The sequence below is a fragment of the Chryseobacterium cucumeris genome, from assembly GCF_016775705.1.
GTDB lineage: Bacteria > Bacteroidota > Bacteroidia > Flavobacteriales > Weeksellaceae > Chryseobacterium > Chryseobacterium cupriresistens.
Map to the genome: position 1 here is coordinate 2825904 of NZ_CP068760.1, position 57671 is coordinate 2883574.

Consider the following 57671-nt stretch of genomic DNA (forward strand, 5'->3'; position numbering starts at 1 on the left):
GGCAGCCTTTAATCAGGATAACGGAACGGGGCGAGTGGTTAACATCAGTGGACAAGGATTTGTAAAAGCTTATGATTATGTAGGAAGATGGCTTGATGGCGTTCCAAAAGCCGTAAGAAGCCACATTAAGACAGATTTCCCAGGAATGCCTGGTGGTGGAGGTTCCGATCATGCTTCTTTCGTGGCAGCAGGAGTTCCCGGAATTTCTTTAGGTTCTCTGAACTGGGGATATTTTGGATATACATGGCATACTACGAAAGATACCTATGACAAGATCGTTTTTGATGAGGTGAAGAATAATGTGATTTTAACAGCGGCATTAGCTTATATGGCGTCTGAGGATCCTGAATTCAGTAACAGAGAAAAAAGAGTAATGCCTCAGGATGAAAAGGGAGAGGTGGTAAAATGGCCGGAAGTAAAAGAGCCCCGAAGAAGTTCTAAAGATTATAAGTAGTTCTTTATTTGAAAAACAATAAAGAAGACTAATTTTAAATCTCTGAATATTATACCATATTCTGGTATATTCTTTTTGCCGTTATTGCTTAAAACATGTATTGATAGTTATATATGTTTTAGTCAATAACGGCATTTGTTATTAAGAATTTTTCTAAAAACAGGAATATCTCTTACTATATAACCGGGACGTGGTAAGATTCTGTTATTTTTATCCGGATTACATCCTTTAAACAAGGCAGTAAAAGCACAGTAGGAGGGTATATAAATTTATTGAGGTTGTGAATTGATTAAATATTGAATAAATTTTTCCATTTTGCAACGGTATTACGACTCAATTTAAAATGCAGGGCCAGCTGCGTATTATTAAGATAATTCTTTTTCTGATATTCAAGGATTTTGTGTATCGTTTCTTCATTGTAGGAACGATGAGACTGATTTGCCTTGATGTCCTGGTTATAATTAAATATTATTCTGTTAATTTCTATTACATCAAACGCTGACAGATTTTTCTTCGATAAAATTTTTGCACACTCGTCCTTTTTCTCAGGATATTTCAGGTCGACAAGATCAAGGTAAATCTTTTTATAATCAGGCGTCATTGAGTGAGATTGTTTGTGATGATCCATTGGTAACATAATAATATAAATTTTCAATTTTATAGCTCTTTTTTGAGCGAACTGTATTTAATAAAAAAGAATACTAGAGTTCATAAATTAATTAAAGAGAGTGTCTCAACCAATTAAAAGAATGCTTTTAATATTTAAAATAATAAAGTAAAATTGTTTTTGAACTTTACAATAGTTTATTTCTTTAATGTCAGTTACAACTCTAGTACCTGGTCTTTATATCAACTAAAGGATTTGTGAGTTAATAGAAAGTATATAGTTTGTGTTTTTGTGCAAAAATATAGGTCTTGTTCTATACGCTGCAATATTTTGTATACATCATCTATACAGCTTTTTCTGAATGTCAAAAAATCCGAAAATTGCTTACAGATAACGGTTGGTTGTCTCTTACTATAAATCGGGAGTATTTGCTTGAAATAACGCACGTTTCGTCGTGCTGTATCTGTGATGTATGTGCCATTTAATGCATCCTAACGCTTATTTTATACTTTTACGGTGAAACAAAAAACCTTATGAAGAAAAAAAATGTATTAACCTTGCTCGTATTATTGTTGCTGGATATGTATTCCCAGAGCGGAATTGATACTCCGAATTCTAAAATTACTCTGGATGTACCAGGAAATTCAACGAAGCCAGCTATACGGGATGGTATCATTGCATCAAGAATTACCGCAGATCAGCTAAAAAATTATCCTTCCTTACAAGTTATAAAATAATACAATTGTAGAAACAGGACGTGTTCTTACCAGATCATCTTAATATCCTTTAAAGTTAATTAAGGTAATTCCCGAGCCCGGCTCTGTTTACTATATATGTTAAGTAATTACAATAGCTTTTAACACACAATAAATTGAAAAAAATGAAAAATTTCATCATGACTTTAGTAAGTACTCTCATAGTTTTTTCGTGTACTGTAAATGTTTCTCAAAAAGATATTCCCTATACATCAGCAAAGAAATACTTTGTTAAAAATACCTCCCATCAAAAAGATTTAACTGAAAAAATAATTACTTCACAGGAAGAATTTGATCAGATTTTTGGGGCTGCAACAACAATGGGCATGAGCGGGAAGCCAACACCTATTGATTTTTCAAAAGAAAATGTACTCGCTCTTATTTACCCTAAAACCAATCTGGAAGTGGAAATTATCCCTGTCAGCCTTCAGGAAAAAGATCAGGATATAGTATATTCTTATAAAGTGATCAAAGGAGGTCAGCGGAGTTTCATGACTATCCCCAATACCATTGTTATCATTCAAAAACTTGATTCAAAAAAAATAATTTTTCAGAAAGTACAAGAATAAGCAGAATTATCTGCTGATATCAAAGAAACAGCAATTGAATATACAATATGATCAGCGTGAGCATAAAAAGAATATTTCAATTTTTAATGATGGCGTTTGCCCATTTGTCTATTTTTACTGTCTTATATTCTCAAAATTATACTCCGGACCAAATAGACAGCGCATTAATAATTAAATCCGAGAAATTAAGAATAAGAGGTGAAAAAAAAGAATTAATTTCTTTCAATGAAAAATATATTATTATTTCCCAAAACCAGAATTATCTGAAAGGAGAGATTTTAGGTTATATCAATATTGCTAATATCTATGCAACCATAGGTGACTATAAAGAGTCTTTTTATTATCTTCAGAAAGCTGAAAGAAAAATCAAAAAAATTAATGATGTTTATTTATCTGCCAGGCTATATCACGAATATGGACAGATTAATTATGTTATTGGGTTATATACAAAAGCTTTGAAATATAATTCGCAATCTATTTACTATGGTAAGCTGATTTCCAATCCCAATGAAAAGGAAATATTATCAGGTATTTTTGCCAACAGGGCAGATTTATTACATGATATCCATCGGCATGATTCTTCACTGATTTATTTGCATAAAGCATTAAATATAAAATCGACTCCGGTAATTAATTCATCGATAGCAAATCATTATATGGTTTATAAGGAGAATACAGATTCGTCTTCATATTATTTGAATAATGCATTGAAACTGCTGCAGAAAATGGATTACTGGAATGCCCAAAGAGGGCAGACTTACTACTTGTATGGTAATTTTCTTAATAAAAAAAAGGAGTACAAAAAAGCGCTGTTGTACTATACAAAGTCTGTAGCCATTTTAGAAAGAACCAAAAGAGTTTGTAATATTCCTCTCCTGTACAAAAAGATAGCCGATACTTACCGGGTTTTAAATGACCTGGAGAGAGAAAGAGAATACCTTGAAAAATATACAAGGCTAAATGACAGTTTAAGCAGGGTTTGTAATGAAAGTGTCAATATTTCTATTGATGACATGATGAAGGAAAAAGAATCAGCAAATATTTCAAAGGAGAATATATTTTTTGTTTATAATAGTGTAGTTTTTAGTCTTATTGTTATTCTCATTTTAGCCTTCATCCATTGTCAACAGAATAAAGACATCATAAAACAAAAAGAATTTGAAACAGATGTTTTAAAGGAGAAACTTAATAATTCCTACGATTGTATTATTGAGCTTGCTAAAAAAAATGACCCTGTTTTTCTCAACAAATTTCAGGAAGCACAGCCGGACTTTATAAAAGAATTACTTGCAATCAATTCTAATTTGTCAAAATCTGATTTAGCTTTTTGTGCAATGATATGGTTGGGGTTTACGTCAAAAGAAATCGCACAATATACCTTTGTGGAACATCGGTCTGTCCAGAATAAAAAGCACAGACTCAGGAAAAAATTGAATATTTCTTCAGATGTTGATCTGTATTTTTTCTTTAAAAATCTTTCTGATGACAGCTGAGAATAGTAAATCGGGATAGATATATTGTTTTTTTTTAAGATATAGAAGTGTTGATTTTTAGAGTTTTATATATGTTGTTGTTGGATGTTGTATCTATGATGTATGTGGTCGTATGCTGTAAAAGTGGTATTGTGTTATAGTTTTGCATACAATTTAAAATACAATATTCATTATGAAAAAGAAAGCCATACTTATTACCAGTATCTTTGTTTCCTTATTTTATTATTCCCAAGTTGGAATTAATACCTCTACTCCTATGAAGTCCCTGCATGTTAACGGATCTTTACAGGTTGTCAATGAACTGAATGTGGGAGGGACTGCTTCTACCGCAGGTTCGGCAGGAACTGCAGGGCAGGTTCTTAAGTCTAATGGACCGGGTAATGCTCCTACCTGGGAGTCTATTGCAGGTGTTCCAAGTTCTACAGGAACTGTGATCGTGGTAAATGGACAATTTCTGGTGGCCCAGGAAATTATTGTACAAATGACTAATGATTTCACGGTTACAGCTGGTTCCAACGGTGGTGTTCCGGTTGCTATAGGAAGTTTAAATAATGAAATTGTAGATAATGAAAATCTGTATACGGGTTCACCATCCACTAATTCATTTAAAGTATCAGCTGATGGTGTATATCAGGTAACAATGAACGGACAGTTATCTACAACTAATGATAGTAATAATCAACCTACGGTTCCAGTATTAGGCATATGGGATGATACAATTAGTGGCTGGGTGGCGCGTGTTAATGATGTTTATTGGGCAGGATCATCAACTTCACCCGGAGGTGAGCCAAAGCAAACCTATACTCTCATTACTTCAATTCCTATGTTAGCTTCTCATACCTATTCTTTCAGACTGTATAATACAGAGGATGTAACTATCAGGTATTTAAGCTCAGGTGCTACAGGATCTGGCCCTGTTACTCAAATGTCCGTAAAACGATTAAAGTAGAGTACACTTTTATCTTAATTTCTACATTTTACTAAAAAACAGACTAAAATTAGCCTGTTTTTTTATTTTTCATTCGTTGCTTTTTTTGACAATTCATTACACGAGCATAAAATGATAGATTTAATTTATCTTTGATAAATTGACATTAAAGTGATATTATAACTATGCAAAAATAAAGTGGAAGTGTCTACTTATTTTTATCCGTATACTTTGCTATCCACTTATATAGTGTAGTTTTTGGGATTTTATAATCATTTATTATTTCCAGCTTTGTTTTTTTTCCTGTTTCAATCTGCTCAAGAATAAATTCTATTATTTCCTTGGTGTAGATGTTTTTCCTGAACGCAGGCAGAGAAGATGTTTTTTTATCGGAAGTTTTATGGGAAGCTACCTTTTTGGGAGGAGAAAAGAGTATAAGATGCTGTGAGTATGCCCGGAAAAAATCATACTCCAGCAGCTTGCTCCATCTCAATAATTTATCAGTTGTCAGGTCTTGTTCAAGGAACATTTGTTCAATTTCAGATTCAGTACATTTCATGAAACTGCATGCTCTCTGCATGTCCAGTGCTTCTTCCTGAAACTTAGCTTTAATAGTACTGCCAATATGTATTTTTTTAAAATTCAAAATAAACGGTATTATATAATTAAAATTTTTTTTCGCAAAAAATAATTAAGTCTTAGGACTTATTTTCGTTGGGCTGATGACAAAAATGGGTCTGAATTAAAATGAATATCTTCATTAATATTCTATACAGGTGATATTAATTCCTACCTGAGAAGAAAAAATAATAGGTAAACCTATTTTTATCATTTGTTCAAATTTAGCATTCATTATTTTTTTTTAATCAAATAGCTGTACATCAGAGATACATCAATTTTTATGGTGTAGGATCAAAAAACTCCCGTAAAACGGGAGTAGCAACTTTGATCAGTATTATAGAATTCTATAAAAATGAAAACTGATTTTGTTATTAAATATTGAGAACTGAAAGTTTTACAACAGATGTTTTTGTTTGTGTAAAAACTTTAGTTAAATCCTCAATTCAATATTTCTTTTGTGCTTTATATCAGATTATATTAATAAATTTTACTGTTACAAAGTTAAATCTGGCATATGATTAAAGCAAAATTTTATATACATCAAAAGTACATCAATTTACAGTTTGCTGCTATAATAGCATCCGGGGCATGAAAATCTAATGCAAAAATGGAATTTTATCAATTGATTATACTACCTCAATAAATTATTGATATAAATTAATTTCCTGATGATTTCAAATTTATTAAAATTGATTGTTTATGCGTTTCAATTAATCAATATATAGTGAATATAATAATGATATGTTTTTAAATTTAACTAAAATTAGCAAAAAATTTGTAACTATATATTTTTTTTATTTAATTTTATGGAAACTAAATTATGCGTTATAATTTGGTTGAAAAAGTTATTATTAATATCTTGTTAAGTAGTTTTTGTGGTAGAGTCTGATCTTGCTCTTTCACTTTAGAAACTAATTATTATTAAATTTACTATGCAAACATTAAAGCTGAGCCAATTTTCGAAAGTATTGCTAAGCGCGCTGATATATTTTTTGTTTTCTAACTTATTCTATTCTCAGACATACACCCCTCAATATATAGATAGTATGTTGATAAAAGTAAATGAGAATTTAAGAGTAAGTGGCAGAAAGAAAGAATTAATTGATCTTAATACGAAATTTTACAATATCAGTAAAAAACAGGATTATAAAAAAGGAGTGGTCATTTCATACATTAATTTGGGGAATATGTATGCTACCGTCGGGATGTATGAAAAAGCCTTCAAATACCTTCAGTTGGCTGAAGAAGACCTTGAAGGGATGGAAGATTACTACCTGTATACAAGACTATATCAGGAGTATGGCCAGGCTAATTTTGTAATAGGTCTTTATAAAAAAGCCATTAAGTATAATTCCAGGTCAGTTTATTATGGTAAACAAATAAAGGATAAGCATGATCGGGAGATTTTATCTGTTGTTTATGCAAACAGAGCCGACTTTTTAAGGGAAACAAATTCGGTTGATTCTTCGTTAATCTATCTACACAAAGCTTTAGATGTAAAACCAACACCGGTTATCAATTCCACGATTGCTAATCACTATCTGCTTTTTGGTAAAAATGAGGATTCTGCACAGGTATATTTTAACAGGGCTTTTTCTCTTTTAGAAAAAAAAGATTACTGGGATTCCCAGAGAGCGCTTACTTATTTTTATTACGGGAATTTTTTATTTGAAAAACAGGATTATAGTCAGGCATTAGATTATTATATTAAATCGGTAGAAATACTCAAAAAAACCCAAAGAATCTATCAGGTTCCCGTATTGTATCAAGCTATTGCCAAGACCTATAAAAAACTAAACAATAACTCAAAAGAGAAAGATTATCTGGAAAAATATGCTAAATTAAACGATAGTCTGGAAAAGGTATGGGATGAATCAATCAATACTTCTGTTGATAAAATGATTCAGGAAAAGGAGAAAAATGATATTGAAAAAAAGTATTCAACCATAGTATATAATGTAATCGTTTTTGTATTATTGGGTGTTATTGTATTTGTATATTGGGTTTATCAGAAAAGAATTACTAAAAAGCGTAAAATAATAGAGGAGAAAGAATTAGAGACGGAATCTCTGATGAAAAAAATGTCTGCTAATGATGAAAGGCTGGTGTTTTTAGCAAAGAAAAATGATCCTTTGTTTTTTAATGAATATCAAAGTGCTTATCCTGAGCTGGTTGAAAAGCTTTTTGAGATTAATCCAAAGCTGTCAGCAAATGAGCTTTCTTTCTGTGCAATGATACAGCTGGGCTTTTCCTCTAAGGAAATTGCACAATATGGCTTTATGCAGCACAGATCGGTACAAACAAAGAAAAATAGATTAAGGAAAAAATTAAATATTCCATCCGATGTGGATCTTTATTTTTTCTTGCAAAATTTAAATTCCAAATAATATTCAATCGCATTGTGCGCGCACTTGTAAGTGTATTTTTTGTAAAAAATAAAGACTGTCTTGAGAGACCGCCTTTATTTGGTTATATCGGTAACGCGGAGTCCTACTTGTGAAAAGGAAAGAATCGCCGGCTCGTACAAAGGGTTGGTTAACTTTCCAAATCCATATTTACAAAAGATAAATGGTAATCCATTGGATGTTGCAGAATCATAATCAGTTTGGGTATCTCCAATATATAAGGTGTCTTCAGCAGATAAATAATTTCTTTCCATAAGAAGCTGTATGTTTTCAGATTTATTTTTTTTGGTCCGCCCGTGAGACTCAAAATCTACAAACAGATCACTGAATTGATAATAATCTAAAAAAGATTCAATATAGCCATCCTGACAGTTGCTTACAATGAAAAGGGAATAGGTATTAGCCAGATTCTTTAAAGTCTCTTCCACACCATCATATAAAATTCCACCTTCTAAGTGAAGTATTTTATTCTCTTCGCCTACAATTTCAGAAAGAAGTTTCTGAGCCTGCAGGTCTGAAATGCCGGGAATAATATCTTTTACAATATCATGAGCTAATAATCCCATATACTGATCCATGTCTTCAGGCTTCAGTTCTTTTTGGATCAACTGATGTTTACCCAATACTTTATTCCATATTTTGATAATCGTAGCTCTGGAATCCCATAATGTTCCATCCAGATCGAAGATTAGATTCTTTGTTTTCAAAATGATAATTGTTGGTTTAATTTAAATACATAACGGTTAAAAATTACAAAATCATGCTCAGCTGCACTCTTTTTCTTGCTTCATCTACTTCCGTTACCTTTACACGAACATGCTGATGAAGTTTTACCACTTCATTGACATCTGATACAAAGCCATCTTTAAGCTGGGAAATATGAACCAGCCCGCTTTCTTTGATTCCTAGATCTACGAAACATCCAAAAGCGGTAATGTTATTGACAATTCCCGGAAGAATCATTCCTGCTTTTAAATCTTTGATGCTTTTAACATTCGGATCGAATTCAAATACTTTTGCTGCTTTTCTTGGATCCAGTCCCGGCTTCTCAAGTTCTTTTAAAATATCTTTAATTCCTAAAATTCCGATTTCTCCTGTTGTATAGTTTTCCGGTTTTACCAGAGCTATTTTTTCTTTATTGGCAATCAGCTCAGTGGTTTTAATACCCAAATCTTTTGCCATTTTCTCTACAATTCCATACGCTTCCGGATGTACTGCAGAGTTATCCAATGGATTTTTGGCATTGGTGATTCTCACGAAAGCGGCGGCTTGCTGGAACGCTTTTTCTCCAAGTCTTGGAACTTTTTTAAGCTGTTTCCTGTCTTCAAATGCTCCGTTCTCAGTACGGTAATTCACAATGTTTTCTGCCATTTTTTCTCCGATTCCGGAAACATAGCTTAATAGAGACTTACTGGCGGTATTTAAATTAATTCCCACAGAATTTACACATTTCATGACAGTAGAATCCAGCTCATTTTTAAGTTGAGTCTGATCCACATCGTGCTGATATTGCCCAACGCCTATAGATTTGGCATCAATTTTCACCAATTCAGCCAGTGGATCAGAAAGTCTTCTTCCGATAGAAACAGCTCCACGTACTGTTACATCATACGAAGGAAACTCATCTCTTGCAATTTTACTTGCAGAATACACGGATGCTCCGGCTTCAGAAACCACAAAAACCTGCAAAGGCTTATCAAAAGCGATCTTTTTAATGAAAAATTCTGTTTCGCGGCTTGCTGTTCCGTTACCAATAGAAATAGCTTCAATATTATAGGCATTTACCATAGAACGGATTTTTTTCATAGCCATTCCGCTTTCATTCTGCGGAGCGTGAGGGTAGAGGGTTTCGTTATGCAGTAAATCTCCCTTCTCATCCAGGCACACAACTTTGCATCCGCTTCGGTATCCGGGATCTATTGCCAGAATTCTCTTTTCTCCCAAAGGTGGAGCAAGAAGCAGCTGGCTTAAATTCTCAGAGAAAATTTCAATTGCTTTTTTGTCTGCTTTTTCTTTGGCTTCCTGTAATGTTTCGTTTGAAATAGCGGGTTCCAGAAGTCTTTTATAACTGTCTTTTATGGCCAGTGCAATCTGGTCCGAACTTTCATTGTTGGATTTAATGACCGCTTTTTCAATAAAACCGATTGCTTCTTCTTTATCTACAGCTACATTTGTTTTTACAAAACCTTCCGCTTCTGCTCTCAACATTGCCAGAAGTCTGTGGGAAGGAGTTCTGCCAAGACTTTCTTCCCATTCAAAATATTGGGAGAATTTCTGTGCATCTTCTTCATCTTTTTTGGCTTTTACAACTTTAGAAGTGATAACAGCCTTACGCTGAAATAATCTGCGGAGATTTTTACGGACATACATATTTTCATTGATCCATTCTGCTATGATGTCTCTTGCTCCCTGCAATGCTTCTTCTTCAGAATTTACTTCATCATTAAGATATTTTGAAGCCAGAAAATGAATATCATTACTTTTCTGACTCATAATAATTCTGGCTAAAGGTTCGAGCCCTTTTTCCTTGGCAGTATCTGCTTTGGTTTTCTTACGCTTTTTGAAAGGCAGGTAAAGGTCTTCCAGCTCCTGGATATCAAAGCTTTCTTCAATTCTATGCTGAAGTTCAGGCGTTAATGAATTCTGTTCTTCTATTGATTTTACAATAGTTTCTTTTCTTTTAACAATGTCCTCAAACTGCCTGCTGATTTTTGAAATCTGTTCAATCTGTGTTTCATCAAGGTTTCCGGTCTTATCTTTTCGGTAACGCGAAATAAAAGGAATGGTGCAGTCTTCTGCTAATAATTGTAAAGTATTGTTGATGTTCTTTTCAGAAATGCTGAGCTGTCTCTGGATAAATTCTACGGTCGTCATTGTTCTGTTTTCGGATAGCTAAAATAGGGTTTTGGAATGAGAAAATATAGATACTGAATGTATTAATCTCTTTATTTTATATTATACCAATTATTTCGGTAGGCATTTAATTCAATAGAAATATTCCGCAAATGGTTTTATCATTACAAATACTATAAAAATACCACATTTCTTGATGTATGTTAAGGCTTCTCCAAATAGGTTTTTCTATTTTTGTACCCGAAAACAACAAAATTCAAACTTTTTTAAACAGTTCAATATGAAAAAAATTAGCGTAATTGCATTAGTTGGAGTAGGATTGCTTTTGGCATCATGTGATAAAGGAAAAACAGCAGAGTCTGCAGCAACAGCTCAGGAACAAACAGTAGCAGAGAGCAAAGGAGAAACACTGGCAGTAGACACAGCAGCTTCAGTAGTAAACTGGAAAGCATTCCACAAGGGAGGTATGGCACCTCGTTGGGGAACACTTACTGTAAAATCAGGAGATATCAGTGTTGATGCAGGCCAGGTTGCTGCAGGAAACTTTGTGATTGACATGAATTCTATCAAAGTAGATCCGGCTTCAGTAACAGAGAAAGATAAAAAACCGGCAGACCTTGAAGCTCACCTTAAAAACCCTGATTTCTTTGATGTAGCTAAAAACCCTACTTCAGATTTCAAAATTACCAGTGTTACAGATTTGAAAGAAGCACCAAAAGATGCAGTAGCAGGAGCTAATAAAACAGTAAGCGGAAACCTTACATTATCAAGAAAAACAATGAATGTTACTTTCCCTGCTAAAGTAGATGTGACTGAAAGCTCAGCGGCTATTCAGGCGAAGTTTACTGTAAACAGAGCAGATTGGGGAATCAAATTCGGTACTTCAGAAGCAGACCCTGCAGAATGGATGATCAGCAAAGATATCGAGATTGCTATCGATGTAAAAGCTAAAAAATAAGTTATTTAAATTGTAATAACAACCGGGCTGTCTTTTTAAAAGACAGCTCTTTTTATTTACTGTAAAAATCAGTTCAAAATCGTTGAATTCTGAATTCTCACACAATATTCACTTCCAAGATATAAAGGATTACCGTGCTTTTCAGACCAGAATCCATCAAGTATATCCTTATTCAGACAGCGATATACAGCAACACCTTTATATATTTTAAGATCTTCACCTTCATAATTGAAGTTGATTACCAGGATATGATTTTTATAAAATCCGGTACCATTTTGTATATGATCACCGATAATCCATTGCGCAATGATACGGTTGTTCTCGTCAATGGATAAGGTTAATATACCATGATATGTGGGTAGGGAAGACTCTTCCTGATTACTCCCTTCAATAGAGTAGCTTCCTGCAAGATCCTGTACTGTCATTGATTTTATTTTTAGGAAGTGCAAATTTATAAAATCTTATTCTGATAAAATTATAAATATATTCATGGTTGTAAAGTTGTTTCCATATACAAATTAAGCTTTACTTTTGCCACAAATTAATTTTTGAATGATTCCTTTTCTTTTTATAACAAACCTGATTACATTTGGGATCTTTGGATTTGATAAATGGCAGGCCCAAAAACATCAATGGAGAATCTCTGAAAATGCTCTTTTAGGAATCTCCCTTCTAGGTGGAGTTTTAGGAGCCGCTTCAGGAATGGTGATTTTTAATCATAAAACATCAAAAAAATCTTTTTTAGTAAAATTTGTTCTTGTGGTTTTGATTGACCTGGTTGTGTTTTACAGATTGATAAGGCGTTGATATTAAAAATGTTAAATATTTTTAATAAATAGTTGTCATGATTTATTTTTTTTATCTTTATCAGGCTAATAACAAATAAAGAAACAACATGAAAAATCTCAAAAAAATTTCCAGAACAGAAATGAAATCAGTTCAGGGAGGAATCGTCAAAGGAATGGTAAGATGCAAAGATGCTGATACATGTGTTGTAAGATGGGGATGGGGAACCGGATTCTCCAGCAATTGTGCAGAGTTTGACATTATATGTGGAGAACCGCCTGCCGTAGATCCATGCGAAGTACAGGCTTGTGTATAATAATCTAAAGAGTGTTTTTTGAGCACTCTTTTTTATTATCTTGTAAATAAGTATTTTAAACAAAATATTAAATATTTGTATAACTAAATATTTTTTCATTAAAAATCACTACTTTTGCACCCGTAAAAATCTTTTATGCAAAACATTAGAAATATTGCGATTATCGCACACGTTGACCACGGAAAGACGACTTTGGTTGACAAGATCATTCACGCTACCAACATTTTCAGAGAAAATCAGGAGAGTGGGGAGTTAATTATGGATAACAACGATCTTGAAAGAGAAAGAGGGATCACGATCTTATCCAAGAATATTTCTGTTACTTATAAAGACACAAAAATTAACGTAATCGATACTCCTGGTCACGCCGATTTTGGTGGAGAAGTAGAAAGAGTATTGAAAATGGCTGATGGGGTTATTTTGTTGGTGGATGCGTTCGAAGGACCAATGCCGCAAACAAGATTCGTACTTCAGAAAGCTTTGGAATTAGGATTGAGACCATTAGTGGTTATCAATAAAGTAGATAAACCAAACTGCCGTCCTGACGAAGTTCATGATAAAGTATTTGACCTTTTCTTCAACCTTGATGCTACAGAAGAGCAATTGGATTTCCCTACATTCTATGGATCTTCAAAACAAGGCTGGTTCAACACTTCATTAGAGCAAACTGAAGATATCTTACCATTATTGGATGGTATTTTACAATATGTTCCTGAACCGAAAGTAACAGAAGGTAATCTTCAGATGCAGATCACTTCTCTTGACTTCTCTTCATTCTTAGGAAGAATTGCAATCGGGAAAGTGACAAGAGGTGAGATCAAAGAATCTCAATGGATTGGTCTTGCTCAGGCAGATGGTAAAATTGTAAAAGGAAAAGTAAAAGAACTTTACGTTTTTGAAGGATTAGGAAAGAAAAAAGTAACTGAAGTACAGGCAGGTGATATCTGTGCTGTAGTAGGTTTTGATGCTTTCCAGATTGGAGATTCTTTCGTAGATCTTGAAAATCCTGAGCCATTGGAAAGAACGGCAATTGATGAGCCTACGCTGAATATGACGTTCTCTATCAACAACTCACCTTTCTTTGGTAAAGACGGTAAATATGTTACTTCTAATCACCTGAAAGAAAGATTAACAAAAGAATTAGAGAAAAACCTTGCATTAAGAGTTCAGCAGACTGATGATGCCAATACATTCCTTGTATTCGGTAGAGGTATTCTTCACTTATCAGTTTTGATCGAAACAATGAGAAGAGAAGGTTACGAAATGACAATTGGTCAGCCGCAGGTTATCTTCAGAGAAATTGATGGTGAGAAATGTGAGCCTTATGAATCTTTGGTTGTTGACGTTCCTGAAGAATTTGCTTCAAGAGTTATTGACCTGGCAACTCAGAGAAAAGGTGACCTTCACATTATGGAAACTAAAGGTGAAATGCAGCACATGGAATTCGAAATTCCTTCAAGAGGTCTGATCGGATTACGTTCTCAGATGTTGACAGCTACAGCTGGTGAAGCTATTATGGCACACCGTTTCACAGAATATAAGCCTTTCAAAGGTGCTATTCCTGGAAGAAACAATGGTGTTTTAATCAGCAAAACAACTGGTCCTGCTACAGAATATTCTATTGCTAAATTGCAGGATAGAGGTAAGTTCTTCGTTGATCCGGGTGAGGAAATCTACACAGGAATGATTATCGGTGAGCAAAACAAACCTGGTGACTTAGTAGTAAATATCGTAGAAGCAAAACAGTTGAACAACATGAGAGCTTCCGGAAAAGATAAAGATACTGGTGTTGCTCCGAAAATTTTATTCTCACTTGAAGAATGTATGGAATACATCCAGGGTGATGAAGCAATTGAGGTAACTCCGAACTTCATCAGAATGAGAAAGAAAATCCTTTCTGAAGAAGAAAGAAAAAGAGTGGAAAGATCTGCAAAAGCATAATAAAATCTTATACATAAAATCAAAGCCTCGATTTTCGAGGCTTTTTTTCTATACCTACCCATTAAATGCTTATTTTGGCATAATAATCTCTGAAATAAAAAAATAAATTTTAAAGTAGTTTTGTGACTATGAGAATGAATAAATTAAAACTTATCGTTTTATTGGGCGTTTTTGCATCTTACGCTACCTCGTGTTCCGTTCAGAACAATGTTGTAAAAACACCTTCCGCGAAGAATCCGACAAAACCAATCAACAATACAAATCCTCCGAAAGTAAATCCAACAGCTGTAAAACCTGCTACAGGTACAGGAACTTCCGGTGAAGAAAATTTCAGAACCAATCTTCCCGAAATCAAAAGAGAATTCCGTGGAGCATGGATCGCAAGTGTTGCCAATATCAACTGGCCATCAAGAAATGATCTTACGGTAGAGCAGCAGAAAGCAGAAGCAATCAGTATGCTTGATATGCTGAGAGACAACAATTTCAACGCTGCTATTTTCCAGATCAGACCTTCCGCAGATGCACTTTATACAAGTAATATCGAGCCATGGTCTTACTTTTTGACCGGAGAAACAGGAACTGCACCATATCCCAATTATGATCCGCTTCAGTTCTGGATTGAAGAAGCTCATAAAAGAGGGCTGGAACTGCATGTCTGGTTGAATCCTTACCGTGCACATCATACCAACGGAGGCGCAGTAAATAAGCTTTCAATGGCCAATAAACTGTCTGATATTGTGGTTAGACTAAAGAACGGAATGTATTGGTTTGATCCTGCTAATCCGAAAACACAAGGCCACGTATCCAATGTGGTGAAAGATATTGTAAAAAGATACGATATTGATGCTGTACATCTTGACGATTATTTCTATCCTTATGCCACTTACAACAAAGGTGCGGATTTTCCTGATAATGCAAGCTGGAATGCCTATGTAAGCAGTGGCGGAACCTTATCCAGAGCAGATTGGAGAAGAGATAACGTGAATAAATTTGTAGAACGGATCTATAAAGAGATTCACGCAGAAAAAAATAATGTAAGATTCGGGATCAGTCCGTTCGGGATATGGAAACCAGGATATCCGGCAGGAGTTGTAGGATCATCACAATATGATGAACTGTATGCAGACGCTAAATTATGGTTAAATAAAGGCTGGGTAGATTATTTCTCACCACAGCTTTACTGGCCTATAGATTCCAAAGGACAAAGCTTCGAAGGCCTGTTAAGCTGGTGGCAGTCTGAAAATACAATGAAACGTCACCTGTGGCCGGGATTGAATACTGTTGAAATAAAAGTATCAGACCGTCCGGCTGAAATCAAAAACCAGATTGCAATTTCCAGAAATATCCTTAAAAATGATGCCGGAGAAATTCATTGGAGTATTGCCGGGCTTACCAAAAATCCAAATATGCTTCCTGCTTTGAAAAGCGGACCATACAATGAAAAAGCATTAGTTCCGAAATCTCCATGGATAAAAGCGGTTCCATTGCAGACTCCAACCTTGTTTATTGCTGATAACGGAAGTTTTGCTCAGACAAGCTGGAGTACAAAAAATGCCGCTGATGTTTTCCTGTGGGTACTTTTTACACAGTACAACGGAGTATGGCAAACAGAAATTCTGACATTGGATACGCTTTCAAAAGATATTCCCAAATCTAAAGACGGGAAAAAATTGAATGCCGTTGCCATCAAAGCTATCGACAGATTAGGAAATGAGAGTGATTATACAGCAAGAAGGATTAAATAGTAGGAATACAATCCATTATAAATTGGTCATTGCGAACCTTTAGGTGAAGCAATCTCAATCATAAATTAATAAAACCGGTTCTCAGGCAGAACCGGTTTTATTTTAGAATAACTATAAATTATTAGCTTAAATGAGTGTAAACCAGTACTATTTTTAAGCGTGGTATGGGATTTTATAGCAAATAATGAACTTATCGGAACTGTTTTTGCATGATTCATTCTATAATCACCAAAATATAACATTATGAATACTAAAAGACTTTCCACCAACATGGAAAAAGCCCTTAGTGATCAGATGAACAAAGAAATTCATGCATCACACGTTTTTTTATCTTATGGAATCTGGGCTGATGACAAAGGCTATCAGGGAATTGCCAATTTTCTTTACCGCCATGCTCAGGAAGAGAGAAACCACTCCATCAAATTCATGGAATATATCTTAAACAGAGGAGGAAAACCAAAAGTGGACGCTATTCCTGCTCCTCCCGCAGATCCCGAAAGCCTTACTGCCTGCTTTGATGGTGTCTTTAAGCATGAAGTTGACAATACCACTGCTATTTACAGAATTGTAGATCTTTCTATGGAAGAAAAAGACTGGGCTACGTGGAATTTTATGCAATGGTTTGTACAGGAACAGATTGAAGAAGAAACATTAGCGCAGAACTTAATTGATAAATTAAAAATTGCAGGCGGCGACAGAGCAACAGATGAATCTTTATTTACTTTAGATAAAACTTTGCAGGAAGCACCGAATGATGTGCCGCTGGCTCAGAATGCTACAGGGGACAATCCTTAAAACAATTGGTGAAACCAGACCTTTTAAAAATCTGTCAGAATATTGGCAGATTTTTTTATTATGAAACTCCCTCAAAAATCACTATCTTTGCACACTCGTAATTCAAGGTTCTGAGTTCAATGTTTAAAGTTGGAGAAACCTTGAGTTACCCTAAACCTTAAACTTTGAATTTTACAATATGAAATGTGGAATCGTAGGCTTACCGAATGTAGGTAAATCAACTCTTTTTAACTGTCTGAGCAACGCAAAAGCTCAATCAGCAAACTATCCTTTCTGTACGATTGAACCGAACCTTGGAACGGTTTCTGTACCGGATCAGAGATTGTTTGAACTGGAGAAAATCGTAAAACCTGAAAGAGTTTTACCAGCTGTAGTTGAAATTGTTGATATTGCAGGTCTTGTAAAAGGAGCCAGCAAAGGAGAAGGATTGGGAAACCAGTTCTTAGCTAATATCCGCGAGTGTGAAGCGATTATTCATGTTTTAAGATGTTTTGACAACGGAAATATTGTTCACGTAGAAGGTTCAGTAGATCCGTTAAGAGATAAAGAAATTATTGATATAGAACTTCAGCTGAAAGACCTTGAAACAGTGGGAAAAGCAGTTGAAAAAGCTAAAAAATTCATCAAGTCAGGGAAGAAAGAGGATATTCTTACTTACGAAACACTTCAGAATTTACAGAAATTCCTTGAAGATGGTAAAAATGCAAGAGAATTTGCTGCTGATGATTTTACAAAATCAATTATCGGAGAAGTTCAGTTGTTGACGAATAAGCCGGTTCTTTACGTTTGTAATGTAGACGAAAATTCTATCAAAAACGGAAATGAATGGATTGCCAAGATTGAAGAAATGGCTGCAGGCGAAGGTGCTGAAGTCGTAGTATTGGCGGCACAGATTGAAGCTGATATCAACGAACTTGAAACTTTCGAAGAAAGAGAGATTTTCCTTGATGAGCTGGGACTTACAGAACCAGGGGTTAACCGTTTGATCAGAAAGGCTTATGATCTTTTAAAACTTCAGACGTACTTTACAGCCGGAGTAAAAGAAGTAAGAGCCTGGACTATCGGACAGGGATGGACTGCTCCACAAGCTGCAGGAGTAATCCACACAGACTTTGAAAAAGGATTTATCCGTGCAGAAGTAATCAAGTATAATGATTATGTAAATTACGGTTCTGAAGTAAAGGTAAAAGAAGCAGGAAAGCTTTCTGTAGAAGGTAAAGAATATATTGTACAGGATGGTGACATCATGCACTTTAGATTCAACGTATAAGAAAAGTATTAAAGTTAGTTATATTAAAAAAGCGCTTCCATGTATTTGGGAGCGTTTTTTGCATGTATGTGCGCCTGCGCCGGGTTGGATTTGTATTTCGTAATTGGAATTGGGAAAAAATACACTGCATAAAAAACGATTTCTTGAAATCAGAGAGCAGTTTTTGTTGTTCTATCCAAAAGAATGCCCTTCTTCTGTAAGAAAAAGGGCTTTATAATGCTATTCAATTTCAATGATTGGCTGGCATTGTAATTCTGCACAGGCAAGAGAATACTTCTTACAGGTAAGGTCTGGTAAAAGACACATTTCTTTCCCTCCGGTAATAATTCTTAATTGTTTTTTGTTTAATTTTTTTCCTTTAACTAAATTTTTATTTTTCATTGATTTGATTTTTAATGGGTTAGTTTTAACGAAAGTAATAAAAATAAATGAAGTATATCACTGTTTTTAGAAAAAAATGGAGAATTTTTTAAATATTTTATTATAGTATTGATGATAAATATTAATAATAATCGGCAAATACACTGAATTTTTCAATAAGTTAATAAGGCTTTATTTTTGAGATGTAAAAAGACTTTTTTCTCTGCCAAACGATCTGGACTCACTTCAAAAAATATTGGTTGATAAGTTCGTATATTTGAATTTTACAAATTATTTGTGATGGAAAAATTAGCATTTACTTCACTGGAAGATTTTTATAATGAGATGGCTGCCAAGCTGGGCAAAGATCTTGAAAGTATTTTTCCAAAAGGACTTCACAAAGACATTGGTCACTTTAATGTCTTCGATATTGCCCAGACCATCGAAAGAGCAAAGACCACTTCTGAAATGCCCTATAACAGAAGGAAGTATTATAAGATCAGCTTTATAAAAGGACGGAACAGGGCAGAATATGCGGACAAGGTCATTTCAATTAAACAGAACGCACTGTTATTTGCAACGCCTAAGGTCCCTTATCACTGGGTTCCTGAAGATCCCGATCAGTCAGGAAGTTTCTGTGTTTTTACCGAAGACTTTTTCATCAAGGATAAATCGTACTACAACCTTGAAGACCTTCCTATATTTCAGCCAGGTGGAATGCCGATCTTTGAAATTGATGGTGAACTGGCAGAAGAGATTGAAAACCTTTTTAAAAAGATAAAAAAAGAAATTGATTCAGATTATGTATTTAAATATGATCTGATCAGAAACTATGTTCTGGAGCTGATCCATTACGGACAGAAATTACAGCCTGCTTCCAAAATATCATCGTCAAATGATGCATCTATGAGAGTGGTTTCTTTGTTTATAGAGCTGCTGGAAAGACAGTTTCCCATAGAATCCTGGGAACAGAGACTTCAATTGAAAACTGCAAAAGATTATGCAGACAGGCTTGCCGTTCACGTTAATTACCTGAATAAAAGATTAAAAGAAAGTACCGGAAAGACAACTACAGAATTAATTTCAGACCGTATTATCCAGGAAGCAAAAATTCTTTTGAAACAGACCAGATGGAATGTGTCAGAAATATCGTATGCGCTGGGATTTGAGGAAATTGCCCACTTTTCTAATTTCTTTAAAAGGAAAACTTCTTTTACTCCATTAGAATTTCGTTCCTGATTTGAATTTTGCAAATTTCAGATTGATTCAAGCAAACCCTTCAGTCTGAAAATTTCCCAACTTTGTACCATCAAAATAATCAAAATACAATGAACACAAAAACAAATATTGCACTGGTAACCGGAGGAAGCCGTGGATTAGGGAAAAACTCAGCAATTAAAATTGCTCAAAAAGGACTGGATGTAATTATCACCTACAGAAGCAACAGGGAAGAAGCAGAAACTGTTGTCAATGAGATCAAATCAATGGGAAGGAATGCTGTTGCATTTCAGCTTGACACAAAAGATATTAAGAGCTTTGATACTTTTGTGAAAAACGTAACAGATCACTTGCAGCAAAATACAGGAAGCACTCATATTGACTACCTGATCAATAATGCAGGAACAGCCCTATATTCACCGATTACAGAAGTGACGGAAGAACAGTTGGACGATGTGGTAGACATTCATTTTAAAGGTGTATTTTTTCTGACTCAGAAATTATTGCCATTTATCAATGACGGAGGAGGAATTATCAACGTGTCTTCAGGCTTGGCAAGATTCGCAACACCGGGATCTTCTGTTTACGGATCCATCAAAGCAGGCGTTGAAATGCTCACAAAATATATGGCAAAAGAATTAGGTTCAAGAAAAATCAAAGCCAATGTTGTAGCGCCGGGAGCTATTGAAACAGATTTTGGCGGCGGAAGGGTGAGAGATAATGGAGAAATCAATGCCATGGTAGCTGGTGCTACAGCTTTGGGAAGAGTAGGTCTTCCGGATGATATTGGTGGAGTAGTAGCGTTCCTGTGTACGGAAGATGCAAGATGGATCAACGGGCAAAGAATTGAAGTTTCAGGAGGGATGTTTTTATAAAGTATAATAACCTTAAGTGAATTATTATCTTTAAATAAATCGGCCGGCTCAGAATGAGCCGGCCGATTCCGGATATGGAGTAATGTATTTTATTCAACAGCTTCAAGAGGTTCCGGCAACTGACATTTCTGTTCTGAACAGCCGGGTCCGATGTAGATACAGTAGCCTGAAGAATTGGTACATCTTATGTTGCCCAATCCTCCGTGGAATTTATGCAGCTCTTTTCTGGTTAATTTTTTTCCTTTGTTTAAATTCTTGTTTTTCATGGTAGTTTTATTTTGGTAATTATTGATTTATTATTTTTTTGATTTAGATAAAATAGGAAAAATAAACTAAATAAGTCACTAAATAATGATTATATATGATAACATTACTATCGATAGAACTGTAAAAACATTTAAATATCAATATTTACGTATCATTAACAGTCCACTCCTCCGGAGCTTTATTTTTTGCAGGGACTTCATTTTTTTTCTACTAACAGCAGATACCGATGGGATCCTACTGACTGCTAATAGAACGTATTTGTTTTAAATTATAGGTCCAGGGGAGCGACCTGATACTCATGCTTTAATTTAATCGGACAGGAATAATATTATAAATAAATACTCCGCAGATTAAACAGACAAGGCTGACAGTTTTGATCTGCCAATCTGAAAAGTCAAGTGGGTGAAAAATAGATGACTGTTAAACCTTTGATAAATTTTCAAGGGCTTTTTCCAGTGTTTCCTGCTTCTTCGCAAAGCATAATCTGATCACATTCTCGTTCAGCCTGTTTTTATAAAATGAAGAGAAAGGAACGCTGGCAACCTTATGATTGATGGTAAGTTCTGAAGCAAAATCAAAATCATTTTTATCTGAAATTTTATCATATTTTACTGCCTGGAAATAAGTTCCTTCACAATCCAGAAGTTCAAATGGTGTGCTTGCAAGTCCTTTTCTCAGGAAATCTCTTTTTTCCTGGAAAAACTGATTAAGATGGGTGTAATGTTCATCCTTTTTCATGTATTCTGCCAGTGCGAGCTGAATGGGAGTGTTTACGCAAAAAACATTAAATTGATGAACCTTTCGGAATTCATCTGTTAGGTTTTTTGGTGCAGCACAATAGCCCACTTTCCATCCGGTAACATGGAAAAGTTTCCCAAAAGAGGCTACAAGAAGGCTTCTTTCTTTCAGCTCAGGGTATTTACAGATGCTTATATGTTGTTTTCCGTCAAAAACAATATTTTCATATACTTCATCACTCAGAATAAGAATAGAAGTTCCTTTTACAATCTCAATAAGTTCCTGTATATCATTTTCTTTCAGTATTTTTCCTGAAGGGTTGTTGGGGTTGTTAAGAATGATCATCCTGGTCTTTTCACTGACAAGACTTTTTACGGCAGCCCAGTCGATTTCGTAATCCGGAGCTTTCATTTCAAAGCGCTTTATAATTCCCCCGAAAAGTTCCACAGTAGGTTCATAGCAGTCATATGCCGGTTCAAAAATAATCACTTCGTCATCCCTTTTAATAAAGGAGGCGATAGCGGTAAAAATGGCCTGGGTACCGCCTGCGGTAATTGTTATTTCAGAATCCGGATGGTATATTGCCTGATGGCTGTTTTCAATTTTTCGTGCAATTTCTTCCTTTAAGCCAATCATTCCACCAAGAGGAGCGTACTGATTGAACCCTTTTTTGATAAAGTGATCCACATTATTGAGTAATTCCGGATCTGGCATAAAATCAGGAAAACCCTGAGAAAGGTTGATCGCCTCATTTTCATTGGCAAGTTGAGTCATCTGGCTGAAAATAGTAGTTCCTACATTGGAAAGTTTTGATAAAGGAAGTTGTATCATAAAAGCAGTTTTGTTGACCGAATTTAATGAAATATTTAGAACAGTTTGAACTTATGGTAATAAAAATCAGAAAATAGCAGGTTTAAGGAGAATGATGGCAAATTGTAAGACTCAATAGTCAGTTTCAGAGTATTAAATAAATCTAAACATTTGTTTAAATTTTCCTTTTAAATGAATGGAAAGATACTTACATTTGTTAGACAACAACCATAAAAACAATGACAATGAAGATTACGAAGACAAAGTTTCCTGAAAAATCTGTTTTATCTCCGAGAAAAAAAGATTTCGATTATATTGATAGTTTTCAGGGAGAACTTACAGACTGTGGCGGAAATATCGATATCTCAGAAATAGGAAAAGCATTCTTTACAAGCGGGCCAAAATGGGGAAAGAAAATGTTTGCTTTCAGGAATAAAGCAGTGGGAATATTCGGGCTGAAGACCGGATCTGAAGCTGAAACACGGCAAAAGGAAAAGAATTTTAAATGTGAAGTAGGAGAACGTATGGGGCTTTTTAAGGTGTTTGATAAAACCAGCAACGAAATTGTTCTGGGAGAAGATGATAAGCACCTGGATTTCAGAGTATCTCTTTTAGTTGAAAAGAGTAAGGTGGATCCTGATGAAAATTCACTTACCATTTCCACTACCGTAAAGTATCATAACTGGCTGGGTGTGCTTTATTTTCTGCCTGTACGACCTTTCCATAAGCTGATTGTTCCGGCTATGCTGAAAAATATGATCGGGCAGCTGGAAAAGAATAAATTGTATACAGTGTAAATATTGAAATAAAAAGACCATCTACATAACAGGATGGTCTTTTTTTAAGGAATAAACTTAATAAAGTTTAATAATAAATCAATATCTCGGTTGGTTATTCACCACCCTTAGAGTCTGTAATAAAAACATGTTGAAAAGAATAAAATTATAAAGAATATGAGGAAAGTAAAGAAATTTTTCACTTGATAATGATAATTTCGTAAATATATAATTTGATTAAAAATACTACAATGTTTGCAGTGAAATATTGAAAAAAACAAGTTGAAAAAATTCGGATAATTTTGGACAATTTTGTACTTTTGTATGTTTGCTGAAATCATATATGTCACAAGAAATAAATCCAACCTACTCCGAAGATAATATCAGAACCCTTGATTGGCAGGAACACATCCGTCTGCGCCCCGGTATGTACATCGGGAAGCTCGGTGACGGTTCTTCCGCTGATGATGGTATTTATATCCTGCTAAAAGAAATTCTTGATAACTCTATTGATGAGTTCAGAATGAGAGCAGGAAAAAGAATTGAAATAAAGCTGGATGACGGTAAAGTTACCATCCGTGACTTTGGCCGTGGAATTCCGCTTGGGAAAGTGGTAGACGCGGTTTCAAAAATGAATACCGGAGGTAAATACGACAGTAAAGCGTTTAAAAAATCTGTAGGATTGAACGGGGTCGGTACCAAGGCGGTAAATGCCCTTTCAGATTATTTCAGAGTCCGTTCTTTCCGTGACGGAAAAATGAAAGCTGCCGAATTCTCCCGTGGGATGATCAAAGAGAACTTTGACGAGAAAGAAACTTCGGACAGAAACGGTACCGAAATTTCCTTTATTCCTGATGGAGAGATCTTCCTGCATTTCAAATACAGAAAAGAGTATATCGAAAGAATGCTCCGTAACTATGCTTACCTGAATCCTGGGCTTAAAATTCTCTTCAACGGAGAAACCTACTATTCTGAAAATGGTCTAAAAGATTTGCTGGAAGAAGAACTGGAAAGCGATATCCTTTATCCGATCGTTCATTTGAAGGATGATGATATTGAGGTTGCCATTACCCATTCCGACAAATCACAGACAGAAACCTATTTTTCATTCGTTAACGGACAGAATACAACGCAGGGAGGAACACACCTTAATGCTTTCCGTGAAGCATATGTGAAAACAGTTCGTGAATTTTTCAATAAAAGTTTTGATGCTTCTGATATCAGAAAGTCGATCATTGCTGCGATTTCCATTAACGTAGAAGAACCTGTTTTTGAATCCCAGACCAAAACAAAATTAGGATCCAATGACATGGGACCCAACGGACCTACCGTAAGAACATTCATCATTGATTTCCTGAAGAGTAAACTGGACAATTTCTTACACAAAAACCCGGAAATAGCAGAAGCAATTCAAAGAAAAATCTTAATTTCCGAGAGAGAAAGAAAAGAATTATCCGGAATTCAGAAACTAGCCAGAGAAAGAGCAAAAAAAGTATCTCTTCACAATAAAAAACTTCGTGACTGCAGGCAGCATTATAACGACCAGAAAGCCGAAAGAAAAGGAGATACCCAGATCTTTATTACCGAGGGAGATTCTGCATCGGGATCGATCACAAAATCCAGAGATGTAGAAACTCAGGCTGTATTTTCACTGAAGGGTAAACCGCTGAATTGTTATGGTCTTACCAAAAAAGTGGTGTATGAAAATGAAGAATTTAACCTTCTTCAGGCAGCTTTAAATATTGAAGAAAGTCTGGAAGACCTGAGATACAATCAGGTAATTATTGCTACCGATGCCGATGTTGACGGGATGCACATCCGTTTGCTGATGATTACTTTCTTCCTGCAGTTCTTCCCGGATCTGATTAAAAATGGACACCTTTATATCCTTCAGACTCCGTTATTCAGAGTTAGAAATAAAAAAGAAACAAGATATTGCTATACAGAAATAGAAAGGGTAAAAGCATTAAATGAACTGGGGAAAAATCCTGAAATCACGCGATTTAAAGGATTAGGAGAAATTTCTCCTGATGAATTTAAGCACTTTATTGGCAAAGATATCCGCCTGGAGCCAGTAGTAGTAGGAAAAGACCAGACGATTGATCAGCTTCTGGAATTTTATATGGGGAAAAATACTCCGGACAGACAGACTTTTATTCTTGAAAACCTTGTGGTAGAGGATGATACAGATATCGATAAAAAAGAAATACTGGATGAAGTAGAAAATTAAAAAAACTATAACTTTAAAAAACTGGTTGTAAAGCCATTGCAGACTGAAAAAAGCACAACTTTGGATGAAGTAGGAATTATAGTACTTACACAGCCAAAAAAAATAAAATGAGACTAAGTAACCGTAATAAAGCATCAATTTATAATTTTTTATGCACGTTGCTTTTGATGATAACCATGGTTGGCATCATCGCATTTGCTGCTAATGAATATAGGTTTAATGCAGTGGGTAAAGAAAGTTATTTATTGATTATTGTTCCTGCTCTGCTGCTGATTATCTTTTACATCAGCGGAAGACAGATTTTTGAATATGACAGCGATGGAGAAGCTTTGAATTTTAAAAACAGGAATATCATTCCATTTCTGGATAAGCCTCTTCACGACGAATTTCCAAAATACAAGCTGATCAAATATGATGTAGTCAGTATTCTCTTTTTCAAAAGATTATACATCACCGTTTCAAGTAAGAATAATGGTTCTACTATCCTGAAGTACCAGATCTCTTATTTGAACAGAAAACAAGTAAACGATTTAAAACTCTCTCTGAACAAAGTAGTGAAAACTAATAAAGAGAAAAAAGATAAACTAGATGACGACAGAAGAATATTCGCATGAGGGTGAAAGCTTAAAAAAAGTCTCCGGTCTCTACAAAGACTGGTTTCTTGATTATGCTTCCTATGTAATTCTGGATAGAGCTATCCCTTCAATATATGATGGTTTAAAACCCGTTCAACGAAGAATTATGCACTCCATGCGGGAGCTGGAAGACGGCCGTTACAACAAAGTGGCCAATATCGTGGGAAATACCATGAAATATCACCCGCATGGTGATGCTTCCATTACAGATGCCATGGTGCAGATTGGGCAGAAAGAGTTGTTAATAGATACACAGGGAAACTGGGGTAATATCTATACAGGAGATTCTGCAGCCGCTGCGAGATATATTGAAGCAAGACTCACCCCTTTTGCTCTGGAAGTAGTATTTAATCCTAAAACTACAGAATGGACAAAGTCTTATGACGGAAGAAACAATGAACCTATCGATTTACCGGTTAAATTCCCTCTGCTTCTTGCACAGGGAGTAGAAGGTATTGGAGTAGGGCTTTCCACCAAAATTCTTCCTCATAACTTTAATGAACTTATCAATGCCTCTGTAGCCTACCTGAAAGGTAAGAAATTTGAACTGTATCCGGATTTTTTAACAGCCGGTTATCTTGACGTTTCTGAATATAATGACGGTCAAAGAGGAGGAAAAGTAAGAGCAAGAGCCAAAATTACCCAGACGGATAAGCATACATTGGTGATTTCTGAACTTCCATATTCTAAAACAACCACTGATCTTATTGACTCTATTTTAAAAGCCAATGAGAAAGGAAAGATCAAAATCAAAAAAATTGAGGACAATACTTCAGACAAAGTAGAAATCCTTATTCATATCCATAATGATGTTTCACCGGATAAAACTATTGATGCTCTTTATGCATTTACGGACTGCCAGGTGACCATCTCTCCCAATGCCTGTGTGATTGTAGGGGATAAACCTATGTTCCTTACGGTATCCGATATTCTGAAAACGAATACGGATCATACAGTTTCATTGCTGAAGAAAGAATTGGAAATTGAGCTTCATGAGCTTCAGGAAAGTTGGCATTTCTCCTCACTGGAAAGAATTTTCATCGAAAACAGAATCTACCACGATATTGAAGAGGTAAAAACCTGGGAAGATGTACTGAAAACCATTGATGCAGGATTAAAACCCCATACCAAACATCTTTTAAGAGCCGTTACGGAAGAAGATATTTTAAAACTGACAGAGATCAGAATCAAGAGAATTTCAAGATTTGATTTAGATAAGTTTAAGGAAAATATTGCTTCGCTTGAAGGCAAAATAGAACAGGTGAAATACAACCTGGCCAACCTGATCGCTTATGCCATTGAGTATTACTTAAATATTCAGAAGAAATACGGTAAAGACAAACAAAGGAAGACTGAACTCAGAATCTTTGATACCATTGATGCTACAAAAGTAGCCGTAGCCAATGAAAAGTTTTATGCAAATTTCGAAGAAGGCTTTATCGGGACATCTTTGAAGAAAGATCAGTATTTGTTCGACTGTTCTGATATTGATGATATCATCACATTCAGAAAAGACGGAAGTATGAAGGTTGTAAAAGTGGAAGCGAAAACTTTCATCGGAAAAGATATCCTTCATGTTGCCGTATGGAAGAAAAACGATAAAAGGACAGTGTATAATATGATCTACCGTGAAGGCAGGGAAGGACCTTATTATATGAAACGATTCTCTGTAACCGGAGTAACCCGAAATACAGATTATCCGCTAGCTTCAGATAAAAAGGGTTCTGAAACACTCTATTTCTCAGCCAACCCTAATGGAGAAGCAGAAACTGTAACCGTGCTTTTAAAACCAAACCCTAGAATCAGAAAGAACAAAATGGAGATTAACTTCTCCGATCTGGCCATCAAAGGCCGGGATTCCAAAGGAAATCTGGTAACTAAATACGCTGTCAAGAAAGTAGATATGAAGGAAGAAGGGGTTTCTACTCTGGCCCCTAGAAAAATCTGGTTTGATGATACGGTAAGAAGACTGAATGCCGATGCAAGAGGAACACTGCTGGGAAGCTTCAAAGGAGATGATAAAATTCTGACCATCAATACAAACGGGGAAGTAAAACTGGTATCTTTTGATCTTGGTAACCGTTTTGATGATGAATACCTGGTATTGGAAAAGTGGAGACCTGCACAGCCGATTACCTGTATTTATTACGATGGAGAAAAAGATATTTATTTCATTAAGAGATTCTTACTGGAAAATACAGTTAATGTACAGACTTTTATGCCATCTGAACATCCGAAATCATTCATTGAAAATGTAATTGTTGCCAATGATGCCACTGCAGAAATCATTTTTGCAAAAGATAAAGGAAAAGAACGCGATCCGGAAACGATAAATATTGATGAATTTATAGCGGTAAAAGGAATAAAAGCCATCGGAAACCAGTTTACAAAGTTCAAAGTAAAAGCCATCAATATTGCCATTCCTGAACCGGCAGAAGAAGAGCCTGAAGTATACGAAGATCCCGAACCTGCCGGCGAAACCGATGAAGACGGAGGAATGATCGGAGATCTTTTCCAGGATAACGGGAATAATGAAAATGAATAGATCGCATGTTTATTCAGTTATAACATAAAAGAACATAATGGATATAGTTGTTATCATTATCATTGCAGCCACATGTATTTTTAGCTATATGGGTTTCAATAACACAGCATTATTTGAAAAATATAAATTCAACGTCGGAGCGATTGCGAATCGTAAAGAATATGTAAGGCTGATCAGCTCTGCATTTTTGCATGCAGACTTTATGCACTTGTTTTTTAATATGCTGTCCCTGTATTTTTTCCAGGGCGTGGTTATTAGTTTCTTTGGAGAAATAGGATTTTTAATTCTTTATTTCGGATCCATGATCCTTGGAAATTTATTCAGCCTGCAGATTTATAAAAAGCAGCCGTGGTATTCTGCAATTGGAGCATCAGGAGCGGTTTCCGGAATTATTTTTGCTTCCATCGCTATGGCTCCGAATGAGATCAGTGTCAACTTTTTGCCGGGATGGTTATTCGGAACACTGTATTTCGGATACTCTGTATACATGATGCTGAATCCCAAGCAGTGGGACAACCTGGGCCATGCTGCTCACCTTGGTGGAGCATTTTTCGGATTGGTTTACTCTATTGTAATGCATCCGCAGCTGGCCATGAGCAATATTCTTTTCTTGGGAATCATGTCACTTCCGCTCATCTATCTAGGATATGAAATTTTTGTAAGAAAGCGAATAGGATAAAAGACTATTTATAATCAAATATCAAAACCAATGAACACATCAGAGTTAAACAGTTTCATCGTGATACTTATCTATGGTTCATTGGTTTTGCTTTCTCTGCTGAAGCTGGCCAACCCCTTAAAAGTAAACCATAAGGCCAATTTCTGGTTCGGGATATTTCTCTTTCTGTGGTCTACTTTTTGGCTGGATGAAGTACTGTTTCTCATCACTGGTTCAATCATCGAGTTTCATTCCTTGTTTTGGGTTAGACTTATCCAGTTTTTTACCCCTATCGTTTTTTACTTTAGTGTACTGTTTTATACCAATCCTTCCTTTACTTTTAAACTTACAGCGGTTAAGTTTTTAATCCTTCCGGCTGCTTTTCTGGTTTGTCTTATATTGATCAAACTGGGATATAAAAAACCATTTGAATATCTCAGTATTATTCTGATCCTGATCCAGGCTCTCTTTTACACGGGGCTTTCCTATATTACCATCAGAAAACATCAAAAGAAAATTCAGCAGTTCTCATCCAATACCGAAGGAATCAATCTGAACTGGTTGGAATATATCATTCTGGTACTACTTATCGTGAATATTATCTATGTGATTTATAATCTGTTCTATGATCCGAAATCACTGAATTTCTTTATCAATGCGGTCTTTTTGTCGGTTATTTACTGTGTAGGATATTATTCTCTGAAACAGAAGGAAATTTATCCTTTAGAAGAAAAACAAAGACAGGAACTGATCTCTATGGACGAAAATTCGGATCCGGAAGAAGTTAAAAGAAAACTTATTTCTGATGAAGAATTAGTAAGGATTAAAACTTCACTGGAAGGGATTATGGGCTTACAAAAGCCGTATCTTGACAGCGAACTTAACCTGATCAAACTGGCTGAAATGCTTTCCGTTTCTACCCATCATCTTTCTTATGTCATCAACACAGGCTTTGGAAAAAACTTCTTCCAATATGTGAATGAATATAGAGTGGATTATGCCAAAAAACTGTTGAAAGAAACCAATAGCAAATTATCCATTTTGGGAATTGCCTACGAATCCGGATTCAATTCTAAGACTTCTTTTAATACAACTTTTAAAAAAGTGACCGGACAAACACCTTCTGAATTCAGAAAATAAGTTCAGGTTTATAAACTCTTACTTTTTATTTGTTTTAAATTTTTGATTTTCAGTGATTTATTTATTTCAGCTTCCCGTTCTTAAAATCAGTTCGTTCAGATAATCCTGAACATTCAGACATCCTCTTTACGATAGCTTTGTACCATACAATTTAAACTTATGGATACCAAAGAATCGTATGCAGTCGTCACGGGCGCAAGCCAGGGACTTGGAAAATCATTTGCTGAACATCTTGCAAAACAAAAAATCAACGTCATTCTTATAAGTCTTCCGGATCAGAATCTCAGAGAATTATCCGGAGAGTTGGAGAAACAGTATGATATAAAGGCTCATTACTATGAAACAGACCTTTCTGTTAATGAAAATGTAATGAAGCTTACAGAATGGCTCAACCGTTCTTTTGATGTTCATATTCTGATTAATAATGCAGGGCTTGGGGGAACAAAAAAATTTACGGAAGCCTCTTCGGATTATATCAACACTATTCTACAGGTGAATGTGGCAGCCACTTCATTGATCACGCATCAGCTGCTTCCTAACCTTTTAAAACAACCCAAAGCCTATATCCTGAATGTTTCAAGTATGGCTGCTTTTTCTCCGATTGGTTTTAAAACCGTATATCCAGCTTCTAAAAGTTTTATCCATTCATTTTCAAGAGGACTGCATGAAGAACTGAAAGATACCAATGTTTTTGTAAGCGTTGTGAATCCCGGGGCAATGAAAACCAATAAGGATGTTTGTGAAAGAATAGAAAAACAAGGTTTTATGGGAAGATTAACACTTTTGAATCCTGATAAAGTAGCTTCATACTGCCTCCGGCAATTATTTAAAAAAGATTCCGTAATTATGGTGAACCCAATCAGCTGGCTGGTGATGAAAATTTTACCCATATGGATCAAACTGCCATTGATGACCCAGGCTATAAAAAGAGAGATCGAAGCATGAAAAAAGTATGTGTAACCGGAGCAACAGGGCTTCTGGGAACTAATGTTATCCTTAAATTATTACAAAATGGTTATTCTGTTATTGCTCTGGTGCGTAAGAAAAGCAGCTGGCTGGGCGAAGAAAACGAAAATCTGAAGCTTGTGGAAGCGGATCTTCTGTGCGATATTTCTGGGCACCTGACCGATATTGACTGTATTATTCATGTGGCAGCAGAAACACGTCAGAATCTTCGTTATGATGAATACAGAAAAGTGAATTACGAGGCCGTTGTAAATCTTTTTACCCATGCAGAATTGATGAGCGTAAAAAAGTTTTTGTTTGTGAGTACTGCCAATACCTTAGGATTTGGAAACACCGCATTCCGGGGAAACGAAAAAGCACCCCCAATCTATCCTTTTACCCATTCACTGTATGCTCAAAGCAAGCAGGCTGCGGAAGATTATCTTTTAAAAAATAGTAAGAACACAGAGGTTATCATTGTTAATCCAACGTTGATGATCGGAGCATATGACAGCAAGCCAAGTTCTGGGAAAATAATCTTCTGGGCATGGAAAAAGAAACTGGTATTTTATCCGAAAGGAGGTAAGAACTTTGTACATGTGGAAGATGCAGCCAATGGAATAGTAAATGCTGTTGAATACGGAAGAACCGGAGAAAAATATCTCCTGGCCAATGAAAACCTGACCTACAGAGAGTTTTTTAAAAAAGTAAACCGGATTACCAGCCAGAACCCGGTTATGATTGCTATTCCCAACACACTTTTGAGTCTCCTTGGATTAATTGGTGATGGTTTAAGAACATTAAAAATAAAAACAAACCTCAGTACCCCCAATATGAAAGCACTGCAGATTTGTAATTATTATTCTAATCAGAAGTCAGCAGACGAGTTGGGGATTCAATATCAATCTATTGATAGGGCAATTGAGGATGCTGTCCGGTATTTTATCGAAAACCCCGTAAATAATAAAAAAACCAGCTCTTAAAAGCTGGTTTTAGAAGGTTATCTTATTATTTTCTGAGTTACATTTTTATTAGAAATAACGCAGGCTTTGCTGCAGTTATTGGCAGTTGAAATATTAACCTGTACCAATGCCGGCAATGATCTGTATTCTTCACTATTGTAAGGTGCTTCAGTACCATTGCTTCCACCTCCTTTAATATCATACTGTATCTGGGCTACTCCTGTGAATCCTGCCGCAGGTTTGAAAGAAAGTGCTCCGGTAGTTGGGAAATAAGTCCATGTTCCCTGACTATTGGTGTAGACACCGCCTGTTATATTGGGAATTACAGCTCCGTTATTATCTAAAAAACGAAATGAATTAAAATCAAGGTTGTTATAGGAAAGGGTTGGAGGATTCTGGCCATTAGCTGAAGAATAAGCCGCATCATTAAGCAAAGGATAATACGTTGACTTTATCCCCGGGCAGCCTGCAAACAAATCATCTGTTACTTCAGCAGCATAAGGTCTTGTAACCCCTAGATTTTTCAGTAAATGTATATTTTTAGCAGCTCCGGTAGATGCTGCAAATCCAATTCTGAAAGTAGAAGGAGGCGAAGTATCCAGAGTCCTTACCGTAGTGTTGGAAATGGTAGTCTCGGTATATTTCAGCGAAGTAGGGTAGTAATAATTGTCAATCACCTTTTCTTTCACCGTTCCGTGCTGGATTTCCAGGGTTATATTGTAACCGCCGGCCGGATTGGGAACAAGGGTAACATATGCTTTACGGAATCTTGCATCATTTTCATTCTGAGGAATTGTAGTTCCGCCACTTTCAATGCTGAACTGTTGAAGTGCTGTATTTTTAATCCCGATATATTTCCCTGTTGCCGTATCCAGATAAGCAGATCGGTTGCTGCTGGTTGGTAAAGCATTGGTTGCGATACTGTAAAGCAGCGGATAACCGTTATATCCTGCAGGCTCAGCTGAAGACAGATACTGGTTTCCACGCTTTCCTCTTAATGAAACGTTGCTGCGACCATCTGCCAGTCCCACCCCAAATATTCCGTTTCTGATCCTTTCAGTTTGTTTAAAACTTGTTTTAAAATTTCCGTATTCATCCAGACCTATTCCCAGATAACCACCTCTCAGTCCTTCCGTAGATTCTCCTCCACGTACAAAACTATATCCTAATCCTCCACCAAAATATCCGAGGTTAAGCTGATCTTTAGGAATAGAACCATCTACCAGGAATATGGAAATTCCATCTCCTCCGTTGGTATTTCCTCCATAAATGGCAAATTCAAATTCAAACTTGATTCCCTGATCACTTTTGAATATTTTATCCGCCAATATCACTCCTCCTGAAATATTATTCACACTTCGGGTGAGCCTTAGCCCGTCTGTGGTAAAGGTTGCGTCATTCTGAACACCGCTGGTAGCTACCTTATAGGCTTCCTGTGGCTGTAATCCCTGAGTAAAGTTTACAAAATAAGGATAACCGGTTCCCTGTTCGTTCTGAGCCTGAATGTTTTGAGAACAGGCAAATAAGGAAAAGGTAAACAAAAACCTTTTGTACCGTAAAATTGAGCTGCTGTTTATCATAACTCAATTATTTAACAACAAAAACAATATTGATAAAAGAACAGTCAGTAGCTGCAGCTTTTACATCATAAGTCATAACTCCGTCATCAGAAATAGAAATATTACTGAATACATTAGGGTCGGCATCGGTTACATAATAGTAAAGATCTTTACTGGACGGGAAAAAAGGAATAGAAGCTGGAGCACTGGTACTCTTTGCTTTTGGAGATCCAAACTGTGTTTTATACAATGTATACAAATCTTTAGTCCGGCCAGTAGCTGTGATGGAAGTGTCAAAAGAAACACTAGGCATATAAAACATTTTTACGGCATTGCTGCTGATACAAAGCCAATCCGGTTTGAGAGGAGTACCGATATTCTGACTTAAACATTTCTTATCTGTATCGTAGATAAGAAGCGAGTTGGCAGGATTGGCAATAGCATCTCTTTGTACTGTAGTCAGTCTGGGTATCAGCATTCCTTTATTTTGACTATAAACATCCAGAATCGCACTCTGGTCAGGGGTAGATGTGTTAATCCCTACTTGAGCGAAAGAAAGCGAGCTTGCAAAAACGATTGGTAGAAATAATTTTTTAATCATGATGTCTTAATAATTTTTATTTGTGTGTTTTTTGTTTTTTACAGGAAGAAATCTTTATAAGGCTTAATTTCATTAAAGGCAATAGATATAACCAACAAGTCCATTAATATAATGAATTGTTTTGCTCAAATAATAGCCAGACGAGGCTTTTGTTCAAAAGCTCATCAACAGATATAGCAAGTATGCTTCATAAAGAAATATCCTATACCTACCTGGGTGGTTGAAAAATTAAATGATTATGTAGCCGTATAAGCTCTTAAATAAGTAAGATTCATATTCCCTCGTGTTTTTTGCAAATGTACAAAGAAATGTTCAGATGTTTATGGTTATAGAATTAATTCTAGTCTTCTCTTAATGATTAATGTAATTTGTATTGAATTTTTACACAAGCTTACCAATTGGTAAGATTATTTTTATTATGTACATCTTTGTATTGTGGTAAGAAATTAAAAAAACAGATGATGTTGAGGCAGTGACAGCTTAAATTGAAGAAAAATTTTTCCGTTTTTGTATCTAAAGAATTGAAAAATAGACTATTTTGAAAAATTAGCTAAAGCATCTTCCAATGCTTGTACAAAATTAATGTGATTTGTTTTATTACTTTCAAAAATAAAATCCCTCATACTTTTGCTTTCATATTTACTGAAATCGCCAACAATAGCCAGTCCTATGCGGTAGTTTGAAAATTTCTGTAGAATTTCCCCAGCAATTTTTGTTTTTAAATCAAAGAATTCTGGAGTAATATTTTTTTCGTGAAGAATAACTTTGTCAAACCCCTGATAATAGATATTTCCCATAAGATCCAACCCGTCTTGTGCAGACCGGATAATGATGTCATCAGAAATAATTTCTGCAATTTTAATAGAATTGATTTCGTGTTGCTGAATAATCATGTTTACTGTATTGTTTTTTTTATGTCATGTAGAAAGTGGTGTGGCGGAAATGCATCTCCCTGATTGGTAAGTGCAATAATACAGCTGTTATGCTCCAAATCTCTCCAGAATAAAGCTTTAAAACCGTTCAGGCCACCTGTATGCATTGCTGATTTTTCTCCGCTTTTATTCTCTATGTACCACGCAAAGCCGTAATTTGATATTTGTCCGTCAGATAACTGGAAAGGAGAATACATCATACTTATATTTTCTTTATTAATAAAAGAATTGTTTCGTAAAGCCTGATCAAATTTATAGAGATCTTCAGGAGTAGAGTAGATTCCACCGTCACCGGTTGTTAAAATTGAATAATCATCAGGCTGCTTTTGTTCATTATATCCGAGTGCTCTATTGTGAATAACTGTCCCAGGTTCATACACATAAGTGTTATTCATTTTTAATGGAGTAATAATCTGTTCATTGATGAATGTACTGTATGATCTACCTGAAACCTTTTCAATAATCAGAGAAAGAACAATATATCCGGTATTGCTGTACTTAAACTTGCTGTCCGGAACAAAATCAAGATTTTTAAGATCAAACAGCCAGTTTATTACCTCCTGATTCGTTAATCCTCTTTTAGAAAACAGGTTTTCATAATCCCTGATTCCTGAAGTATGATGCAAAAGCTGTCTGATCGTAATGTTTCTGGCATATTCAGGAAGCGTTATAAACCGGGATGCTTTATCATCAAACTTCAATAAACCTTTTTGCTCCAGCATGATAATAGCTGCTGCAGTGAAGGGTTTACTGAGGGATGCAATGTAAAATGAGGTATTTTTATCTGTTTTCAGCCCTTTTTCAAAGTTGCGGAAACCCAAAGCCGTATCGCAAACAATCCTGCCGTTGTTCACAATCAAAACGGAACCGTTGAACTCTCCTTTACTATAATATTTACTCACCACATCCCGAGGATGCTTTTGGCAGGATACCAGTTGCATAATCAGTGAAAGACAAATGAGAATTTTCCATAGTAAAGTTTTCATAGGTTCAGTATTTAAACAGGTAAAATTACTTATTTCCCTGCATAAATAAATCGGTCATTTTCAGATAAATCCTTCAATAGTTGTGCATTAGGAAAATCCTGATAAAGACTGAGTGTTTCCAGCCCCAGCTTCTGATTGATTTCAAGGAATACAAGTCCGTTCTCATTCAAATACTTTTCAGCATCTTCCGCAATTTTTCTGTAAAAGATCAAAGCATCTGAAGTAGGGGAGAAAAGGGCCATTTTAGGTTCAAATTCTTTCACAGAATCAGCAATTTCAATCTCCTCCTCAATTCCTATATAGGGCGGATTTGAAATAATGATATCATAATTTTCAGCCAGATCAAAATTAAGATAGTCGGCATGAATGAACCGGATTTTCAATTGGTGATACTCTGCATTTCTTTGGGCTGTCTTCAAAGCTTTCTCAGAAAAATCAATAGATGAAACCTCTGCTTCTGGGAAATGTTTCTTTAAAACCAATGGAATAACTCCGCTTCCGGTTCCTATATCCAAAATCTTTAGACCTGGAACCTTTAACTTTGAACCTTTAATCTCCCTGATAGCAATTTCCAATAGTTCTTCTGTTTCAGGGCGGGGAATCAGAACATTTTCATCCACAAAGAATTTCATTCCGTAAAATTCTGTTTCTCCTAATATCTGCTGATAAGGTCTTCCGGTTTTAAGTTCTGAAACAAGAAAACACAGTTTTTCCTTATCATCAGTCAGAAGCTCCTGTTCAGCAAATCTTCTTTGCTGAAATGAATCGAAACCTACGATTTGATGAATGAATAAAGACGATAAAAACACACTTTCCGAGTCTGTATAAAGATCGGAAAGTTCTGTTTTGAAATATTTTTTAAATCCTGAGATTGTCATTTATCTTGTAAAAACCAGTTTTGTATCTGTAGACTTCTCTTCATCAATTCTGTATCCTTCATAGTTGAATGCTTTTACATCCTCCAGTGTTTTGGCATTGGTCTCTGCGCAGAATCTAACCACAAGACCTCTGGCATGCTTTGTATACACAACAATGGTCTTCAGTTTTCCATCTTTTAATTCATAAAAATCAAAATCAATGACTTTGTGATTCAGTTTTTTTCTGTCGATTACTTTTCCATACTCGTTGCTGGCAAGGTGAAGGAGGATTTCTCCTTTTTTCATCTCAGAATTCAACTGCTCTGTAATCTTTTCTCTCCAGAATTCGTATAGGTTTTTATATTGCTCAAATTCAAAAGGACGGCCCATTTCAAGTCTGTAAAGCATTACTTTATCAGATGGTTTCAGTAAGCCGTAAAGCCCGGAAAGGATTCTGTAGTTTTTTTGAAGGTAATCTACAGCATTTTTATCCAGTGTTTTGGCATCAAGACCTCTGTAAACCTCTCCTGTAAAGGCAAACATTGCAGGAGCAGATTCTTTTGCTGTAGGTTTGGACTTCCATTTTTGATTTCTTTCCCAGTTTTCATCAGCAAGCTTTGGGGATATTTCCATAAGCTCGGAAAGGTATTTTGGGGATTTTTCTTTTAAATAAGATTGTATCAATGCTGCATCTTCAATGAATTTGGGAGTAGTGGTTTTCAACAGATCCGTTGAATTTTCCGTGTTCATTAATTTGGCAGGAGATGTTATAATTTTCATAATGTTAAAATACAGATAAGTGTTTAATATCAATACAATTCATGACCATCATTGCAATAAAATCAATCATAAAATGACAGATGATCAGAATTTTAATATTTGAATAGCGTTTATAAAATACAGCAAATACGACTCCGATAAAAAAAGGTCCAAGAACCTGGCTTATGGTACCGTAAGTGCTGTGCAGAATTCCAAATAAGACAGCTGAAATAACAATGGCAACTGTCGGGTTATTATAGATTTTTTCAATCCTGGGCTGGATATAGCCCCGCATCAGAAATTCCTCTACAATAGCAGCCGTAAGGCACGTAAAAATAACTAAAAAATAATTATTTCTAAGAATGGGAACAAGGTTGAGAAGCTTCTCACTTATTTTTTCCTGTGTAACGAACATGACGACTGCATTCAGAATCGCTCCGCCAATCAGACAGATAAAATATAAGCTCACAACAGCTTTGATGTAAAATGTTGCGGAATATTTCTTCTCCTTTCTAAGAAAAAAAGCACTTTTCTCAATAAAGACATTGTATAGAAATACAATGATAAGAACGATCCATAGTATAATTCTGCTGAGAAAGAAATTGGTTTCTGTAATTCCTCTTATTCCCGTTATTGTGGTAACAGCAGGAAAAGAATAGAGCATCGCTGCCGCTAAAATAACAAAAGTGAGTAAAATTCCTACAGCATATTTCCCGGTAAGATTCATAATTCAGTACCCTAAACCTTGAACTTTAAACTTTGAACTTTGAATTAAATGATCCCTTTTCCCTGACGGATGATTTCCGGTTCTCCTGAAGTAAGGTCTACAATAGTAGAAGCTACATTATCACCATATCCTGAATCAATGACGATATCTACCAGATGATCATATTTTTCAGCAATAAGTTCAGGATCGGTAGAGTATTCGATAATTTCATCATCATCTTTAATGGAAGTGGATGCTATGGGATGGCCAAGTTTTTCAACAATAAGCTGCGGAATCGGATGATCCGGAACACGGATACCAATTGTTTTGTGGCCTTTATAGGCTAAAGGTAAACTTTTGTTGGCTTCAAGAATGAAGGTAAACGGCCCGGGAAGATGACTTTTCAGAAATCTGAAAACTGAGGTATCAATAGGTCTTGTAAAGTCAGAAAGATGGCTGAGATCATTACAGATAATTGAGAATTTAGACTTGTCAAGCTTCATTTTTTTGAGCTGAGCCAGCTTTTCCATGGCTTTTATATCAAAAATATTACAGCCTAAAGCATAAATCGTATCAGAAGGATAGATAATCAGCCCGCCATTGTTTAAAGTTTTAATAACCTCATTCACAAGATTTTCCTGTGGGTTGTCTGGATAAATTTTTAATATTTTTGCCATAAAACAAAGATACAAATAATAAAATAGTTTTTATAAAAGTCCTTTATTTAAAAGAAAAATTAGGATTTGTAAAAATTATTCGTACCTTTGCAATCCAATATCGCGGGATGGAGCAGTAGGTAGCTCGTCGGGCTCATAACCCGAAGGTCATCGGTTCGAGTCCGGTTCCCGCTACTAAGTAAGTGCTTTCGGTAAGCACTCTAAAAATACACCGCGGGATGGAGCAGTAGGTAGCTCGTCGGGCTCATAACCCGAAGGTCATCGGTTCGAGTCCGGTTCCCGCTACTAAGCAAGTGCTTTCGGTAAGCACTCTAAAAATACACCGCGGGATGGAGCAGTAGGTAGCTCGTCGGGCTCATAACCCGAAGGTCATCGGTTCGAGTCCGGTTCCCGCTACTAAGCAAGTGTTTTCGGTAAACACTCTAAAAATATACCGCGGGATGGAGCAGTAGGTAGCTCGTCGGGCTCATAACCCGAAGGTCATCGGTTCGAGTCCGGTTCCCGCTACTAAACGAAAGAGAAGCAATATCATATTGCTTCTCTTTTTATTTCCTGGCCATTGCAGGCAAAATGAAACCCCACGGAAATTTGATTTAATCAGTATTCATTTCCTTCCATTTTTTATAAGCTTCTTTTTTCATACAATGCCCGCACGGACGGTAATTGTTTTGTAATGCTTCTTTTTCATCTGCAAAGAAAACCCTGTTCTCTTTCTTCATTCTTTTTCCTGAACGGCAACTGAGTAATCCGTAGATTTTTAATTTTTTATTTCCTCCAAAACGAATTTCCCTGCTATGGATTTTACTTCTAAGGTTTTCAGATGATAGTTGAGAATGCTGAATCATGATTCATCTATTGATAACGTTTAATAATTAACTGGCTGCATCATGGAAAATAATACCTAAAGCATAACGGTTTCCGTCTTTAACTTCACTTACGCCATGTTTCATATTGACCCTGTAATAGCCTTTGGTTCCTTTCTCTGGTTTAAACTGAGTCGTAAAAATAAGAACATCTCCTTTTTGGGGTTGCAGAACAATAGCCTTTGACTGAGCTCTGGGAATCTGCTGGGTAAGCACAAACTCGCCTCCCGTAAAATCCTTGCCGGGTTCGCTGAGCATTAAAACAATCTGAATGGGAAAATAAATATCTCCATATAAATCCTGATGCAGTGTATTGAATCCATCTTTTCCGTATTTTAAAATTAATGCCGTTGCTTTTTGCTGCCCGTTAAGATGACACTGGTCTAAGAATTCTTGATGATCTGAAGGAAAATGGGTGTCTATTTGTAAAGCTTTAAACCATACATTGGCAACAGGTGCCAGATAAGGATAAATAGTTGTTCGTATGGTTTGAATAATTTCAGGTAATGGATAGTTGAAATACTTATATTCACCCAATCCGAAACGATGTCTGGCCATGACAACTGTTTTCCGGTAAAAAGCTGGATGATCATAATCCAATTTCAGTTTTTCACATTCGTTTTCTGACAGCAGATTATCAATGATGGCATAGCCGTTTTGATGCATTGTTTCCGTAAGGCTTTCCCAGTCAATATTCTTGATTGTATGAATGATATCTTTCATTGTTTTGATTTTATTCTGCAAAAATCTATAGTTCTTCAGAACAATACAATCCGAAACATGTGGTTTTTTATAGATGAATAAAGAGTTATAAAGTATCTGGCCTATTGATTTAATATATTTCTGGATGATACCACTGGTCCTGTTTAAGGCTACCTTTGCCTTGTTAATAAAAATAGATATAACGATGAATTACATTATTAAAAAAGCAAGTCTTGAGGATCTTGATGAAACAGCTGAATTGTTCAATCTTTATCGTGTTTTTTACAGACAGGAATCAGACGTTGAAAAGGGGAAGGCTTTTCTCAAAGAAAGGTTTTTAAATAGTGAATCTGATATTTTTCTTGTAATGGCAGAGGGCAAAGCAGTAGGTTTTGTACAGCTTTATAAACTATTTCACTATACCAAATTACAAAAACAATGGCTGTTAAGTGATCTCTTTGTTCATCCGGATTATAGAGGAAAAGGGTTTTCTGTAGCACTAATTGACCGAAGTAAACAATGGTGTGAAGAGACAGGAGCGTGTGGACTTATGCTTGAAACCGAAAAAACGAATGATATAGGAAACACACTGTACCCACGCTGCGGGTTTGAATATGACGGACTACATAATTACTACCATTGGTGGAAGTAGAATAAAGCTATTCAGTACTGATCATAGTGCAGCTTTTTCAGCTACTTTTACTTCTATAAGGACAAGTAGTATTACTTCTACAGTTCTGAACGTTTAATTCTACAGGTATTTTCAGCCAGTAGAAGGGTATAATCCTATTTTTGTAAAGCTCTTACAGATCATGGGTAGGACAGTTGATCTGTAGAGCGTATGCAAAAAAATCTCTGCCTATTTTCTACTTTTTCCCCAAGGTTTTATGATTAGTACCACAAAACTGCTTTTTCCGGCGGAGATTTTTTGCTTTTGAATACAAAAAGAGAATGACGATCGTCATTCTCTTTTTGTATTCTTAAAATATATTTAAATATTATTGAGCCAGTTGAGCATAAGGAGTAAGCTTGTTGTCATCAGACATGGTCTGTCCCAGAAAGTCTCTTTTCTGATCCGCTTTCATTCTGCCTGCAGCATCATTGGCATTGAAATAAGCTTCACTTAGTTTTGTAGCGATATCAGCAGGTTTGAAATCGAATTTTGTATCTCCTTCAACTCCAAGATAACCATTCTTTCTTGTAAGGTTAGTAATATAATTGTTGTAATTGATCATGGTTCCTCTCATCATATTGTTATGGTATTCCATACATTTCTTAGCTTTTTTAGATGAATTGTTCAGGATACAGTTTTTCATGTTGTTTCTGTATAAAAACCATTCAGATTCTACAATACCATATTCTTTACCCAAAGCAATCTTTCCGTTATTCACAATATTATTATCGCCTTCTTTTGTAGCGATCGTCTGAAGATGTTGAATAACCAATGGAACGGTAGCTTCGATTTTTGATTTTGTATCTTTCAGTATGCTAAGATCGGCAGCAGGAGAACCCTTCTTTTGTGCTGTAGTAACATTAAAAATAAGCAGTAATAGTACAATCAGTAAATTATATCTTTTCATGAGAAATTTTTAAAGCACTAAAATAAATATAATTTCCCGGTTAAAACAAATTCATTTTAATTTTATTTAATAAAATTTAACAAGTTTTAAGGATTTACCTCTGAATTGTTTCTTTTTCTATCGATTAAGCAGGCTATATTTTCACTCTCTTAAAAATTTAATATATTTTAACTATTTTTATTCAATTGATTATCAGGTGTTTAATGTTTTGCTGGTGTTTATCACTAAAAAAATAGTTGTTTGGTTAAATTTTATTTCTACATTTGTATAACTAATTTCTTAGTGATATAGAAGTTGAAAGGTTTATATCACGATAAATGATAAATGAACAGGATATGAAAATTCAGACTTTAACAAAAGCAGAAGAACAGGTAATGCAGTATTTATGGAAGATAGAAAAAGGATTTCTTAAGGATGTTCTTGATCTTTTTCCGGAACCCAAGCCCCATACCAATACGGTATCTACCATTTTAAAAGTGTTGAAAGACAAAGAATTTGTAGACTATCGTGTACATGGAAGACAGCATGAGTATTTTCCGCTGGTTTCAAAAGAACAGTATTCCGGGAAAACCATGAAAAGTCTTGTAAAGAACTATTTCAAAGGCTCTTACAAAAGTGCCGTTTCATTTCTGGTAGAAAAAAATGAAATGACGGTAGAAGATCTTGAGATGCTATTGGATGAACTCAAAAATAAAGACTAGGACCTATGGAAGCAATACTTTTATACTTTGGAAAAATTATTTTATGTTCAGGTGTAACATTTTTGTATTATCAATTGTCTTTAAAGGACAAGACATTCCATCATTATAACAGATTTTATCTGCTGGCAGCAATTGTGATATCCCTGTTATTGCCGCTCATCCGAGTAGATGATTTTACGATAGAGGTGAATAATGATATGTATATGCTTCTTGACAAGATTCAGAATTTTAATTCAGAAAAAAATATAAACAATGGTAACCTTTATTTTAACATTATTTTTTCAGCTCTGGGACTGGTTTCTTTCTATTTTCTAGGAAGGCTGCTGTATGGGATTTTTAAAATCCAGCAGTTTAAAAATCAATTTCAGAAAGAAAGCTTTGACGGGATCAACTTTTACCGTACAGACCTTAATGAAGCTCCGTTTTCCTATTTTAAAAACCTGTTCTGGAAGAATACAATTACCCTGCATTCTGATATCGGAAAACAGATTTTAAAGCATGAAATGGTACATATTGAGCAGAAACATTCCTTTGATAAGATCTTTATCGAGATTATTACTTCTGTTTTCTGGTTCAATCCGTTTTTTCATATCATCAAAAAAGAAATTAATCTCATCCACGAATACCTGGCGGATAAAAAAGCCGTACAGCAGTCGGACACCAAAGCATTTGCGCAGATGCTTTTAGCAAGCCACTTTTCCGGAACACAGTTGCCTGCTGCCAGTCCGTTTCTAAGTTCAAACCTTAAAAAAAGACTTAAGATGTTACAAAAACCAAAAACCAAGTTCGGATATGCGCGAAGAATTCTTGCATTACCGGTTTTATTTACCGTAGCGTTTGCTTATCTGGTAAATGCGAAGAACAGAGAAATCGAAGAAACCAATCTTTCTATTAAAAAAGCAGTTTCAGAAATCAAAAAAGATACCATCAGACCTGAAAAATCGGTTCAGGGAAATATCCCGGAATTAAAAACCTTATCACCCGGTGAACACAAAAAATTAACTGATCTTGAAAAGAAGATAAAAGAAAAAGAGAAGGAGCTGGATGGATTGGATCCGGAAAGTGATGCCTTCAGTGATAAAATTGAAGAAATAAGTAATCTGGCATCAGAGATTGGAGAGGTCGCTGCCAAAGTTGAAGTTGATAAATATTTCAATTCTGCTGAATGGAAAAATCAGATGAAGGAGCTTGAAAATATGGATCCTCTTGATAAGAAAGAACTTCGCAAAATAAAAAGAGCAGCTAAAAAAGCGGGAAGAGAGGCTGCAAGAGCGGTAAAAGACATCGTTCCGCCCACACCGCCTAATGCACCAGATGCACCTCTGGCGCCAATAGCTCCAGAAGCTCCACTTGCCCCAAAGGCTCCTAAAGCTCCCAAAGTAGTTTATTTTAAAAATAATAACACCGTTTACTATAAGGATCTGAGCGCTAAAGAAAAAGAAGAAGTACGCAAAGCAATGGCAGAAGCCAGAGATGCGATGAAAGAAGCTTTAAAAGCCAGAGTAGAAGGTGAAACAGCAAGAGCCGAAGGAGACAGAATCAGAGTGAAGGCTGAAAGAATCAGAATTGATGGGGAAAAAATCCGAAAACAATTTGAAAAAGCCCGTGCAGAAGCAGAGAAAAGATCTGTCAGCTTCAGAGACGGAGCATTTATTAAATTTGACGGTAAACCTGATGTTATTGTAATGAATGCTGATTTTATCAAAAAAGATGGCAACGGAAATATTGCCATGAATGGGGTGAAAAATTTCAGAATAAGCGGTAATGATGATGTACAATACAAGTATTATATTGACGGAAGGGAAGTTTCTAAGGACGATGTTAACTCATTGGATACAAGTAATATATCGAAAGTTAATGTCAATACTCAGAAAAAAGGAGATGTTAAGCAAGGGGAAATAAGAATTGAAACAAAGAAATAAAGTTCCATCAGGCTTTGTCAGTTTCAGATTGGCAAAGCCTTTTTTTAAACATACATTATGAAAAGTAAAATTCTATTTTTTTTATTTCTGGGTGGGCTTGTCAGTGCACAGGTCAACAGGTTTTTTTATGAATATAAGTTTATTCCGGATTCCAATAATAAGGAAGATGTAAAGACGGAAATGATGATGCTCGATATCGATAAAAACGGATCAAGCTATTACAGCCGTGATAAATTTGTAGCAGATTCCACCGGAAAAGCAGAACTTGAAAAACAGTTGAAAGCAGGCAGCGGAAATATCAGTATCAACAAAAGAGAAAGACCGGGGCAGGTTTCTTATAAAGTTACCAAACAATACCCGGATTTTAAAACTTATCTCTTCAGAAGCATTTCTACAGATAAGTATAAAATAAAAGAAGATCAGAAACCGGAATGGAAGATATTGCCCGAGAAACAAAAAATAGGAGCGTATCAGGCTCAGAAAGCCACTGCCAGCTTTGGAGGAAGGGAATGGACAGCCTGGTTTACGACAGATATTCCTTTTCAGGATGGGCCTTATATTTTTTACGGCCTTCCCGGCCTTATCGTAAAAATTGAGGATACTACCGGATCTCATATCATGACGATGATAGGTAATAAAACGATTAATACTCCGGCCGGTGAATCGGAAATGCAGATGCCTGATCATGTAAGAGCGCTGGGAGTTGGCGGAAAAGAGCTGGAAGTCACAAAAGATCAGTTCAAAAAAGTATGGAAGGCTTATATAAATGATCCGGCAAAGAATATGAGAGAAATGTTGATGAAAAATGGTGATGGCAATACGAAATTTAGTTTTAAGCTGAGAACAGGAGACGGTAAAGAAATCTCAGATCCCAATCAGGTACTTAGGGAAATAGAAAAAAATACTAAAGAAGCCCTAAAAAAAGATAACAATCCGATAGAACCGGATCTGGTAAATTAAAAATTATATTTTCTAATATCTGCAGGATGGCATTTTTTGTCATCCTGTTTTTTTTGATAAAAGAAGTCAAAGAAAATGTGATCGTATCAATTTATAATGTTATAATATATTTTTTTATCTTTCAATAAGCAATAAGCAATAAGCAATAAGCAATAAGCAATAAGCAATAAACAATAAGCAATAAACAATAAACAATAAACTTTATATCTTATGACAGAAAAGGAAAAATGTGCAGCCGGACTTTTATACAACGCCAACTACGATAAAGAATTAATAGAAGAACGCATTGCATGCAAAGATTTGTGTCAGGAATATAATGCTCTCAAAAACTCCGATTCCGAAAACAGATTCCGATTGCTTAAAAGCATTATGGGTAGTATAAAAGAAAATATCTGTATAGAACCCAGCTTTTGGTGTGATTACGGATATAATATAACCGTAGGAGAGAATTTCTACGCCAATCACAATCTGGTTATTTTGGATTGTGCCAAAGTAGAGTTTGGTGATAATGTGTTTATAGGCCCCAATTGCAGTTTTTATACGGCAGGTCATCCGCTTGACGCGAAACAGCGAAATGAAGGACTGGAATATGCACATCCTATCAAAGTAGGTAATAATGTATGGCTGGGAGGCAATGTGGTTGTACTTCCAGGAGTTTCTATCGGAAATAATTCTGTGATTGGAGCTGGAAGTGTGGTAACGAAAGATATTCCTGAGAATGTAGTGGCCGTGGGAAATCCGTGTAGGGTAGTAAAAAATATCCCGGAAGAATAATATACAGAATCACTATAAAGTAAAATCCCGGAACAATGTTCCGGGATTTTTATGTTTGAACAAGGATCAGTGATTATGCTAATTTCTGAGAATCTGCAACAAACTGAGCCAATCCGCTGTCTGTTAATGGGTGCTTCAATAAGCTCAAAATCGGAGGAAGTGGAGATGTGATAACATCAGCCCCGATTTTAGCACAGTCGATAATATGCATTGAGTGACGGATAGAAGCTGCCAGGATTTCAGTTTCGTACATATAGTTATCGAAAATCAATCTGATTTCCTGAATAAGGTTCAAACCGTCTGTAGAAATATCATCTAATCTTCCTAAGAACGGAGAAACATAAGTTGCTCCTGCTTTAGCTGCCAGAAGAGCCTGCCCCGGAGAGAAGATCAATGTACAGTTAGTTTTGATACCTTTATCGGAAAAATATTTTAAAGCTTTGATTCCGTCTTTGATCATCGGAATTTTTACAACGATATTCGGGTGAATAGCAGCCAATTCGTCTCCTTCTTTAATCATTTCTTCATACGTTGTAGAAAGAACTTCCGCAGAAATATCTCCGTCTACAAGCTCGCAGATCGTTTTATAATGGTTTTTGATGGCTTCAGCTCCCTGAATACCTTCTTTTGCCATTAGGGAAGGGTTGGTTGTTACACCATCTAAAATTCCAAGGTCTCTTGCTTCCTTGATTTGCTCTAAATTAGCTGTGTCAATAAAAAATTTCATTTTGATAAATAGATTTATTGATACAAATATAGGGAATTAATTGGGTTATGAGGTATGAATTTTAAGTTACGGGTTTTTGGGTTTGCAGGGGTAGAGTGAGAGGGTTTGAGGGTAAACGGGTTTGGCTATGGAAGTATATGAAAGTAATGGTTTTGAAATAATAAAAAAGAAATTCCCTACATATTCGTCAAACTGTTATTTTTGCTTCTAGCTTCTAGCTTCTAGCTTCTAGCTTCTAGCTTCCAGCTTCCAGCCAGACCAACTTAAAATACCATCCATGAAAAACAATAGTTTCAGCGCCACTTTGGAAATCATAGGAATTAATCCTTTTGTATTTGTTCCGGAAGAAATATTGGAAACGATTTTTGAAAAATCCGGGAGAAATAAGAGCCCTATTGCTGTCAAAGGAACGGTGAACGGGAAAGAATTCAAACAAAATCTTATGAAATATTTAGGTGAGTGGAGGCTTTACGTGAATCTGATTATGCTGAAAAATTCTCCCAAAAGAATCGGGGAAATTATTGAAGTTGTTCTGGAATATGATGATTCCGACCGAAGTATACCTGTTCATCCTCAATTAGAAAAGGCAATCAAAGAAAGTGCTTTAGCTGCGGAAAATTTTGAAAAGCTGACTCCCTCAAGAAAAAATGAGCTGGTAAGGTATATCAATAATTTAAAAACCGAAGCCAGTATTCAGAGAAATATTGAGAAAATCATCAGGCATCTACATGGTGAAACAGATTTTTTTGGAAAAATGATTGAGTAGATCTAAAACTCATTAATCATTAAACAAAAATGCCGGAAAAACTTCCGGCATTTTCTTTTTTACTAAGAATTTAATGCTTTGCTAAGCTTCACAGCATCCTGGTTGGTAGGATCATACTGTATCGATTTCGCAATATGTTCTTTTGCTTTATTAGGATCTGTTTTCTGCTCTGTAAAGGCAAGATAGAAATAAGCATATGCCAGATTCTTCTTGTTTTGATCTACTTCTTCAGGTTTTACCGTTGCAATATACTTTTCATAAGCAATTTTTGCGTTGGCATCATCTTTTGCAGACTGATAGGCATAAGCCTGGCTGTAATAAGCCGGAGCCCAGTCCGGTAATAAAGCTGATATTTTTTTCCAGGTGTCAATTGCATTTGGCCAGTCTGAAGCCTCCTGATAAGCATTAGCCAGTTTTGCTAATGATTCTGCATCTTTGGGATTGGCCGCGATCTGTTTTTTAAGATCTTCGATAGTTGGATTAGTTGTTTGACTCGTTGCTGCTGAGGTTTCAGGCTGAGTCGTTTGTGCATTTACAAGACTTACACTTCCTGCTAGTATTAAGCCTAAAAACAGGCTATTAATTTTACTCATTTTCATAATCTTATATTTTAAAGTCAAAATCTAAAATTCAATAATAATTCCACAAAACCGTAAATTTTAGAGGCTTTAAGTTTTTTTAGAAAATATTAACGGGATTGATGTTTTTTTTAATTTAATTTTTGATTCGTTGATCTTTGAGGCTATCTTTGTGATTCGTTTTTAATAATACTTATAAATTTCGTGGTATGAATATCATATTAGCTTCAACATCTACACTTTTTGGTGGAGAATATCTGGAATACTTAAGAGAAGAATTAATCCAACTTTATAACGGAATTGATGAAATTGTATTTATTCCTTTTGCAAGACCAGGTGGAATTTCCCATGATGATTATACCGCAAAAGCACGTTCTTTCTTTGAAACCATCGATATAAAAGTGAAAGGTCTTCACGAATTTGAAGATAAAAAGGAAGCCATTCATCAGGCAAAAGGTTTCTTTACAGGAGGCGGAAATACCTTTTTATTGGTTAAAACATTACACGAAGAAGGGCTGATGTCTGTCCTGAAAGAAAATGTATCAAAAGGAAAAGCCTATCTCGGATGCAGCGCAGGAAGCAATATCGGAGGCCAGAATATGAAGACAACGAACGATATGCCGATTGTATATCCGCCAAGTTTCGACTGTATGGGATTGGTTCCTTTCAATATTAATCCGCATTATCTTGATCCTAATCCCGACTTAAAGCATAACGGAGAAACCAGAGAAACCCGTATTCAGGAGTTTCTTACCCAGAATGATATCAAAGTGGTTGGTCTCAGAGAAGGGAACTGGATCAGAAGAACCAATGATTCCATTACTGTAGAAGGAAGTGAACTGACAAGGATTTTTGAAAAAGGAAAAGAGCCTTACGAAATAGAAGCAGGAAGCAGACTTTAATGAGCGAAAATGAAATTAATCTTTTCATAGAACGCAATCTCACAAATTTTTCAGTGAACAGTACCGGATGGAATGAACTGATCCGGAAATTGCTGTATGAATTTGCTGTGGCAGGCTGGAATATGGAACACCGTGTCTTTGGAAAGGAGAAGTTTGGTGAATTGAGATGCTATACCTATTCTGAGGATGAAACGCTTAATGACAAACTTAAAAAGATCAAAAGTAAATATTCGGAACTTTCTGTCAAGACCTGTGAGATCTGTGGAGAAGAAGGTAAAATGAGAACCATAGGCTCATGGCAGACCACATTGTGCCTGAACCATTTTCTGGAACAACAACCTGTTATTGAGATTGATGATAAACAGAATATCAAAAGAAATAATGAGACCGTCCTGAATAGTAAAGATATTGTCAAAGCCGAGGTTGAGTATGATCTTCAGAGTTTATGGCTTTATACCCATCATGAAGAGAGTTTTTATTTTTCATGGCAGGAACCCAATTATTATCTGCTTTTGAGAAGCGTTCCCCTGTCTGTTTTTCCAGAAGAAAACCAGAATGAAATCTCAGCAATATTTCAGGACCTTCGGAATTGTGAAATATGCGGTTATAAAGCTGTGCACCAAAGAAATTGTCTGCGATGTCATCATGAACCCTGGAATGATTCAGGATATTTTATTCAGGATTACGGGGAAAAATCAAACTATATAAAGGAATGCCAGATGGACATTTTTATAGATGAAGATGATTATGAGAAATATTTCAAACATGATCGTTCATTTGAAAAATCTCCTGGCCATCAGATACTTTTCACCTCCGAAGAGCTCAGTGAGTATGAAAAGCTTTTATTTTAACTATATTTGATCAGAATTTAAATCAATAGAAAAAGGTCCGTATACTCTTTGTAAACTGTATTGGAAACCTTTGCATGCAGACCCAAATAACAATGTAATGAAAAAAACATTTGCAGTTCTCATACTCTCTGTACAGATGGTTGCTGCACAGAATATAGCCCAAAAATTAGATAAAGTAACAAAGGATCTTATGGATTCTTCAGGAGCAGTATCTTCCAGCTTATCTTTTTATGTTTCCGATGAAAACGGAAACTTTTTATATGAATATCAGGGAAATAAAGGTCTTTCTACTGCCTCTACACAAAAGATTTTCACGGCAGGAGCTGCACTGGAAACTTTAGGAAAAAACTATACTTTTACCACCACTTCAAGCTATTCCGGAAATATCTCCGGAGGAACGCTGAATGGAAACCTTTTCATCAGCTCCAATGGCGACCCTACTTTGGGAAGCTGGAGATATGATGGCTATAAACCCGAAAATTTTAAAAGGAAACTGATTGATGCAATCAAAAATTCAGGGATAACAAAAATATCCGGTGATCTGATTATTGATGATTCTTATTTTGATCATCAAACGATTCCGGGAGGCTGGCCGTGGGATGACCTGGGGAATTACTATGGTGCGGGTGTATGGGGAATCAACTGGAAAGAGAACCAGTTTGATATCAATATTAATGGAACCGATTTTAAAAGCTTTTCTTATCCGCTGGAGGGTGTAAAGTGGCTGAATGACCTGAAAACAGGAGGAAACTCGGATCAAAGCTTGATCTTTACCGCTCCTCATTCTGATGTCGCTTTGATTAATGGAATGCTTCCGGCTGGAAAAACAGTAACGGTTTCCGGTTCTGCTCCCAATCCGCCGCTACAGCTGGCAGCAGAAGTAAAACAATGGCTGAAGGAATCAGGAATTGAACTTTCTGGAAAAGCTGTAACGAATTCTCAGCTTGAAATAGATGGAAAAAATCCTTTATCAGCTCCAAAAAATAATATTCTCCTGACTTATCAATCTCCGACTCTTGATAAAATTGTGTACTGGTTTCTGAGAAAAAGTATCAATCTGTATGGAGAAACATTCATTAAAACATTAGGAAAAGAGAAAAAAGGAAATTCAAGCTTTAAAAGCGGAGTTGCCTATCTGAAAGAATTCTGGAAATCAAGAGGAATTAATCCTAATATGATCAACTTTGCAGATGGAAGCGGACTTTCCCCCCAGAATTATGTGTCCGCAAAAGCAGAAGTGCAGGCTCTTTTATATGCTAAAAAACAATCATGGTTTGAAGCGTACTATGATGGATTTCCGGTTCAGGATAATGGTATGAAAATGAAAAGCGGAACCATGAGAGATACCAAATCTTTTGCCGGATACCACACCGCAAAAGATGGGAAAAAATATGTATTTTCGATTATCATCAACAACTATCAGGGAAGCGGAAATACTGAGCTGCAGAAAATCCTGAATGTTTTAAAATAAAATACCTTTGAGAAAATCCATCCTCACCAGACTGAATAACTGGATCATTTTTGTTGTGATGACTACTTTGGTGATCGCCATTGTAGTGGCTTCAACATCGCTTATTAATTTTCTCAGAAAAGAGGAGATCAAAAGGATCAGTCTTCTTTCCAAAGCGATAAGAATACAACAGGAGGTTAAAACTCCGGATACTGATGTTCTGGATCTGCTGCCGGATATCCTGAATATCAACAATACCATTCCGTTTATTGTAACAGACAAATATAAGAACCCGATTCTTGACCTCGGATACTATAGAAATATTCCTGAAAGTACGATTAAGAATCCTGAAAAACTACAGGATCTGATCCGGAATATGGAGAAAAATTATGATCCTATCGAGATTAAAGTGCCGGATGGAAATAATCAGTTTGTCTATTATGACAACTCGCGTCTGCTTAATAATCTTCGCTATTCTCCCTATATTTTAGGGTTGTTTATTTTGCTGTATTTTGGTTTTTCTTTCTGGTTTTTCAAAACTATTAAAAAGACGGATGAAGGATATCTTTGGGCGGGTCTGGCTAAAGAAACTGCACATCAGATCGGAACTCCTTTATCATCCATGATCGGGTGGATGGAAATTATGAAGCTTGATAATCCGGATTCGGAAGGAGTACATGAAATAGAAAAAGATATTGAAAGACTCAGAACGATCTCAGAGCGATTCTCAAAAATAGGTTCTGTTCCAGAACTGAATGACAGAAATTTTAATGAAACCATTCAGGAGAATTATGATTATTTAAAAACAAGGATCTCCAGAAAGATCAATTTTACGCTTAATCTTCCTACGTATACCGTTCTGGTTCCTCACAATAAAATTCTGATGAGCTGGGTCATTGAAAATCTGGTAAAAAATGCGGTGGATGCGATGAAAGGTGAAGGCTCTATTACCATGTCTGTCTTTGAAAGAAATAAGAATATTTTAATTGAAGTAAAAGATAATGGAAGCGGAATGACTAAACAGCAGGCACGAAATGCTTTTAATCCCGGATATTCTACCAAGAAAAGAGGCTGGGGACTAGGATTGTCACTGGCAAGAAGAGTTATTCATGAATACCACAATGGAGATATTAAGATTTCCCAGACTGAAGTAGGAAAGGGGAGTACTTTCAGGATTACGATCAGAAAAGAGGATTGATTCTCGTTGAAATTAGGGCCAATAAGAAACCTAACAGGTTTTCAAAACCTGTTAGGTTTGTATCAAGATAAAGCTGATAAAAATAAAAAGCAGGGAAATTTTCCCCGCTTTTCACTTTATTTTTTACCTGTAAGCCACTGAGTCTGCAGTTTCAGTTCTTCCGGTGTTGGATTCGCTTTGAAAGAAAGTGTTTCCATGGTCATTTTATCCAGAATAGCCTTTCCTTTCAATGTCATTTTCTCTTTTTTGCCGGCATTGTCTCTTAGAATGGTTACCGTAACTTCCTGTCCTTCTTTAATGGTTCTTGTATAACCAATAAAATCCTGTACCTTTTTGATATCTACCGTTCTTCCGTCTAAAGCAAGTACCTGGTCTGTGATTTTAAATCCGATACTTTTCGCAAACGGAGAAAGCGCAGAATGTTCATCAAAAGCAAAAGCATTGGTCTTTTCATCAAAACCTGTCTGGTTCGGGTCTTTGATAAACCAGAACAAAGGCTGGCTTTCCTGCTTTTTAATATCCACCCCTACCATGCTCAGATATTGTGCATAAGGTGTTGGCTGGTTTCCTGCGATATATTTGTTGTAGAATTCTTTTACCTGAGGATATCCGGTAACTGTTACCAATTCGTCAATCAGTTTATCATCTTTGAAAGGTTTGTTTTCACCAAATCTCTGAGACAATTTTCTGATCATATCCCTATATCCCATTTCTCCGTTGGACAATTTTCTAAGCTCGATGTCTAAGCACATGGCTAAAAGAGCTCCTTTCTCATAGACGTTTCTGTACTGATCTTTATAAGGCTCTACCAATACATTTTTACTCATTACTGTAAATGGCATTGTATCGTCATAGCTCTTGGAATTGGCAATTTTTTCACCAATTCTTTCAAGGAACTGATCTTTATTGATCAAACCTTCCTGGATCTGGAATAAGTTGGCAAAATATTCTGTTCCGCCTTCATACATCCATAAGTGCTGAGACATTTTCGGATCTGCATAATCAAAATAATGAATCTCTTCGGAATGGGTTTTCAGAGGGTTTACCGTATGGAAAAACTCGTGGGAAACGACATCTGTAATGGTATTGTCAATGGCATCCTTCGGCATTGCTTCAGGCAGTACCACACTTGTCGATTCGTGGTGTTCCAATGCTCCGAAACCTTTGATTCTTGGTCCGTCACCACCGGAAAGGTAAAGCATGATAGCATACTTTTTATTCGTGTTCATATCGCCCAGGAATTTCTTTTGGGCAACCACCATTTTTTCAAGATTTTCTTTGAAATCGGCAGCTTTATACTTTCCTGTCGGAGAATAAACGCCTAGCACTAGATCCATTCCTCCGGCATTGAAGGTAATATAATCCGGCTTTGTATACATTAATGGTGAATCGGTCACCTTAGCATAGTTGGCAAGAGTATAGGTATCTGTTGATTCAGATTTATCCTGATCTACCAGCGCTGTCGTTCCGTAGAAATCAGTGGGTTTCTGAATGACAAGCTGATAAGGAACATCCTGCATGTTCTCGATATATCCGATAAATCCGTGGGTATTGATCATGTATATCTTTCCTTCTTCAATATCAGTTCCTGAAGGAGAAAATACGGCTTTATGCTTAGAGGTATCCAATTCATCATCAAAACTGTCATTTACAAGATAAGAGATTTTGGAAAGACCCTGAGCATTTTTCAATGAATAGGTATTGTCATTTACTTTAGTATAAGTAAGCTCTTTTCCTTTATTATCGTAAAATTTGATTCCTTCGATGAATCTTCCGTAGTCGTCTACAGAATAAGTACCCGGAACTGTTTTAGGGAAATGAAATTTAATGTCACCGGATTTCATTTTTGGGAACTCCATGGTAACGGCTACTTTATCATCTTTTACGTTGACAAGGTCAATAGTGGTTTTTATAGACTGTGCATTTGCTAAAAAAGCAGCAAAAATACCAAGGCTAAGTACTGTTTTTCTCATTAGGTTTAAATTAATAGTTAAATAGTTGCTTTTTTTCTGAATTTGTTACGAAGAAAGTATTAAACTTTTCTTAAAATTTCAAGGTTAAAAAAGCGAAAAGGCAAATCTGCTGATGTGCGGATTTGCCTTTTTCTTTATTTCGTTTCCTTATAATTGATATAATAGTTCGGGTTTAGTTCAACCGGAGTACTCTTTTTAAGCTTTACAGTCTGCCATTCTTCCGTTGGAGTTATGGTCTGATCACCATTGATGATGATTGGTAATTTCAGGTTTTTTACCACATCGGTATACCGGAACTTTAAAGTATCACCATCCTGGGCATACTCAAGGGTTGGAATTTTTATTGTTCTCAGGTACTGATCAAATACCGTTGAAAAATCGATTCCCGATTTTGAGGAGATATAATTTTCTACCTGTTGTGTGGTAACCGTCTGATGATAAAAATCTTTATTCAAACCTCTTAAAATCTGTCTGAATTTTTCATCATTATGGATAACCTGTCTTATCGTGTGAAGCATATTGGCTCCTTTCGGGTACATATCTCCGCTGCCTTCATTTCTTACACCATAACGGCCGATAATAGGAATGTCATTGTCTATCAATTTCCTGATCCCCTGAACATAGGTGTCAGCAGATTTTTTGTCCATATATTTTTCCGTGAAAAGAGTCTCGGAATAATTGGTGAAACTTTCATGGATCCACATATCAGCCTGATCTTTTGCTGTGATATTATTGGCGAACCATTCGTGGCCGCTTTCATGAATAATAATGAAATCCCATTTCAGCCCCACACCTGTCCCGGAAAGATCTCTGCCCAAATAGCCGTTCTGATATTTGTTTCCATAGGCTACATTACTCTGATGTTCCATACCAAGGTGAGGAGATTCTACAAGTTTGTATGAATCCTCATAAAACGGATACGGGCCAAACCAGTATTCAAATGCGGAAAGCATAGGCTTCACCTGCTGAAACTGTTTTTTTGCCTTATCCAGATTATAGTCAATTACCCAGTAATCCAGATCCAGTTTTCCTTTTTCGCCTTCAAATACATCTTTAAAATTGACGTACTTTCCTATACTGGGGATAATGGAGTAGGCATTGATAGGATTTTTAACTTCCCAGGTATAAGTAGTTTTATTTCCGGCTGTTTTTTTATCAGTGAGTCTGCCGTTACCCACACCTACCAGATCATTAGGAGTTATAATTTTCATGATGATTCCGTTGTCAGGTTCATCACTCCAGATATCTTTGGTAGGAAGCCATATGGAAGCTCCTATGCCTTCGTCAGCAGCAGTCATCCATGGATTTCCTTTCTCATCTTTAGTGAAAACCCATCCGCCATCCCAGGGCGCGTTTTTAGCAATGGTTGGGTTTCCGGAATAGATGACGTTAATCGTATATTTTTCACCTTTTTTGAATTTTTTATTCCCTGTAATGAAAATAAAGTCTCCATCCTGTCTGTAATTGGCGATAGGAAAGTTTCCTTCCACTTTGTCAGCTTTCATAGGCTTCTGAAGGTCAATCTGAAATACAGGATTGGCAATATCTTTTATAATCTCAAAACTGATTTTATTATTTCCTTTGATACTTTTCTGCTCAAAGTCCGGTTCTACGGAAAGGTCATATTTTTTGACATCCCAAAAATTTCTGAACTCGGTATTGGAACCCTTTAAAGTATCCTGTTTGGTGAAAGTCTTATCTTTTTCAAAGAACTGTCCGAAAACCAGTCCTGATGCAAATAAGAGTGTGTATGACAATTTTTTCATGTAAACTGTTATTAAATCTTTTCAAAAGTATAAAATTAAATTAATAGCCCGATGCCGGAAATCAAATTAAATACAGATTTTAGAAAGGCATAAAAAAAGCCCGGTCATTGCCGGGCTCTAAAAACGGGTTAGGTTTTATTTTTTGATGAATTTCAGATTTGAAGTCGTTCCTTTGTCTTCAATTGAAATAATATAAGTTCCTGTTGTTAATTTTGAAACAGAGATC

The 57671-nt window shown here is 35.9% G+C and carries 57 protein-coding genes and 4 tRNA genes (2 of these 61 cut by a window edge); 37 read left to right on the forward strand and 24 right to left on the reverse strand.

What is annotated here, in order from left to right; genetic code table 11:
* A protein-coding gene (locus tag JNG87_RS12650) for a M20/M25/M40 family metallo-hydrolase (protein ID WP_202838750.1) crosses the window boundary here: on the forward strand, window positions 1–454 show its end. The gene continues 1118 nt to the left of window position 1, outside the view; only the last 454 of its 1572 coding nucleotides appear in the window; its start codon lies off the left edge, out of view; the stop codon is at window positions 452–454.
* A gap of 289 nt (window positions 455–743) precedes the next feature.
* On the opposite strand, the gene JNG87_RS12655 is transcribed toward JNG87_RS12650, so the two are convergent.
* On the reverse strand, window positions 744–1091 hold the full coding sequence (locus JNG87_RS12655; RefSeq protein WP_228406557.1) for a helix-turn-helix domain-containing protein: 348 nt from the start codon (window positions 1089–1091) through the stop codon (window positions 744–746).
* Window positions 1092–1594: 503 nt separating this feature from the next.
* Here JNG87_RS12655 and JNG87_RS12660 point away from each other — a divergent pair.
* The 4 genes from JNG87_RS12660 to JNG87_RS12675 all read left to right on the forward strand — a co-directional run bounded on the left by JNG87_RS12660 (window position 1595) and on the right by JNG87_RS12675 (window position 4827).
* The gene (locus tag JNG87_RS12660; RefSeq protein ID WP_202838751.1) at window positions 1595–1798 is read left to right on the forward strand and encodes a hypothetical protein; all 204 of its coding nucleotides are present in this window, start codon (window positions 1595–1597) and stop codon (window positions 1796–1798) included.
* A gap of 143 nt (window positions 1799–1941) precedes the next feature.
* Window positions 1942–2385 carry a hypothetical protein gene (locus tag JNG87_RS12665; RefSeq protein ID WP_202838752.1) on the forward strand — a complete coding sequence of 148 codons (444 nt, stop codon included), beginning with the start codon at window positions 1942–1944 and terminating at the stop codon, window positions 2383–2385.
* Window positions 2386–2471: 86 nt separating this feature from the next.
* Window positions 2472–3878, forward strand: a complete 1407-nt coding sequence (locus tag JNG87_RS12670; protein ID WP_202838753.1) for a tetratricopeptide repeat protein — start codon at window positions 2472–2474, stop codon at window positions 3876–3878.
* A 172-nt stretch (window positions 3879–4050) separates the two neighbouring features.
* A complete protein-coding gene (locus JNG87_RS12675; protein WP_202838754.1) occupies window positions 4051–4827 on the forward strand; it encodes a hypothetical protein in 777 nt (258 codons plus the stop codon).
* Between the two features lie 187 nt (window positions 4828–5014).
* Here the strand turns inward: JNG87_RS12675 and JNG87_RS12680 are convergent, their stop codons facing one another.
* On the reverse strand, window positions 5015–5452 hold the full coding sequence (locus JNG87_RS12680; RefSeq protein ID WP_202838755.1) for a transposase: 438 nt from the start codon (window positions 5450–5452) through the stop codon (window positions 5015–5017).
* A gap of 1021 nt (window positions 5453–6473) precedes the next feature.
* Between JNG87_RS12680 and JNG87_RS12685 the strand changes: the two genes are divergently transcribed.
* Entirely contained in the window at window positions 6474–7814 is a 1341-nt protein-coding gene (locus JNG87_RS12685; RefSeq protein WP_202838756.1) for a LuxR C-terminal-related transcriptional regulator, read from the forward strand.
* Window positions 7815–7888: 74 nt separating this feature from the next.
* Here JNG87_RS12685 and JNG87_RS12690 read toward each other — a convergent pair whose 3' ends face one another.
* Together JNG87_RS12690 and JNG87_RS12695 are read right to left on the reverse strand one after the other, a co-directional pair.
* The gene (locus tag JNG87_RS12690; protein ID WP_202838757.1) at window positions 7889–8539 is read right to left on the reverse strand and encodes an HAD family hydrolase; all 651 of its coding nucleotides are present in this window, start codon (window positions 8537–8539) and stop codon (window positions 7889–7891) included.
* A 43-nt stretch (window positions 8540–8582) separates the two neighbouring features.
* Entirely contained in the window at window positions 8583–10706 is a 2124-nt protein-coding gene (locus JNG87_RS12695) for a Tex family protein (protein WP_202838758.1), read from the reverse strand.
* Between the two features lie 259 nt (window positions 10707–10965).
* Here JNG87_RS12695 and JNG87_RS12700 point away from each other — a divergent pair, with 259 nt between their 5' ends.
* Window positions 10966–11643 (forward strand): YceI family protein, encoded by a 678-nt coding sequence (locus JNG87_RS12700; protein ID WP_202838759.1) that lies wholly within the window; start codon window positions 10966–10968, stop codon window positions 11641–11643.
* Between the two features lie 68 nt (window positions 11644–11711).
* Here the strand turns inward: JNG87_RS12700 and JNG87_RS12705 are convergent, their stop codons facing one another.
* A complete protein-coding gene (locus JNG87_RS12705) occupies window positions 11712–12068 on the reverse strand; it encodes a hypothetical protein (protein ID WP_202838760.1) in 357 nt (118 codons plus the stop codon).
* Between the two features lie 127 nt (window positions 12069–12195).
* Here JNG87_RS12705 and JNG87_RS12710 point away from each other — a divergent pair, with 127 nt between their 5' ends.
* From JNG87_RS12710 to ychF, 6 genes are all read left to right on the forward strand, one after another.
* A complete protein-coding gene (locus JNG87_RS12710; protein ID WP_202838761.1) occupies window positions 12196–12450 on the forward strand; it encodes a DUF1294 domain-containing protein in 255 nt (84 codons plus the stop codon).
* An 88-nt stretch (window positions 12451–12538) separates the two neighbouring features.
* Window positions 12539–12745, forward strand: coding sequence for a bacteriocin-like protein (locus JNG87_RS12715; protein WP_137905639.1), 207 nt, complete (start codon window positions 12539–12541; stop codon window positions 12743–12745).
* 135 nt (window positions 12746–12880) lie between these two features.
* Window positions 12881–14686 carry a translational GTPase TypA gene (typA, locus tag JNG87_RS12720; protein ID WP_062675162.1) on the forward strand — a complete coding sequence of 602 codons (1806 nt, stop codon included), beginning with the start codon at window positions 12881–12883 and terminating at the stop codon, window positions 14684–14686.
* Between the two features lie 128 nt (window positions 14687–14814).
* Entirely contained in the window at window positions 14815–16431 is a 1617-nt protein-coding gene (locus tag JNG87_RS12725) for a glycoside hydrolase family 10 protein (protein WP_202838762.1), read from the forward strand.
* 243 nt (window positions 16432–16674) lie between these two features.
* On the forward strand, window positions 16675–17226 hold the full coding sequence (locus JNG87_RS12730) for a ferritin (RefSeq protein WP_202838763.1): 552 nt from the start codon (window positions 16675–16677) through the stop codon (window positions 17224–17226).
* Between the two features lie 178 nt (window positions 17227–17404).
* A complete protein-coding gene (gene ychF / locus JNG87_RS12735; RefSeq protein ID WP_202838764.1) occupies window positions 17405–18496 on the forward strand; it encodes a redox-regulated ATPase YchF in 1092 nt (363 codons plus the stop codon).
* Between the two features lie 219 nt (window positions 18497–18715).
* Here the strand turns inward: ychF and JNG87_RS12740 are convergent, their stop codons facing one another.
* Window positions 18716–18877, reverse strand: coding sequence for a hypothetical protein (locus JNG87_RS12740; RefSeq protein ID WP_202838765.1), 162 nt, complete (start codon window positions 18875–18877; stop codon window positions 18716–18718).
* Between the two features lie 279 nt (window positions 18878–19156).
* On the opposite strand from JNG87_RS12740, the gene JNG87_RS12745 reads away from it, so the two are divergent.
* Together JNG87_RS12745 and JNG87_RS12750 are read left to right on the forward strand one after the other, a co-directional pair.
* Complete coding sequence (locus JNG87_RS12745; protein WP_202838766.1) at window positions 19157–20095, forward strand: helix-turn-helix domain-containing protein; 939 nt, start codon at window positions 19157–19159, stop codon at window positions 20093–20095.
* An 89-nt stretch (window positions 20096–20184) separates the two neighbouring features.
* Complete coding sequence (locus JNG87_RS12750) at window positions 20185–20949, forward strand: SDR family NAD(P)-dependent oxidoreductase (RefSeq protein WP_202838767.1); 765 nt, start codon at window positions 20185–20187, stop codon at window positions 20947–20949.
* 89 nt (window positions 20950–21038) lie between these two features.
* Here JNG87_RS12750 and JNG87_RS12755 read toward each other — a convergent pair whose 3' ends face one another.
* On the reverse strand, window positions 21039–21215 hold the full coding sequence (locus tag JNG87_RS12755) for a hypothetical protein (RefSeq protein WP_171006339.1): 177 nt from the start codon (window positions 21213–21215) through the stop codon (window positions 21039–21041).
* Window positions 21216–21636: 421 nt separating this feature from the next.
* Entirely contained in the window at window positions 21637–22785 is a 1149-nt protein-coding gene (locus JNG87_RS12760; RefSeq protein WP_202838768.1) for a methionine aminotransferase, read from the reverse strand.
* A 224-nt stretch (window positions 22786–23009) separates the two neighbouring features.
* On the opposite strand from JNG87_RS12760, the gene JNG87_RS12765 reads away from it, so the two are divergent.
* The 8 genes from JNG87_RS12765 (at window position 23010) to JNG87_RS12800 (ending at window position 32676) form a co-directional block, all read left to right on the forward strand.
* On the forward strand, window positions 23010–23561 hold the full coding sequence (locus JNG87_RS12765) for a DUF2867 domain-containing protein (RefSeq protein ID WP_202838769.1): 552 nt from the start codon (window positions 23010–23012) through the stop codon (window positions 23559–23561).
* A 322-nt stretch (window positions 23562–23883) separates the two neighbouring features.
* Window positions 23884–25770 (forward strand): DNA topoisomerase IV subunit B, encoded by a 1887-nt coding sequence (locus tag JNG87_RS12770; protein WP_110010988.1) that lies wholly within the window; start codon window positions 23884–23886, stop codon window positions 25768–25770.
* A 107-nt stretch (window positions 25771–25877) separates the two neighbouring features.
* Window positions 25878–26384 (forward strand): hypothetical protein, encoded by a 507-nt coding sequence (locus JNG87_RS12775; protein ID WP_202838770.1) that lies wholly within the window; start codon window positions 25878–25880, stop codon window positions 26382–26384.
* Window positions 26359–28950: a DNA gyrase/topoisomerase IV subunit A gene (locus tag JNG87_RS12780; protein ID WP_202838771.1), complete on the forward strand. Its 2592-nt coding sequence runs from the start codon at window positions 26359–26361 to the stop codon at window positions 28948–28950. The genes JNG87_RS12775 and JNG87_RS12780 overlap by 26 nt, the downstream gene beginning before the upstream one ends.
* Before the next feature lie 37 nt (window positions 28951–28987).
* Window positions 28988–29629, forward strand: coding sequence for a rhomboid family intramembrane serine protease (locus JNG87_RS12785; RefSeq protein ID WP_137905634.1), 642 nt, complete (start codon window positions 28988–28990; stop codon window positions 29627–29629).
* Between the two features lie 30 nt (window positions 29630–29659).
* Window positions 29660–30748, forward strand: a complete 1089-nt coding sequence (locus tag JNG87_RS12790) for a helix-turn-helix domain-containing protein (protein WP_202838772.1) — start codon at window positions 29660–29662, stop codon at window positions 30746–30748.
* 159 nt (window positions 30749–30907) lie between these two features.
* Entirely contained in the window at window positions 30908–31693 is a 786-nt protein-coding gene (locus JNG87_RS12795) for an SDR family NAD(P)-dependent oxidoreductase (protein ID WP_202838773.1), read from the forward strand.
* Window positions 31639–32676, forward strand: a complete 1038-nt coding sequence (locus JNG87_RS12800; protein ID WP_238349585.1) for an NAD-dependent epimerase/dehydratase family protein — start codon at window positions 31639–31641, stop codon at window positions 32674–32676. The genes JNG87_RS12795 and JNG87_RS12800 overlap by 55 nt, the downstream gene beginning before the upstream one ends.
* Window positions 32677–32693: 17 nt before the next feature.
* On the opposite strand, the gene JNG87_RS12805 is transcribed toward JNG87_RS12800, so the two are convergent.
* The 8 genes from JNG87_RS12805 to JNG87_RS12840 form a co-directional block, all read right to left on the reverse strand.
* Window positions 32694–34235: a lectin-like domain-containing protein gene (locus tag JNG87_RS12805; RefSeq protein WP_238349586.1), complete on the reverse strand. Its 1542-nt coding sequence runs from the start codon at window positions 34233–34235 to the stop codon at window positions 32694–32696.
* A 7-nt stretch (window positions 34236–34242) separates the two neighbouring features.
* Window positions 34243–34815, reverse strand: coding sequence for a hypothetical protein (locus tag JNG87_RS12810; protein WP_110010981.1), 573 nt, complete (start codon window positions 34813–34815; stop codon window positions 34243–34245).
* Between the two features lie 533 nt (window positions 34816–35348).
* Window positions 35349–35708, reverse strand: a complete 360-nt coding sequence (locus tag JNG87_RS12815) for a DUF4180 domain-containing protein (RefSeq protein ID WP_202838774.1) — start codon at window positions 35706–35708, stop codon at window positions 35349–35351.
* A 2-nt stretch (window positions 35709–35710) separates the two neighbouring features.
* Window positions 35711–36733, reverse strand: a complete 1023-nt coding sequence (locus tag JNG87_RS12820; RefSeq protein WP_202838775.1) for a serine hydrolase domain-containing protein — start codon at window positions 36731–36733, stop codon at window positions 35711–35713.
* Window positions 36734–36762: 29 nt separating this feature from the next.
* Window positions 36763–37611 (reverse strand): peptide chain release factor N(5)-glutamine methyltransferase, encoded by an 849-nt coding sequence (prmC, locus tag JNG87_RS12825; protein ID WP_202838776.1) that lies wholly within the window; start codon window positions 37609–37611, stop codon window positions 36763–36765.
* Window positions 37612–38370 carry a peroxide stress protein YaaA gene (gene yaaA / locus JNG87_RS12830; RefSeq protein ID WP_202838777.1) on the reverse strand — a complete coding sequence of 253 codons (759 nt, stop codon included), beginning with the start codon at window positions 38368–38370 and terminating at the stop codon, window positions 37612–37614.
* Window positions 38371–38374: 4 nt separating this feature from the next.
* Entirely contained in the window at window positions 38375–39076 is a 702-nt protein-coding gene (locus JNG87_RS12835; RefSeq protein WP_202838778.1) for a CPBP family intramembrane glutamic endopeptidase, read from the reverse strand.
* Between the two features lie 44 nt (window positions 39077–39120).
* Complete coding sequence (locus tag JNG87_RS12840; protein ID WP_202838779.1) at window positions 39121–39732, reverse strand: L-threonylcarbamoyladenylate synthase; 612 nt, start codon at window positions 39730–39732, stop codon at window positions 39121–39123.
* 101 nt (window positions 39733–39833) lie between these two features.
* On the opposite strand from JNG87_RS12840, the gene JNG87_RS12845 reads away from it, so the two are divergent.
* From JNG87_RS12845 to JNG87_RS12860, 4 genes are all read left to right on the forward strand, one after another.
* Window positions 39834–39906 (forward strand) — tRNA-Met (locus tag JNG87_RS12845).
* Between the two features lie 38 nt (window positions 39907–39944).
* Window positions 39945–40017: transfer RNA gene (locus JNG87_RS12850), tRNA-Met, on the forward strand.
* A 38-nt stretch (window positions 40018–40055) separates the two neighbouring features.
* Window positions 40056–40128 (forward strand) — tRNA-Met (locus tag JNG87_RS12855).
* Window positions 40129–40166: 38 nt separating this feature from the next.
* A tRNA-Met gene (locus tag JNG87_RS12860) sits at window positions 40167–40239 on the forward strand.
* A gap of 86 nt (window positions 40240–40325) precedes the next feature.
* On the opposite strand, the gene JNG87_RS12865 is transcribed toward JNG87_RS12860, so the two are convergent.
* A complete protein-coding gene (locus tag JNG87_RS12865) occupies window positions 40326–40577 on the reverse strand; it encodes an Ada metal-binding domain-containing protein (protein ID WP_202838780.1) in 252 nt (83 codons plus the stop codon).
* A 27-nt stretch (window positions 40578–40604) separates the two neighbouring features.
* A complete protein-coding gene (locus JNG87_RS12870; RefSeq protein ID WP_202838781.1) occupies window positions 40605–41318 on the reverse strand; it encodes a 2OG-Fe(II) oxygenase in 714 nt (237 codons plus the stop codon).
* A 184-nt stretch (window positions 41319–41502) separates the two neighbouring features.
* On the opposite strand from JNG87_RS12870, the gene JNG87_RS12875 reads away from it, so the two are divergent.
* The gene (locus tag JNG87_RS12875) at window positions 41503–41949 is read left to right on the forward strand and encodes a GNAT family N-acetyltransferase (RefSeq protein ID WP_202838782.1); all 447 of its coding nucleotides are present in this window, start codon (window positions 41503–41505) and stop codon (window positions 41947–41949) included.
* A gap of 346 nt (window positions 41950–42295) precedes the next feature.
* On the opposite strand, the gene JNG87_RS12880 is transcribed toward JNG87_RS12875, so the two are convergent.
* Window positions 42296–42877 carry a hypothetical protein gene (locus JNG87_RS12880; RefSeq protein ID WP_202838783.1) on the reverse strand — a complete coding sequence of 194 codons (582 nt, stop codon included), beginning with the start codon at window positions 42875–42877 and terminating at the stop codon, window positions 42296–42298.
* A gap of 335 nt (window positions 42878–43212) precedes the next feature.
* Here JNG87_RS12880 and JNG87_RS12885 point away from each other — a divergent pair, with 335 nt between their 5' ends.
* From JNG87_RS12885 to JNG87_RS12900, 4 genes are all read left to right on the forward strand, one after another.
* Window positions 43213–43578: a BlaI/MecI/CopY family transcriptional regulator gene (locus JNG87_RS12885; protein WP_202838784.1), complete on the forward strand. Its 366-nt coding sequence runs from the start codon at window positions 43213–43215 to the stop codon at window positions 43576–43578.
* A gap of 5 nt (window positions 43579–43583) precedes the next feature.
* Window positions 43584–45500: a M56 family metallopeptidase gene (locus JNG87_RS12890; protein WP_202838785.1), complete on the forward strand. Its 1917-nt coding sequence runs from the start codon at window positions 43584–43586 to the stop codon at window positions 45498–45500.
* Between the two features lie 57 nt (window positions 45501–45557).
* Entirely contained in the window at window positions 45558–46460 is a 903-nt protein-coding gene (locus JNG87_RS12895) for a GLPGLI family protein (RefSeq protein WP_202838786.1), read from the forward strand.
* A gap of 210 nt (window positions 46461–46670) precedes the next feature.
* The gene (locus tag JNG87_RS12900; RefSeq protein ID WP_110010966.1) at window positions 46671–47234 is read left to right on the forward strand and encodes a sugar O-acetyltransferase; all 564 of its coding nucleotides are present in this window, start codon (window positions 46671–46673) and stop codon (window positions 47232–47234) included.
* A gap of 73 nt (window positions 47235–47307) precedes the next feature.
* Here the strand turns inward: JNG87_RS12900 and fsa are convergent, their stop codons facing one another.
* Window positions 47308–47961 (reverse strand): fructose-6-phosphate aldolase, encoded by a 654-nt coding sequence (gene fsa, locus JNG87_RS12905; protein WP_002978975.1) that lies wholly within the window; start codon window positions 47959–47961, stop codon window positions 47308–47310.
* Window positions 47962–48238: 277 nt separating this feature from the next.
* Between fsa and JNG87_RS12910 the strand changes: the two genes are divergently transcribed.
* The gene (locus tag JNG87_RS12910) at window positions 48239–48727 is read left to right on the forward strand and encodes a YdeI/OmpD-associated family protein (protein WP_202838787.1); all 489 of its coding nucleotides are present in this window, start codon (window positions 48239–48241) and stop codon (window positions 48725–48727) included.
* A gap of 62 nt (window positions 48728–48789) precedes the next feature.
* Here JNG87_RS12910 and JNG87_RS12915 read toward each other — a convergent pair whose 3' ends face one another.
* The gene (locus JNG87_RS12915) at window positions 48790–49320 is read right to left on the reverse strand and encodes a tetratricopeptide repeat protein (protein WP_238349587.1); all 531 of its coding nucleotides are present in this window, start codon (window positions 49318–49320) and stop codon (window positions 48790–48792) included.
* Window positions 49321–49514: 194 nt separating this feature from the next.
* Here JNG87_RS12915 and pepE point away from each other — a divergent pair, with 194 nt between their 5' ends.
* The 4 genes from pepE to JNG87_RS12935 all read left to right on the forward strand — a co-directional run bounded on the left by pepE (window position 49515) and on the right by JNG87_RS12935 (window position 53706).
* Complete coding sequence (gene pepE / locus JNG87_RS12920; protein WP_110010963.1) at window positions 49515–50207, forward strand: dipeptidase PepE; 693 nt, start codon at window positions 49515–49517, stop codon at window positions 50205–50207.
* Window positions 50207–51058 carry a hypothetical protein gene (locus tag JNG87_RS12925; RefSeq protein ID WP_202838789.1) on the forward strand — a complete coding sequence of 284 codons (852 nt, stop codon included), beginning with the start codon at window positions 50207–50209 and terminating at the stop codon, window positions 51056–51058. Before pepE ends, JNG87_RS12925 begins: the two co-directional genes overlap by 1 nt.
* Before the next feature lie 97 nt (window positions 51059–51155).
* Window positions 51156–52529, forward strand: a complete 1374-nt coding sequence (gene dacB / locus JNG87_RS12930; RefSeq protein ID WP_202838790.1) for a D-alanyl-D-alanine carboxypeptidase/D-alanyl-D-alanine-endopeptidase — start codon at window positions 51156–51158, stop codon at window positions 52527–52529.
* 7 nt (window positions 52530–52536) lie between these two features.
* The gene (locus tag JNG87_RS12935; RefSeq protein ID WP_238349588.1) at window positions 52537–53706 is read left to right on the forward strand and encodes a sensor histidine kinase; all 1170 of its coding nucleotides are present in this window, start codon (window positions 52537–52539) and stop codon (window positions 53704–53706) included.
* Window positions 53707–53822: 116 nt separating this feature from the next.
* Here the strand turns inward: JNG87_RS12935 and JNG87_RS12940 are convergent, their stop codons facing one another.
* The 3 genes from JNG87_RS12940 to JNG87_RS12950 form a co-directional block, all read right to left on the reverse strand.
* Window positions 53823–55679 carry a PDZ domain-containing protein gene (locus JNG87_RS12940; RefSeq protein ID WP_202838791.1) on the reverse strand — a complete coding sequence of 619 codons (1857 nt, stop codon included), beginning with the start codon at window positions 55677–55679 and terminating at the stop codon, window positions 53823–53825.
* A gap of 134 nt (window positions 55680–55813) precedes the next feature.
* The gene (locus JNG87_RS12945; RefSeq protein WP_202838792.1) at window positions 55814–57445 is read right to left on the reverse strand and encodes a M1 family metallopeptidase; all 1632 of its coding nucleotides are present in this window, start codon (window positions 57443–57445) and stop codon (window positions 55814–55816) included.
* A gap of 135 nt (window positions 57446–57580) precedes the next feature.
* Window positions 57581–57671 carry the end of a reprolysin-like metallopeptidase gene (locus JNG87_RS12950; protein ID WP_202838793.1) on the reverse strand. It continues 2870 nt past the right edge of the window, so the window shows 91 of its 2961 coding nt (coding positions 2871–2961); its start codon lies beyond the right edge, outside the window; its stop codon occupies window positions 57581–57583.

What these genes read in the sequence shown, in the direction of transcription:
- JNG87_RS12655 (WP_228406557.1), bottom strand. Translation starts at nt 1,091, where the DNA reads ATGTTACCAATGGATCATCACAAACAATCTCACTCAATGACGCCTGAT.
- JNG87_RS12660 (WP_202838751.1), top strand. Translation starts at nt 1,595, where the DNA reads ATGAAGAAAAAAAATGTATTAACCTTGCTCGTATTATTGTTGCTGGAT.
- JNG87_RS12665 (WP_202838752.1), top strand. Translation starts at nt 1,942, where the DNA reads ATGAAAAATTTCATCATGACTTTAGTAAGTACTCTCATAGTTTTTTCG.
- JNG87_RS12670 (WP_202838753.1), top strand. Translation starts at nt 2,472, where the DNA reads ATGATGGCGTTTGCCCATTTGTCTATTTTTACTGTCTTATATTCTCAA.
- JNG87_RS12675 (WP_202838754.1), top strand. Translation starts at nt 4,051, where the DNA reads ATGAAAAAGAAAGCCATACTTATTACCAGTATCTTTGTTTCCTTATTT.
- JNG87_RS12685 (WP_202838756.1), top strand. Translation starts at nt 6,474, where the DNA reads ATGTTGATAAAAGTAAATGAGAATTTAAGAGTAAGTGGCAGAAAGAAA.
- JNG87_RS12695 (WP_202838758.1), bottom strand. Translation starts at nt 10,706, where the DNA reads ATGACGACCGTAGAATTTATCCAGAGACAGCTCAGCATTTCTGAAAAG.
- JNG87_RS12700 (WP_202838759.1), top strand. Translation starts at nt 10,966, where the DNA reads ATGAAAAAAATTAGCGTAATTGCATTAGTTGGAGTAGGATTGCTTTTG.
- JNG87_RS12705 (WP_202838760.1), bottom strand. Translation starts at nt 12,068, where the DNA reads ATGACAGTACAGGATCTTGCAGGAAGCTACTCTATTGAAGGGAGTAAT.
- JNG87_RS12710 (WP_202838761.1), top strand. Translation starts at nt 12,196, where the DNA reads ATGATTCCTTTTCTTTTTATAACAAACCTGATTACATTTGGGATCTTT.
- JNG87_RS12715 (WP_137905639.1), top strand. Translation starts at nt 12,539, where the DNA reads ATGAAAAATCTCAAAAAAATTTCCAGAACAGAAATGAAATCAGTTCAG.
- typA (WP_062675162.1), top strand. Translation starts at nt 12,881, where the DNA reads ATGCAAAACATTAGAAATATTGCGATTATCGCACACGTTGACCACGGA.
- JNG87_RS12725 (WP_202838762.1), top strand. Translation starts at nt 14,815, where the DNA reads ATGAGAATGAATAAATTAAAACTTATCGTTTTATTGGGCGTTTTTGCA.
- JNG87_RS12730 (WP_202838763.1), top strand. Translation starts at nt 16,675, where the DNA reads ATGAATACTAAAAGACTTTCCACCAACATGGAAAAAGCCCTTAGTGAT.
- ychF (WP_202838764.1), top strand. Translation starts at nt 17,405, where the DNA reads ATGAAATGTGGAATCGTAGGCTTACCGAATGTAGGTAAATCAACTCTT.
- JNG87_RS12740 (WP_202838765.1), bottom strand. Translation starts at nt 18,877, where the DNA reads ATGAAAAATAAAAATTTAGTTAAAGGAAAAAAATTAAACAAAAAACAA.
- JNG87_RS12745 (WP_202838766.1), top strand. Translation starts at nt 19,157, where the DNA reads ATGGAAAAATTAGCATTTACTTCACTGGAAGATTTTTATAATGAGATG.
- JNG87_RS12750 (WP_202838767.1), top strand. Translation starts at nt 20,185, where the DNA reads ATGAACACAAAAACAAATATTGCACTGGTAACCGGAGGAAGCCGTGGA.
- JNG87_RS12755 (WP_171006339.1), bottom strand. Translation starts at nt 21,215, where the DNA reads ATGAAAAACAAGAATTTAAACAAAGGAAAAAAATTAACCAGAAAAGAG.
- JNG87_RS12760 (WP_202838768.1), bottom strand. Translation starts at nt 22,785, where the DNA reads ATGATACAACTTCCTTTATCAAAACTTTCCAATGTAGGAACTACTATT.
- JNG87_RS12765 (WP_202838769.1), top strand. Translation starts at nt 23,010, where the DNA reads ATGAAGATTACGAAGACAAAGTTTCCTGAAAAATCTGTTTTATCTCCG.
- JNG87_RS12770 (WP_110010988.1), top strand. Translation starts at nt 23,884, where the DNA reads ATGTCACAAGAAATAAATCCAACCTACTCCGAAGATAATATCAGAACC.
- JNG87_RS12775 (WP_202838770.1), top strand. Translation starts at nt 25,878, where the DNA reads ATGAGACTAAGTAACCGTAATAAAGCATCAATTTATAATTTTTTATGC.
- JNG87_RS12780 (WP_202838771.1), top strand. Translation starts at nt 26,359, where the DNA reads ATGACGACAGAAGAATATTCGCATGAGGGTGAAAGCTTAAAAAAAGTC.
- JNG87_RS12785 (WP_137905634.1), top strand. Translation starts at nt 28,988, where the DNA reads ATGGATATAGTTGTTATCATTATCATTGCAGCCACATGTATTTTTAGC.
- JNG87_RS12790 (WP_202838772.1), top strand. Translation starts at nt 29,660, where the DNA reads ATGAACACATCAGAGTTAAACAGTTTCATCGTGATACTTATCTATGGT.
- JNG87_RS12795 (WP_202838773.1), top strand. Translation starts at nt 30,908, where the DNA reads ATGGATACCAAAGAATCGTATGCAGTCGTCACGGGCGCAAGCCAGGGA.
- JNG87_RS12800 (WP_238349585.1), top strand. Translation starts at nt 31,639, where the DNA reads ATGGATCAAACTGCCATTGATGACCCAGGCTATAAAAAGAGAGATCGA.
- JNG87_RS12805 (WP_238349586.1), bottom strand. Translation starts at nt 34,235, where the DNA reads ATGATAAACAGCAGCTCAATTTTACGGTACAAAAGGTTTTTGTTTACC.
- JNG87_RS12810 (WP_110010981.1), bottom strand. Translation starts at nt 34,815, where the DNA reads ATGATTAAAAAATTATTTCTACCAATCGTTTTTGCAAGCTCGCTTTCT.
- JNG87_RS12815 (WP_202838774.1), bottom strand. Translation starts at nt 35,708, where the DNA reads ATGATTATTCAGCAACACGAAATCAATTCTATTAAAATTGCAGAAATT.
- JNG87_RS12820 (WP_202838775.1), bottom strand. Translation starts at nt 36,733, where the DNA reads ATGAAAACTTTACTATGGAAAATTCTCATTTGTCTTTCACTGATTATG.
- prmC (WP_202838776.1), bottom strand. Translation starts at nt 37,611, where the DNA reads ATGACAATCTCAGGATTTAAAAAATATTTCAAAACAGAACTTTCCGAT.
- yaaA (WP_202838777.1), bottom strand. Translation starts at nt 38,370, where the DNA reads ATGAAAATTATAACATCTCCTGCCAAATTAATGAACACGGAAAATTCA.
- JNG87_RS12835 (WP_202838778.1), bottom strand. Translation starts at nt 39,076, where the DNA reads ATGAATCTTACCGGGAAATATGCTGTAGGAATTTTACTCACTTTTGTT.
- JNG87_RS12840 (WP_202838779.1), bottom strand. Translation starts at nt 39,732, where the DNA reads ATGGCAAAAATATTAAAAATTTATCCAGACAACCCACAGGAAAATCTT.
- JNG87_RS12865 (WP_202838780.1), bottom strand. Translation starts at nt 40,577, where the DNA reads ATGATTCAGCATTCTCAACTATCATCTGAAAACCTTAGAAGTAAAATC.
- JNG87_RS12870 (WP_202838781.1), bottom strand. Translation starts at nt 41,318, where the DNA reads ATGAAAGATATCATTCATACAATCAAGAATATTGACTGGGAAAGCCTT.
- JNG87_RS12875 (WP_202838782.1), top strand. Translation starts at nt 41,503, where the DNA reads ATGAATTACATTATTAAAAAAGCAAGTCTTGAGGATCTTGATGAAACA.
- JNG87_RS12880 (WP_202838783.1), bottom strand. Translation starts at nt 42,877, where the DNA reads ATGAAAAGATATAATTTACTGATTGTACTATTACTGCTTATTTTTAAT.
- JNG87_RS12885 (WP_202838784.1), top strand. Translation starts at nt 43,213, where the DNA reads ATGAAAATTCAGACTTTAACAAAAGCAGAAGAACAGGTAATGCAGTAT.
- JNG87_RS12890 (WP_202838785.1), top strand. Translation starts at nt 43,584, where the DNA reads ATGGAAGCAATACTTTTATACTTTGGAAAAATTATTTTATGTTCAGGT.
- JNG87_RS12895 (WP_202838786.1), top strand. Translation starts at nt 45,558, where the DNA reads ATGAAAAGTAAAATTCTATTTTTTTTATTTCTGGGTGGGCTTGTCAGT.
- JNG87_RS12900 (WP_110010966.1), top strand. Translation starts at nt 46,671, where the DNA reads ATGACAGAAAAGGAAAAATGTGCAGCCGGACTTTTATACAACGCCAAC.
- fsa (WP_002978975.1), bottom strand. Translation starts at nt 47,961, where the DNA reads ATGAAATTTTTTATTGACACAGCTAATTTAGAGCAAATCAAGGAAGCA.
- JNG87_RS12910 (WP_202838787.1), top strand. Translation starts at nt 48,239, where the DNA reads ATGAAAAACAATAGTTTCAGCGCCACTTTGGAAATCATAGGAATTAAT.
- JNG87_RS12915 (WP_238349587.1), bottom strand. Translation starts at nt 49,320, where the DNA reads ATGAGTAAAATTAATAGCCTGTTTTTAGGCTTAATACTAGCAGGAAGT.
- pepE (WP_110010963.1), top strand. Translation starts at nt 49,515, where the DNA reads ATGAATATCATATTAGCTTCAACATCTACACTTTTTGGTGGAGAATAT.
- JNG87_RS12925 (WP_202838789.1), top strand. Translation starts at nt 50,207, where the DNA reads ATGAGCGAAAATGAAATTAATCTTTTCATAGAACGCAATCTCACAAAT.
- dacB (WP_202838790.1), top strand. Translation starts at nt 51,156, where the DNA reads ATGAAAAAAACATTTGCAGTTCTCATACTCTCTGTACAGATGGTTGCT.
- JNG87_RS12940 (WP_202838791.1), bottom strand. Translation starts at nt 55,679, where the DNA reads ATGAGAAAAACAGTACTTAGCCTTGGTATTTTTGCTGCTTTTTTAGCA.
- JNG87_RS12945 (WP_202838792.1), bottom strand. Translation starts at nt 57,445, where the DNA reads ATGAAAAAATTGTCATACACACTCTTATTTGCATCAGGACTGGTTTTC.